Origin of the sequence: Alteromonas portus (assembly GCF_005117025.1) — a bacterium.
In the GTDB taxonomy this organism is placed as follows: domain Bacteria; phylum Pseudomonadota; class Gammaproteobacteria; order Enterobacterales; family Alteromonadaceae; genus Alteromonas; species Alteromonas portus.
This window is the reverse complement of sequence record NZ_SWCO01000003.1, coordinates 230686-275686: the sequence shown is the minus strand read 5'-3', so window position 1 is coordinate 275686 and position 45001 is coordinate 230686. Positions and strand designations below refer to the sequence as shown.

The following is a 45001-nucleotide window of genomic DNA, read 5'->3' as shown; positions in this document are numbered from 1 at the left end:
GCACTTCAGGAGAGTTGGCAGAGCCCGGTTTAATGCACCTGACTTGAAATCAGACGTGGGGTCAAACCCACCGGGGGTTCGAATCCCTCACTCTCCGCCATATTATGAAAACCCGCACATTGTTGCGGGTTTTTTTATGGGCTAAATTTACTCGCTTTAAAATTCGGGTATTTCCAAATATTTAATCCGCACATGATCACATCATTCAAAGCCAGATGAGCATAGTTGCTATTGGCTTCATGATCTGTCGCTGTGTATAGAGACCTAGTGAGAACTTCAATCGTTGTACAAACCTACGCTAAGTGTTTTTACGTTCATTTGTAAGAGTTTACGGCTAGAAGCGTTTTAAAATAATGAGAACCCAGAGCATTTGATATAAAGATGGTTATTATTCTTGCGAAAAGGTGAATATTTCACCAGTTGATTGATTTAATTGAAATTAGTGCTTTACAGCGTGACGTAAATCATTAAGATAAGCGTCACTTCAGGAGAGTTGGCAGAGCCCGGTTTAATGCACCTGACTTGAAATCAGACGTGGGGTCAAACCCACCGGGGGTTCGAATCCCTCACTCTCCGCCATATTACGAAAACCCGCACTTAGTTGCGGGTTTTTTTATGTTTGAAATATTTTCTGATCTCTTCCTGTCTGTATCTTGTAATTACAGAACATTTCATAAAAACCTATCTGTGTCGCGCTTTATTCACAAAAGCTTGATATAAATAAAAAGGTTAATAATCAACTGAAATTATTACGGCATTTAAAAGCGTCATTCGTGCTTGCACGTTTCGCTGGTCCTACGCAGTTGGTGGTTATAAAAAGAATTCGAGAGGACATTATGCAGGCAATGCCCACACTTAATTTACGGGATGGAACCGTTGATCAAAAAAGACAGGAAATAAAGGCTTATTTCCTCGATTCCTTCAATACATATGAATCACTTTTCTCTTGCCTTGCCAACGATGACGTCTTTTATCAGCGACCTGAAAAATTGCGCCATCCGTTAATTTTCTATTTTGGTCATACTGCTACTTTCTTTATTAATAAATTAGTACTTTCTAAAGCAATAAACGAACGCATTAACCCAAAATTTGAATCGCTATTTGCCATTGGTGTTGATGAGATGAGTTGGGATGATCTCAATGACGCAAATTACGACTGGCCGCAGGTGGAAGAGGTGCGTCAATATCGTAATCAAGTACGCACATTGGTATGCGATTTAATAGATACCATGTCTTTCAGCATGCCTATTGACTGGGAAAGCCCAATGTGGCCCGTTGTAATGGGAATAGAGCATGAACGTATTCATTTAGAAACCTCATCGGTTCTAATTAGACAGTTACCCATTGCATCGGTGCGCCCCAGCTCAGAATGGCCTGCATGTAACACTATGCAAACTAATGCTAAAGCGTTAGAGGCCAATGTTTTAGTGCCTGTTCCGGCGCAGAAAGTAATAAACGACAAAGCGTGGGACAGTGCTTATTACGGTTGGGACAATGAATATGGTGCTCAGCAAGAATCCGTTAGCGAGTTTAGTGCGTCTAAATTTCTTGTAAGTAATGGTGAGTATTTATCGTTTGTGCAAGACGGCGGCTATAACAACGCAAAATACTGGGAGGCTGAAGGCAGTAAGTGGCGTGAATATACACAGGCTCAGCAACCTGTCTTTTGGATAAAAAAGGGCGAAGACTATGCGTATCGCAGTATGCTTGAAGAGCATCCATTGCCTTTAGATTGGCCAGTTGATGTGAATTATCATGAAGCGAAAGCATTTTGTAATTACTTGAGTGAAAAAACGGGTGAGCTTATTCGTCTTCCTACTGAAAATGAATGGCAAGCGTTACGTCAGCAGGCTGGTATAACACAAACCGTATATGGCGAAGGATTCAACGTAGCGCTGCAAAAATTTGCGTCGAGTGAACCTGTTAATGTAAATAAGTCCGGCGAGTTTTATGATGTCGTTGGCAACGTATGGCAATGGACAGAAACACCTATCTATCCGTTTGAAGGTTTTAAGGTGCACCCTTTGTACGACGACTTTACTACGCCGACATATGATAATAAGCATAACCTCATTAAAGGAGGTAGCTGGGTTTCTACAGGCAACGAGGCAATGAAAGACAGTCGTTACGCATTTAGGCGTCATTTCTTTCAGCATGCCGGGTTTAGATATGTTCAAGGAAAGCGAGTTATAGCAGTGAACGATTTTGATTATGAGAGCGATACACAGGTGTCGCAATATAGTGAGTTTCACTACGGTGACGAGTACTACGGCGTGCCTAATTTTGCTAAAGCCAGTGCACAGTTTTGTATTGACGCTATGAAAGGGCGACAGCATGCTAAAGCGTTAGATTTAGGCTGCGCTGTGGGTCGTTCAACGTTTGAACTTGCCAAGCACTTCGACCACGTTGATGGCATTGATTTTTCTGCTCGCTTCATTAAAACAGCGTTTGATATGCAAGAACGGGGTGAAATTCGCTATAACCTGATTGAAGAAGGTGAATTAACGTCGTTTAAGGCGCGTAAACTGTCGTCGTTAGGGCTAGCGGAAAGCGCGGAAAAGGTTGCTTTTGCACAAGGCGATGCGTGTAACTTGAAGCCTCAGTTTACGGGATACGATCTTATTTTTATGGGTAACTTGATTGATAGAGTGTACAGCCCGAAAAAAGTACTTGTTGATATGACAAAACGCTTAAACAAGGGCGGCCTACTTATTGTTGCCAGCCCTTTCACTTGGTTAGAAGAATATACAGAGAAAAGCGAGTGGTTGGGTGGCTATAAAGACGAGAATGGTGAAACACTTAGTTCTACTCAAGCGTTAGAGAACGCGCTAGGCAATAATTTTAAACGGGTTGGAGAGCCGGTTGAGATCCCGTTTGTTATTCGCGAAACTAAGCGTAAATATCAACACACGCTTTCAGAATTTAACGTATTTGAAAAGGTACACGACGTTTAATTGAATAAGCTCATTCAACAGCAAACAGCATGGCTTGATACACCCGTTTTAAGGTTTAGGTGCATTATACGCTTATTGCTCGAATGAGTTTTTCTCAGGTACATACGAACAAATGAAAAAGTTAACTGAGAAGGTCGCGAAAAGGTGAACGAAGCGCCAAAACCTTTCCCTGTTTTCAATGCGCTTCAAAGCGAATTTATGCCGTATAAGGAAGTATGGCAGACACCGGCACACCTGAAGCTTGACCAAACACGTCTTAAGTACTCGGCAATATTTCGTCGCTTTCAGGGTGCGTCCTCCGTTCAAGCAACGATAATAGAACCTCAGCGGGAGCCTGTTCCTATGTGGATAGCGGATATGGATGTACCGCCTTGTAGTGACATTCTCAGTGCAGTTACTCAAAACCTCCGCTCTACATACGGATATCAATCACTTGATATCGGAGAAGCCGTAGCCAAACGTTATGAGCGCAGTGCGCCGAAACACAGCAGGTTTAGGGTAGAACCTGTTGATGTGGTTGATATAGCAAGTGTTATTGGCGCGGTAGATGTTGCGCTTCACACGTTCTGTAAGCCTGGACAAAAGGTTATGGTACTTACTCCTACCTATTCGCCTTTAACTGAGTCCATCAAAAATAACGCCTTAGAACCTGTTTATATTCCACTTCTACAGCAGCAAAGCTTTGTTGAGAGTAAAGTTTCTGAATTATCGGCCACAGGCCAAGGAAAAAATACGTTAAATTGTGATGCTGACGATATAGATACCAGTGTCGAACTTGGCACTTTAGACAAAACAGCTACAGCCTTTGTCATCTGTCACCCCAACAATCCCACTGGCACCATCTTAAGTGCAAAAGCACAGCGCGAAATTATTGATTTCTGTTTACATCACAATATCTTATTAATAACTGATGAAGTACACAGCGAATTTGCCTTTAACACTTCTAATGAGCCTGCCATTATTCCTATGTTTGGCGCTGGCGTGGATGAAAGTGCTAACCACGCGAAACGAAGCAAGGTAAAAATCAGCGGCGTGACGGACAACAGTGTGAAAAATAGTGCACAAGAAAGCAACACAGACCAATCAAACAATATTGGTGCTGCATTGCCACGTATCATTCACCTCAATAGCGTTTCTAAAGCATTTAATTTAGCAAGCATTCCCGGTGCGTCTTACGCCATTATTAAAGATGAAAAGACCAGAACAACGTTTGCGCAAGCTATTAACGCTCGACACCTTAGTGCAAGTAACCTCGGTAAAGTGGCACTTATTGCAGCTTACGAAAAAGGTAGTATTTGGTTAGACACCGTTAAAAGTGCACTCAGCTTCAATAGAAAGCTTGTTGTGCGTTTTTTCGAACATTATGGCATACAAGTAGATTACACAATGGGTAGGGCGGGCTTCTTTTTGTGGCTAAACCTTTCTTCATTTCCTACCCATTTAAAGAATACCTGCTTATTGCATGAGACTTCTTCGACCGAAACTGCTCGTGTGCTACTCAATTACTCGCCTGTAAAGAGCGTGGAAGAATGTATTGGGAGAGGGGTTATTGGTAACGACGGCACGCCTTTCGGCTCACCACATCATATTAGGCTTAATTTGGCTTGCCATCCCAGCGTTATAGAAACCGCGTTGCAACGGTTGTGCTTTACTTCGTAGCGGAATTTAACCCGCAACACCTGACCGATGGTTACATTAATTCTAAATATTAGAATAATAAGCTCAAATATATGACATTTTATTTCTATTAAAGAGGATTAAAATGACCTTATTAAATAATTAGCCCTTAACACATGTGCTATTGCCCAAAAATATTCAGGTCGGGCAGAAGAGTCAGTGGCGGCTTACGGTTATAAGGAATGCAAGATGATGTATTTGAGAAAAGCGAATGAAAGAGGAAAAGTAAACTTTGGCTGGCTGAAAAGCCAACACAGCTTTTCGTTTGGTCACTATTACGATGCAAAACATATGGGGTTTTCAGCGCTACGAGTTATCAACGATGATGTGGTTCAGGCTGGCAGAGGTTTCGAAACCCACGGACACAGAGATATGGAGATAATTTCATATGTCGTGAGCGGTGCTTTGAAACACAAAGACAGCACAGGCAATGAGTACGTGGTACCTGCGGGTGACGTACAAGTTATGAGTGCAGGTAAAGGCATAATGCATTCTGAGTTCAACCCTTCAAGTGAAGAGCCTGTTAACTTTCTGCAGATTTGGATCCTACCAAACGAGAAAGGAGGCACACCTGGATATTCACAAAAAACCTTTGGCACACAGGAAAGTGCAAATGACCATGATATAAAGCGTGAATTGTTGGTGAGTGATGACGGAAGAGAGGGGTCATTACGCATTAAACAAAACGCGGCGATAAGCCGCTTAACGTTGAAGGCTGGCGAAACATGGGAACAGGGCACCGAAGACCGCAAAGGTTACCTTCACATTATTAGCGGCAAAGCGCATGCTATGGTGAGTAGTGAAACTAATGCTGTTGAAATAGGTGCAGGCGATGCTTTGGGTGTTTTTGAGGAAGACACAATTCGTTTGAAAGCGTCTGACGAGCTGGTGGCACTGTGGTTTGATTTGCCTAAATAAATGACTAAAAGCAATTCAGATCAACAATTTAGTTTCAAATTGTGTATCTCTACTTCACGAATTCTCATCTCGTGGTATGATGACTTGGTTGAGGTTTAAGACCGTTAATAATTATCATTAATAATCATTGATGGTCTTAGTCCTAGTTATTTATAAAACTGAAGTCAGTGAGATACTAGAGTGATAAAAATAATCCTAGCAGATGACCATGATTTGGTCAGAACAGGGATACGCCGGATTCTGGAAGACGTCGACGATTTTACTATTCTTGCAGAAGCGAAGAATGGTGAGGACGCGGTACTGCTGTGCCGAAAAAATGCCCCAGATGTGGTACTCATGGACGTGAATATGCCCGGTATTGGTGGACTTGAAGCGACTAAGAAGATCGTTCGTATGTCTGAAAATACGCGGGTAATCTGTGTTTCAATGCACAAAGAAAGCCCAATACCGATGCAAGTCATGGAAGCTGGCGCGTATGGGTTTTTAACCAAAGACGCCGAATCAAAAGAAGTGGTCCTTGCTATTCGAAAAGTAGCGGCAGGGCAAAAGTATGTTGATCAAGAAGTCGCTAATAGCATCGCTATTGGTAAGTTATTACCAAGTTCAGATAATCCATTTGACGAATTGTCGAGTAGAGAACTTACTATAGCCATGAGATTAACTGAAGGTCATAAAGTGCCAGATATTGCCCAAGAGCTTAGTATTAACTCAAAAACGGTTAATACTTATCGTTATAGAATGTTCCAAAAATTAGGCGTGAAGTCTGACGTAGAGTTAACGCACTTAGCTTATCGTCACAAGCTCATCAATCCAAACACCTTTTAGCGTCACTAGACGCGTAACGTCAAAGCGATTATGCCTGCATTTGATTCAGCAGCATTTCTTAAGAATCTAACCTCTCAACCTGGCGTGTACCGCATGTACAATAGTCAGGAAGAGGTTATTTACGTAGGAAAAGCCAAAAACCTTAAAAAGCGTGTATCAAGTTACTTTCGTACTAACCTTGATAACGCTAAAACCCGTTCGCTAGTCAGTCAGATTGCGAATATGGACGTCACTGTCGTAAACAGCGAAACCGAAGCGTTCTTACTAGAGAACAACTTCATCAAGAAATACAAGCCACGCTACAACGTGGTAATGCGTGACGACAAATCATACCCCTTTATTTTTCTATCTGATCATGAACACCCGCGGCTTTCTTTCCACCGGGGGCCTCAAAAGAAAAAGGGCGAATACTTTGGCCCATATCCCAGTGCGTGGTCGGTAAGAGAAAGCTTGCGCTCTATGCAGCGTATTTTCCCTGTACGTCAGTGCGAAGATAGCTACTATCGAGCGCGTAGTAGGCCTTGTCTTCAATATCAGATGCAGCGCTGCAGCGCACCATGTGTGGAAGGGTACGTTAGCGATGAAGAATATAAAGAACAGGTCAACTTTGCGCGATTATTTCTAAAAGGTAAAAACCAGCAAGTCATTGGCGGGCTGGTGGAAAAAATGGAAAAAGCCAGCGAGGCATTAAACTTTGAAGCTGCTGCTCGTTACCGCGACCAAATTAATGCGTTACGTAAAGTACAAGAACGACAGTGGGTTGCCGGTACGCAAGACGAAATGGATGTATTTGGTTTTGCATTCAAAGGTAATATGGCGTGCATTCAAGTTATGTTTATTCGCGAAGGTCAACTGTTAGGCAGTAAAGCCTACTTTCCTAAAGTGCCTAATACTGCCGACGAGCAAGAAGTGTTCGAGTCTTTCTTTCTTCAGTTTTATTTAGCCGGTAATAAAGTTATTCCTAAACAGATAGTGCTAAGCAATACGTTAAGCGATGAAGACGCTATCTCAGCGGTGCTAGCTAGTGAAGCAGGGCATAAGGTACATTTCTTCAAAGGGGCGAGGGAAGAAAAGCGCAAATATTTACAGCTTGCACAGTCAAATGCGCAAACCGCGCTAGATGCCCAATACAGCCAGCAAAAATCTGTGTTTGCTCGTTATCTAGATCTAGAAGCTGCCCTTGAAGTAGACACGCCCATTCAGCGCATGGAGTGTTTTGATATTTCTCACACGTCTGGTCAGCAAACGGTGGCTTCTTGTGTGGTCTTTAATCGTGAAGGGCCACATAAAAGTGATTACCGTCGTTATAACATTGAAGGTATTACCCCAGGTGATGACTATGCGGCCATGGCACAAGCATTAAAGCGTCGCTACAAATCAGTAAAAGAAGTACAGAAGATTCCGGATCTTTTATTAATAGATGGTGGTAAAGGGCAACTTGCCCAAGCAGAAGCGTTTTTTGAAGACTGGCCACATGATAAAAAGCCAATGCTCTTAGGTGTGGCAAAAGGGACTACACGTAAGCCTGGTTTAGAAACACTAATTCTAGCCGGTAGTCATCAGGTACTGCCAATGGACAGTCATTCGCCGGGGCTTCACCTTATTCAGCATATTCGCGATGAGTCCCACCGATTTGCCATAACTGGGCATCGTAACCGTCGTCAGAAAGTTAAAACCACCTCTAGTTTGGAAAGCATACCTGGTATTGGTGCTAAGCGTAGACAAACCTTGCTAAAATTCATGGGGGGATTACAGGGTCTTAAAAAAGCCAGCAAAGATGAGATTGCAAGTGTACCTGGTATCAGCGCAGAGCTGGCTGATACTATTTACGACCACCTTCATCAATAAATGACTGAGTAACAAGCAATACATTGCAAATTAAGGTAATGTGTAGAAAAAATGAAAGAAGCTGAGCGTTAACGCTAGCGCGCTAAATCGCCCATAGAGGCATAACACCGAGACGTAATTTTTATGTGGACTGTTCCAAACTGTATTACTTTATTTCGAGTAATCCTTATTCCTGTTTTTGTCGTTGTATATTTTCTCGATTGGCGCTGGGCGCACGAAGCAGGAGCTTTTATATTTTGGCTAGCTGCAATAACAGATTGGTTTGATGGTTATTTAGCAAGAAAACTGCAGCAATCAACCCCATTCGGTGCGTTCTTAGACCCGGTTGCCGATAAGTTGATAGTAGGTGCAGCACTTCTTATGATCACACATAGTTATGCAAACCTTTGGATTACTCTGCCATCTATTGCGCTTTTAGTTAGAGAAATTTATGTATCGGCGCTTCGTGAATGGATGGGATCGAACGGAGTGAGGGACGCCGTCAAAGTGTCTTTTATAGGTAAAGCAAAAACCACTGCACAAATGTTAGCCTTAATTGGGCTATTGTCGGGGTTAGAAACTTTCATGGGTATAACTATTTATTGGGTTTCTTTAGGTTATATTCTTTTATATTTCTCAGCGGTGCTGTCTATTTGGTCAATGTTCGTTTATACAAAAGCGGCGTGGCCACACCTTCGAAGTGGCGCCACAAAGTAGAATTGATCGCGGTTTAATCAAAGTGAATAAAAAAATAGCAAACGATCATAAAAAACCGCATTTATCTCAATTTAAACGCTTTTTTGTGTTGACAGTTTTGAATGGGTAGGTAGAATGCACCCCACATTTCGAGAGGACATCAACCAAACGAAATGGTCGATTAAGACATGCGGGAATAGCTCAGTTGGTAGAGCACGACCTTGCCAAGGTCGGGGTCGCGAGTTCGAATCTCGTTTCCCGCTCCAATATCTTAGAGATAGGTTTTAATCACGCGCCAGACGCATCTGGCGGAATGGCAGAATGGCTATGCAGCGGATTGCAAATCCGTCTATCTCGGTTCGACTCCGGGTTCCGCCTCCAAACGCTGCAACGCAGCATCAGGTTCTACGCCTGACACCTTTGCTGAAAAGCAACCCGATGCCCGGGTGGTGAAATTGGTAGACACAAGGGATTTAAAATCCCTCGCTGGTAACAGCGTGCCGGTTCAAGTCCGGCCCCGGGCACCAATTAAATTTCCTTTATATACAACAGCTTACGAAGTACACCCACGCCAATCAAAACACACGAAAAACCCATTTCAGAATATTTCAGAATATAATTTCAGAATATCATCGCTCTTCAGTCACAAAAAAACCGCAATTAAGCGGCTTTTCAACTTATCGGAAATTCCGAATAGTTCACTTGTTCGGTAGTTCCGAACAACTAATTCTTTCACATTCGTAATCTTGGACAAACTCTTCACCGTGAATGGCGCCAAAGGGATGTTTCCAATTGTCCCATTTAACCCTATGACCTTCCCAGCAGTCATGACCTACCACTTCACCTTTCCCGTCTTTCGGGGCGTATAAATTGCCGGGGCTGAATTCGTCTGGCCCACTACTCAGTTCTTTTACAAACTTTATTCTTGTGCCGATCGGCAAAATCACATCTTTTAGTGGTTTAACTTTTGGCGGTAGGGATAAATAACTGTTCACTTCTTACTCTCCACTGTTGGTACCACTGCTACTTTTCTGTCATACACACGAACCTGGCTTTCTGTCTTGTGGCCACTGGCTTGTTGTTTCTCGCTTACTGTTCCTTCGAAATCACTAATGCCTTTTGCTTTAATGTCATGGAACGTGAAATCTAAAGGTAGCTGGGTTTCTTCGCGCGCCTTGATGATAGCTTTGCGCCAGCGCTGATCGAAACTCGCTACTGCGAAAGGGTGACCGTTCTTCTGGTGAAGCACAAACATGCTGAATACATCTGGGTTTATTTCATTTGCTGTGCTTACAGCTTTGCGTAGTCGTGGGCCCCATTCCTTAATTTGCTTCTTACCCGTTTTACCTTGCTGTATGAAAATACCGTCTTTAAGCAGCTGGCTTTGATGCAATTTAACCACGTCAGCTTTACGGGCCATGCACAAATAGCTAATTTCCATTGCTGCTTTAACTACTGGGCAAGCTCTCTGATAAACCGCGTCATACTCGTAGTCTTCAATGTAGCGGTCTCTCGCTTTCTCTTTGAACTGCTTAACGCCTTGGCATGGGTTGCGCTGCACTTTGCCGCGTTCGTATGCCCAGCGAAACACACGAGATAAAAACGCTTTGTGTCTATTTGCTTGCACTGGTGATTTTTGGCCAAGAATGTCCATGAACTTTCTTACATGGACAGGGGTAACCGTATTCGGGTCCATTTTGCCGAATGCGCTGAGTACTTTCTTGCTGTACTTCTGATAGTCTTTGCGCGTGTGTAACGATAAGTCGCGGAAATCAGCGCTATCAAAGAACGTTTCAACTAAGTGTTGAACAGTGTGCTTGTTGTTGGCTATGGCCATATACTTTTCGTAAGCAGCCCATACTTCCGATTGTTTAGCGTCGACATCACAAAGACGCACAGTTCCACCACCTACAGGTTTAAACTCGTAAGCGCTGCGCCCCTTGTACACTCGCTGAGGCATCCATTGATCTTCTACTTTACGTTTACGTGGCATAATCTATTTCAAAAAGTTAGGGTTAAAACCGTCATCATTTGCTGCAGCTGGCGCTTTGTCGCGGCCATTTAGCCAGTCGTCGGTTGTCCACACTTCCCCTTTAGCATTTACACGGTAGGTGATACCGTTCTCTTCAAACCAGCGTACTTGAGAGCTTCGCTTTTCGTACCCGGTCATTGTCGTTATATCTGAGCCTATTACAATTTGCATATCATAGTGCCTCAAACATTTTAGCCTGGTGTGGCTCTAGCGGTTCTGGCCTGTTCGTAACTTCGAACACCTCAATTAATGAGTCATGAACGAAGCAGCTGCAGATTTCAGTGCAGAATACTTTTTTACCATGCGCTTCACAGGTACCGAACTGGGTTCTGTCTTTGGCACGGCCTGTATACTTTTCAACGTAAGGGCAGTGTTTATCCTGCTTATACCCTTCAACTGAAAAGTGATTACAGGCTATGCATGCCTTAGGTAGCTTCATTTGCATCATAAGTTTTTACCCAACGCCAGTAGGCCAAACACGAAAACGGCTACTATAGATGCAATCCATACCCAGCACACAGAACGCATTAAATAGTTAAACACCCTTGGCTCTTTTCGGCAGTCTCCACCGTAGTATTTGAAACTAACAATCAAACCATAAACACAGAGAAGTGAAGAGCAAACCAAAAGCGCCCAGCTGATGTTAAAAAGATTATCGTAGTTCATTGCTCTTGCTCCTTGCGTAGTTGTTCGGCATAGATTTTATTCATGCGAAGCCAGATGTCTTTGCATAAACCCCACGGGACGGTAGCTGTTAAATCAGATAGGCCAGATTCGCCACTCTCACCATTGCACATATCGCAGTCGGCGCTTTGTTCTTCCCAGCACTGAGGGCAGCACACGCCATCTTCAATAATAAAATTAAACTCACCAATACAGCCAGCCTTAGCGTGTCGTGGTATTTGGGCTTTTTCAAACGCGTCAACGACCCGACCAATACAGAACCGTTCTTGTGCTTTTGCAGTTTCTATAGCTTCCTGTTGGTAACGCTCCACAACTTCTTTTTGTTTTTCTAATCTGAGCCTGTAACCTTCTTTTTCTTGTATCAGCTTTTCGAAGCGCTCATTAGCCTTTGCCAACTGATCTGATAGGTGAATAATTTCATCAGACGCAGCTTTTGCCAGCTCATTGATACTGACTTCACACGAACCCTCGCGGCCTTGGTCGTCTTCACCAAAAACCTCCATGCCACCGTCTTCAATCATTTCCTCTTCAGCAGCAGCGAACTCACCAAGGATAAATAGAAGAGCACCCCCAAATTTATTTGTGTTTACATCACTCATGCGCTGGCCACCTCTTTCCATTGATCACGTTCACGAGTGACCTGATTGATTTGTTCCTGCAGCTGCTCACACTGTTTTTGCAATAGGCCGCATTCGACGTTACCGTCATTAATGGTTTCTGCATGCTGCTGCAGTTCAGACATGGCCAAACGCTTTAAGCGCTCATTTTCTGCATTAACGCGCGCCAGCTCCTGAATAATTGCATCAGCTACACATTCACCTTCATCTACCACGTTGATACGAAGGCAATGTTCAAGCAGCATTTCAAGCTTTTGCTCATTGCGTGTGGCAGCTTCAACGATTGGGGCGAATGCCTCTCTAACCTCATTAGCTGAAATTAGGGCGCCATTAACAGGGCAGTGACCTAAGGCCTTAAAATCAAGTTTAATCATTACTGCATCCCCAAATCTTCAAGTGTTACGCCCAGTTCCTTCGCCATTTCCAGTGCTTCTATGCGACGACGAACGCGACAGGCTTCAAGTGACTCTTGCTTGGTGCGGCGCTTTTCAGTCGTTCCTTTGCCGCGAAAGCATGAATCTGTGAATTGTTGAAATACATCGTTATGCGGTCTCATTTGCGAATTCCTTTTCTAAATTTTCAATAGTTTTCACCTTCAATAGGCGAATCACTTTTGCTTTAAGCTCTTCAATTTTCGGCATGTCATAAAATTGATAGATATCAATAGTGCGGTTGTTATAGAGATTGCTGCTTTCACTATTGCCATGCCAGAAAATGGTAACTTCTGCGGTAATATCACCATCTTCAATGCGTGATTTGAGCGTGAAATCTACACTTTCAAATAACGGATTTTTGCAATTCGCAACGATCGTTTGCAAAGGTCTAACGACCTTCATGAACTTGCTTTTCTCGGTCATGTTTCTTTTAAATGGCATTCGCCTAATCCTTTTTGCTTGTTTCTTCTAACGCTTCAGCGCGTTCTAACTGAATGGCAAGGCTCTCTAACTGGCGAACCTCATCAACGCTAAACTGAACCGGCAGGTTCGAACCAATCACCTTGGCCAACGCACTTACTCCGGTACCGTTCAATTGAAATATGTGTTTCATAGTTACTGAGTGGGGCAGAGCCCCACGCCTTATTGATGGTTAAGCGCGAAAGCCGCCGATAAAGACTTCAACTGGCAACTCGTTTAGATTGTCTGAAATCTTCTCTTTAAACTCTTCAGAGATTTGTTCGTTATGCTCTTCTTCACCCACAATGCGCAGCGTGAAGGCAATGCGCGCGTCACCAGTAAGCATTGAAACGCGAATTTTGAACGTAACTTCTGATAGGCCTGCATAGGGTACGCAGGTAAAATTAATGTAGGCTGGCAGGTCTTTCTTGTTCTTGGCCGCTTCGCGTTCTGTCACGCTAGCGCTGTTCTCGAACTGGTCTATTGAGCTTTCAATTTCTCGTACACGCTCAACGGTTACCGTTCTAACTGCGTTAATTGCCACAGCCAGATTCATTTGTTCACCCGAAATACCGTCTACTGTGATGCGGTCTTTCCAGTCTTCAATGAAATCACTAAGGTCTTGCTGACCAGAACGTCCACCGCATGCAGAAATCAACGCCTTATAAGCGGCTGTTTTAGGGATGCTAAGTGTAGCCTTGTGATCACAGTGACCAGGTACAGTTAAATCACCAATGTTTAAAACGGCAGCAGCCTTCATGTCTCCACCGTCGATGAAAACTTGCGCGTTAGGGTAAAGCGGCGTTTCTTCGCCAACGTACTCACTCACGTATGCAACAAAGCTTTTGATATCTTCCGTAGTAAATGAGCCGCGAAAACGTGTTCTGTTCTGCAGTTGGTTTTCAAAGTTAAGCAAAGAAAAATTATCCGGTACCATCATGGCCGGCGCTTCTCTTTCCTGAATCAAGCAAGTAGTGTCAGCCAGCTGCGCATTTAATTGCTTGTTCAGCTCGCTTTTTTGAAGCTCTAAAAGTGTGTCTCGATCGAACATAATTATTCCTTAGTCATCTTAGTTACATTGGCTTGACCCGCGAACAGGTCGTCGTGGCTTTTAGCAAGCAAACTAATAGAACCATCCTTGTTCACCCACATTGGGGTTTCAGTGGTGGTCTCTTCGTTAATCTTGCCCGTTGGGGTAGGACGTGAATATTTGGCAGTAGAAACTACCTTCACCTTTATGCCTGCGCCGTTTTGGGCAGACGTTGCAGCCGGTTCAATTTTGAAGGAGACGTCTAACTTGCCACCCTTATTGAAACGAAAGATTGATTTGCTCACCTCTGTAAGAAAGGCAGTTAGCTGACGCTGAAACGCACCGCTATCTACTTCAGCGAGAAATTCATTTAATGGGCCTTGTTCGCTCATTGTTTTTCCTTAAGTTAAGCTGCTGGCAGCTATTCAATAAAATCGTCTAAACCGCGTTGCTGTGCTCTTCGCTTAAATTTCTCAAGCGCGGCTTTTTCTAGTTTGTCGATGTGGTAAACGTTACAACCACATACCTCTGCAATAGCATCACGAGTAATTATTTGCCCTGGCTCGATAAGCACACTTAGCACTGCCAAGCCAAGGTCAATGTTTAACTCGTCTTCGCGCTTCATTAAGCATTAGCAGCTAGCGCTGCAGCTTTAGCTTGCAAACTGAAGTAGCGGTCTAGGAATAGTTCTTTGGCGCCCATTGGTGGAAGCGGATGAATGATTTCTTCGCAAGGCACTTGATCACTAATGAATGCCCAGTGAGCAGGGTTAGGCGTCATTAGGTCGCGAACCTCGGTAGCCAGCATCTTTATATCTGCGTCTTTTACGCACGCGTGAACTGGCCACTGAACACCAACACTTCGGTAAAGGTTCTGTTCAATAGTGGTGTGAATGCTCTGGTAAACAGGCAGCAGCTGCTTTAGAGGCGAAACCATGTCACCACAGTATGCTTCTGCAGCATCATGAAGTAGGGCAGCTAGCGCATGTTCTTCTGGTACCAACTCACTAACAAGAACGGAATGTTGCGCAACTGAGTAAAATTTATTGGTGTGGCCATTGAAGCGACACATATTAGAAAGCGCGTGAGCAATGTCTTCAATATCAAAAAGCATGTGCTTAATGTTGGCGTAGTCGAACATGGTACCGGAGCGAAGCTGGACCTTGGGAGGTACTTGTGCGTTTGGTAGAGGTACCACGTTGTTTGTGTTAGGCGGGGTGCTAGTTACTGTAATGTCGAACTCTTTACAGATTTCACGAAGCTTACTTACTGTCTCTTGGATCTTCTCAAACAGATAGTTTTCACCAGGCCATGAGTTTGCATTGCTTAAATAACAATGGTTGAGACCATCTTTCCAAACATCGATAAAGAAATAACCTTTATCTAGGGCTATTTGGTGCTGAACACTAAAGCGAACATCATCAGCGATAGCATTTGTAAGAAGCAGCATTTCATCTTTACCAGCTGCGATTGATTCTTTAAGTATTGAATTTGATTGCATTTTGTCGCATCTCCAGTTCAAAGCTATTGCTTTTTTGAACGTCCGTTATATATTAAGGCGCGGTTATTTATTAAACCGACACCCCACAGGGAATATGCTTAAAGGTAAGAATCTTGCCTTTACTTACCAAAAAGATAATACTAATATTAGTAAAACGGTAAGGTTATGCAATACCAAAACGGTAAGAAATTAACTGGTAAGACCAGCTAGTTGGGGTTTGAAGTAAGGGATTTTCATTGAAGCAGTAAGATTTCTGTTAGAGTTGTGCTGTACATCCGTACAACAACATACACAGGAACTATCATGAAAAAGCTGCTTAAAAACACCTCTCTAATTTCAATCGCAATCTTCGCGTGCTACGCCTCTACCAATGCTAACGCTGATACCGTTAGCAAGCTTACTTGCGCCTTAAACCCTTCTTCATGCTCATCAACGCTTGGGGCTGGGGGGACAGGTCATGGTGGTACCGGTGGCAATAATGGCGGTAACACTGGTACGAAAACGGAAATTACAAACGGTGTAAATGATGAGAAAAATAACGAATAGAGGTATTACATGGCGCTCATATCAATAGCTTTTGAATGGGCGTTAGACCAGTGGGCGGTAGTAGTTGCCGCCCTGGCATTTGTCTACAATATGCTCTTCAACTCACAAAACAGTAGGCTTATAGCCTCTTCTCTTACTGTGGCCTTAATGTATGCATTCGGGCATTTCTTATTAGCTTGGATTAACGAGTTACCGTTCGATGAACAGGTGTACTTTCGTTATTCTTCGAGGTTTCTTCTTTATGCGCTCGCCGGGTTCTTTATGGCTGCGCTTATCTTTAGACTAGGGCCCAACTTCACCACGACAACAGTTTTTTCAGTCATGATTTTTTCAATGGTCATGCAGCTACTTCTTCACATTGATAGAAATGTGATAGGGCTAAACAAAATAAGTGAATCTATTGAGCTGGGGACCGCTGTTGTCAACACAGGGCTCCCATCTGGATATTGGTACTTGTGGGATTTTTACACGGTAAGTCTGAATGTTACCGGTTGTTTTTTATTTATATATTTTTTCGTTGGTGAGGATATAAAGGAGTATCTATGTTCACGTTTTTCTTAGTATTAGTGTTTGGGGTAGTCGTTTCAGCAATTGTCTTTGTGACATTTTCAAAACCAAATCATCAGGTAAAGCAAAAGCAATTGGCCATATATATTGCCAATGTAAGATACCTCAAAAAGTGTGCTGAAGAGTGTAGTGATGGATTACAGACGCTGGAGTATTCGAAGAGAAGAGAAGCTCTGATAGAAGAGCTCCTAAGTTACATTGAGAAACACAAACTAACTGATTGTGATGCAGTCAAATCGGCTGATATTATAAAGCTTGATGACTTTCGTTCCCGCCAGAGCGCTTAGCATCTTTGATATTAATTAGGTTTTTATACTCCGTAATAATTAAGCTCGTGACAGCTTCTGAGTCTATCGATTTTTTTGGCTCATAAATACCCGCAGCTATTAACTGGTTTATTACGTTTTTAACGGCCAGTGTAAGTAGGTCCTCATCATTCAAGTGACCAACATTATCATCTTTCGAAACCTGTAGTTTATCCATCCAGCCTACAGGCTTTTCGAAGGCCTTTTCTAGCTTCCTTGCGAACTTATCACCCATTTTCTTATTACTGTTGCCATTTTTCAGTTGGCTTATGTAGTTTGCATCAGTGTCTACAAGGTCCGACAACGCCTTTATTGAACCGATCACAGCTATAAGATATTCAAGGTTTAATCGCCTAACCTCTTTGACATCCATTATAAATTCCAGTCGCTTATTCATTTAGTCTCTCAATCAAACCATATCTTACCTAAATGGTAAATTAGCTTGACGGTAAGATTTGTCAATACTAGAATCTTACTTTAACGGTAAGGTTAAGGTGACTTATGACACTCAAAGAATGGTTTCAAAAGCACAAATCGCTAGATATGAGAATGAAGTTGGCTGAAAAAGCGGATAGCACAGTTGGTTATCTCAATCAGCTTGCATACACCCCAAAAAAGGCCAGCGTGTCTATGTGCGCCGCATTGTATTCGGCATCGGTGGAATTAACACCTGGTGAAGTAATCTTTCCAGAAGACGAAAGACCCGATATTGCGGAAGTATTTAGCACAAAGCAGCAGCACGAAGAAGAGAGCAAGGCAGCATGACTTTAGCTATGGCCTCTCATCAAGAAGCGCTTTATGAATGCTTAACTCGCACTTCAAACATTGCACGAATAACGCTAAATCGTCGTCACAGCCATTCATCGACAGTGGCCGCAACGCTTCAACAGCTTCTTTTAACAGAACAAAAGCCGCTTCTAGGTTTTTTTGTTGTTTCATCACAATACCTTTTAAACAGTGTTTCACTCGAAAGCATAACTGAAGCGCTGCAAACCTATAACTGTACTAAGGAGCAGAAATCATGAGCCAACCAATTCAACTGCCAGTATGGCAAGCGGCAAAGATTGAAAAAAACTTAAGCAAGGCCGCTAGCTGTGCACTCAGTGTCATTACTAGCGTGCAACAAACATGCTCCATGCATAGCGAAGAAAAAAACGCATCAATACAAAAAAAGAGAGACGCGTTTGAACAGACTGAGATTTATAAAAAGGCCGTGGAAATTGAAAAATTAGCTGAAGAGGCGCTAAGCCTCATTAAGCCAACCGAACTTTTGTAATAACTCGACTCGTTGTTCAGGAACGTTTTCTTCAATAGAGGAAACTGGAATTACGGTCACAGTGGTTGTTACGTGTCGGTGTCTATAGTCAAGCGAATGATAAACCTTAATCACTAAGAAATTTTTCATGCCACCGCAGTGGTTATCAGCTAACTCATCATCGATGAAGAACTGCTCACCTACACGGGGCAAAACACTAGAGTTTATTTCGATCGTATTCACATCGCTATTGGATTTCGATTTTATTTTAAGGTTGTACATAGTTTCATTCCTTTGGTTGCGGGTTGTTTTTTGTCCGATTTGCAGCTTAGCAGCCTTTGGAATGACTTTTAATAGGTAATGGTTATGTCTACAGAAAATAAAGCAGTTAAAGGTCACCACCACATGTGGCACCAGCCACCACTTTCTGTGCGCTTGGTTAGAGCAGTTTTGCTCACCATTTCGCTTTTTGTAGTCGCTATGCCGTTCGCTATTGCTGCTTACGCTTTGGTGACCTTATGAGCACGCAAGGTCGAATGATGAAGTACATGGGCTTACCACCAACCCGAAAGAAAATTTTCAAGGTTGGTGATGCAGTTCGACCCATGCCAGGCGCACGCACATTAACTGAACCCACCATTCTTGATGGTAAAAGCTACGGAAAAGTAGCCATTGTTTTTGAACGCATCATACACGTTGATGACGACTTGAACGGGCGCATTCATTTAGCGCCTGAAGACTTAATTCTGATCACTGCCGCAGAGGACCAGTAATGTTTACTGACACTGATTTACTGAATTGTTTTAAGCCTAACTGCACATATAGCCGCGACGCTCTCGCTGAAGCAATTGGTGCTGTTGAATTGCCACCACTTTCTGCGGCATTGGGCAGGCTAAGCGGGCAGGGCTTTATCATTAAAGATCTTGCTGAGAAGACATGGACGCTCACGGCCAAAGGTAAAGCAGCTACTTACTTCGAGCCGATTGGCGGTACTGTGGCTTCACTTAACGACAAAGTGAAAGATATCAGCGCAGCACGAACTGCTAAAGACCAAAAGCAGGAAGACCCGGTTCACACATCCATTAAAAGCTTGGAAGCATTGTTCATCGCAATTAGACGTAAACCGCAAGACCTTAGCATTAAGCGCGAAACACTAAATGCGTTAGCCAGATTCATGGACCCAACCATATCGAGCAAGCTAGTTGAAATAGCAGACGACCTGCTGCAGCTGGAAGCTATAACCAAACTAGGCGAGGGCATGCAGTGAATCAGGCCGAGTATGAAGCGCTAAGCGATAACTGCTTGCCTCCATTCGCAGTTACGCTATACATACGTTGCTTTCGAAAGAAAATGAGATATAGTGACGGGATAGTGCATGTTTCCTTACGCTCTATGAAAGAGGAAATGGAGCACACACCCCCTCGTGGCTCTAACACGGTTGAGCCCAAGCCTACCACTGAGAAAATACGAACAGCAGTTCGACAATTAGAGCGCGCAAACCTAATCGAACTGGTTAGAAAAGGCTCTATTAAAGAACAAAAAGCAGCCTGTTATCACTGCTCTTTAGCCTCAACAGACTTATCAGGTTCAAATGAGGAACAACACGAGAGCAACACGGGAACAACACGCAATAAAAAAACGCCGCAGCCCTCACCACATAAGCGATACAGCGGAAACGTCTTAAAATTTCAAAAGTCCGATGAACAACACATATCCGTTATATCCGATATAGAAGAAGAAGATAGCGCGTGCGCGCGCGAAAATCTGAACTTCTGTAACGACTGGGTAGGTTTGGCCAAGCAAGTTGGTCTTTCAGTCAGTACGGATGAACTACAAGCGATTTTCAACAAGTGGAAGTTTAGCGACACGGGTAACACCTATCGCCACATAGCCACACATCGAAAGTACTGGATGCGTTATTGCGCAACCATCAAGCACAACCAAGTCAAAGGGGGCAGTCATGCACTCAAGCAGCAATCTAGTCAACAAAGTGGGTATCGCAATGCAACCGCAACCGCATGGCGAGACTGTTATGAACGAGCGCAACGAGGCGAAGGAGTCGAAGCGTTCGACTTCTCTACCGAGCAGACTTGATACTGTCTACCAGTTTTGCCTAACGAACTTGAAACCAGTGTTGATGGAGTACTGGCCTGAATTCGTGAACAAGTACCCAGAACTGGATATGCAGCAATGGGCCATTCGTGAATACGCTAAGCAGATGGTTGACGAGGGTGTTTCCAGCAGTCGACAAATTCAATCGGGTATTGCAAAGGCGTGTAAGCAGCAATATCGCCCACGGCCTACAGAGTTTGCGAAGCTTTGTAAACCTACACCTGAGGAACTTGGAATACCCTCACTGCGTGAAGCGTACGATGAAGTGATCGCCAGACGCGGAAGATTCAAAGGTAAAGACTTTGAATTTAGCCATCGCGCGGTTGAGCTGGTAGACGAACGTGTTGGTCATCGTGTTTATCAAATGCGAGACGCAGACTTCATGGAACTGTTCAAAGGCGAATATGAGTACTGGGTGAGCAGGGCGATGACAGGTGATTTGCCTGCTGCGAAAAAAGCGCTTGAATACTCAACACCGAAAAAGCCGGTTATCGATAGTTACGTGGCTAAGCACGGCAAGCCTATGCTTGGGGATGACCTGGTTAGTCAGAAAATTAAAGAGCTTGGCATGTTAGTTTCTAGAAAACGCCAGGCGCACATAAGCACACCAGACGATAAGGTAGCGTAGTAGTGACAGACGTTCAGCACGATACAAGCGAAACCGAGACTTTGCTTAACGAGTGGGGCAAATGGAGCCGAATGGGATTAGGGCTTAATATCGGCAAAAGCGATAACAACAACGTGTATTTCATCAATGACGATATGGCGCTATTGGTAGACCGTCTTGTTGCAGAACTGAAGCGAGAGCGACCCTTATTAGCCAACATAGTCATCATGTACTATCGAAGCGATTACAATTATCCAATGATTTCTAATGCGTTAAATATTGGTGAGACAAAAGCAAGAAGTCTACATAAATCAGCTATTTGTTGGGTTGATGGGGCTTTGATTGGGTTCACCCTAGACGTTAAATTGGCATAATTTGAAAAAACTTGTTGATCTGCGCGCGCGGATCATCTAATTTACTTCACGTAAGCTAAGCGAAGCTGCACTCGACACAAAGGTCACTCATTGAGTGGCCTTTTTTTGTGCCTGCTTTTCTCTGCTTGTTGTGTCTTGTTTATCCCAACCTTGCCTCACCATTTGGTGGGGCTTTTTTATTTGGTGCCCTATGGAATACGAAAAGCTAATTACCCAGCTACGCGCTCACGAGGGAGATAAACACAAAGTTTATCGATGCTCTGAAGGGTATTTAACAATTGGTGTAGGGCGCAACTTGGAGACAAACGGCATATCGCAGGAAGAAAGCGATTTTCTTTTGGCTAACGACTTAAGCAGGGTTGAGAGTCAGGTTCGCAAGCACATTAAGCTTTACGGGTTGAACGATGCACGTGTTGCGGTTCTTATCAATATGGCGTTTAACCTAGGTATTAGCGGTTTACTCAATTTCAAAAAGACGCTGGCCTACATCGAGCAAGGCGACTTTGAAGCAGCATCAACTGAGATGTTAGATAGTAAATGGCGCAATCAAGTAGGCTTTCGCGCCATCCAATTAGCCGAACAATTAAGAACAGGTGAGTGGCAATGAATTGGTTAAAACCTCTAAGCAGCGCTATTGATGGTGTTGTTGGTATCTTCAAGAGTAAGCAAGAGCAAAAGGCAAACGCTGAACAGGCTAAGGCAAAGCTTAAGCAAACTAAATTACAAGGTGAGCATGAGGTTACACTTACTGACGCCGAGGGAGAGGCGCTATTAGCCCAAGGCCTAGAGAGCAGTTGGAAAGATGAGTACGTTACCGTTCTCGTTACCTCACCTTATGCTCTATTGGTATTAGGCGCATTATCGTTAGCCGTATTCAATGACTCTCGCATGTTGGATGCAGCAGTACTGGCCATCAGTAATCTTGAGAGTGCTGGTGTTGATATAGACTTTCTGTTCAAGGCTGTAGTGTTATCTGCTATTGGCCTTAAGGTATGGCGCGGTAAATAATATCCTTTCGTCTAATACACAATGGAACAACATTTGAATAATCATGTTATGGGCCCTACAGGAGTGCATAACATGTCAGCATATAGCGACAGATTTAAAATGAGTGATAAGACCACAGCTACTAACTACACAGCCAGTGGCCTTACGGCTTTATGGGGAATGGTAAACATCGACCATCTAGTAGCAGTGATAGGTATTATCATAGCCATAGCCACCTTCGGCGTTAACGTTTACTTCAAGCGCAAAGAAGATAGACGACAAGAAGAACTTCATGCCAAACTTATGGAAGCATCACCTAACAACGAATGCATTCCTAAATAACTTTCATAAGAATATTTTCGCGGGTCCTTTTGGAGGCACCCCCTCACACGGCGCATAGACCCGCGTTTTTTTAACAGCTATAAAATCCCATAGGGGGGTTATATTTTGTTTGATTTAGATGATAAAGCTAAACAAACAGAATTCGCTTCTTTGGTTGGTGCTTCACAACCGGCCATTCACAAACATCTCGATAACGGAACCTTAGTTCGCGGCGGTACCTACCGCCAGTGGTTACGTGCTTACTGCGAAAAACTACGCGACGAAGCCAGCGGAAGAACCGCAAGCGACCAGCGCTTGAAGTTAGACGAAGCGCGAACGCGCGAAGCTTCTGCCAACGCGAGAATGAAAGAGCTCATGCTATTCAAAGAGGAAAAGCTAATTCTCGACAAGGCACAAGTTCGTGAGGCTATCGACGGTTGGATTGCCCTGGCGAAATCTGAGTACACAAACTCGATAGAAAAAATCTTAGCCATGCTGGAAAGCCAGCATGGGATCACCATAGACAGAGAATCAATTGATGGAACCACAGCTGCTGCCATGCGAGTTATTGCAGACTTCCAGTTCCAATCTACAGACTCTGATTGATGAATGCCGCGCTGGGTGGTTACCACCTGAAAACATTCCAACGCGCGAATGGCTTGAAAAATACTTTCGACTACCCGCTGAAGATGCAGACTTTGCTGGTTTGTACAACGCGGATTACGTGCCGTACTTCTGGGGTGTAATGCATGCCCTAGATGACGACTTTGTTGAAATGGTCGGCTTGATGAAAGCTGCCCAAATCGGCTGGACACTGCTTGAAACTGGCTGGATAGCAAAGCGTATTTGCTGTGAACCCAGTCGTATTCTTGGCTTGTTTCCTAAAGATGACAAAGCGCGCGACTTCATTGAAGAGAAGTTTGAACCTGTTATCAGGGCCACGCCAGAACTTGCTAAAAAAGTTGATGTTAGCAGCAGTAGAAAGGCGGGTAACCGTAGTAACAAAAAGAATTTCCCCGGGGGCTCTCTTAAGGTTTTTGGCTCTAACTCAGTCAGTAACGTTAAGTCGACGCCATCGCCAGTGGTGCTGGTTGAAGAGCCCGACGACACAAACGGTAACGTTGGTGATCAGGGTGATGCGATACGCCTAGCGCGTGAACGCATTAAGCGCTTTCGAAAACGTAAGTTTGTTCTTGGTGGCACTCCTTCTGTTGAGGATTTAAGCGAAGTTGAGCATTACATCAACCTCGGTACCCAGCGAACTTTGCCAGTGGCCTGCCACGATTGTGGCGAAAAGCACGTTTTAGACTGGGAAAATGTCAGCTGGGTAGAGCAAGATGAAGGCCCTGTTCATCCAGTCTACGGTAGAAACTTACCTGAAACGGCGGTTTACGCATGCCCTCACTGCGGTAGTGCGTGGAATGACTGGCAGCGTCAGCAAAACATTTTCAATACCTGCAGAGTTGCAGAGGAAGAAGGTGATAAGTTCTGCGGTTGGGTACCAACGGTTAACACTGATGGCGTAATTGAAACCTTCAAAGGGCTGTCTGAACTTTACGTTTGTATTCCTGGCACCTCGCTTTCAAGTTTGGTTAAGGACTTTCTTGAAGCAGAGCATGAAGCAGCAGCTGGTGATGAAGCCGGTAGGATAATTTTTCAGAACTCTAAACTGGGTAAGCCTTACGCATACCGCAGTAAAGATAACCTGAATCACGAGCAGCTGCAGGCGCTTGCTGATGACTATCCAGAGTTGACGGTACCAAAAGGTGGCTTAATTGTTACCGCTGGAGTTGATGTTCAGCACGATAGATTAGCTATTATCATTCGGGCGTTCGGTAGAAACGAGGAAAGTTGGCTGGTTCTCTGGAAAGAGATAGCCGGTGACTGTGTTGATAAAGCTGATCCGGTATGGGATGAGTTAGACCAGCTACTTTTCAACGGTTTTGAGCACGAAACGCTAGGCCGAATTTATTTGTCAGCGGCCAGTATTGATAGTTCAGACGGTGGCACCAACCACGCGGTTTATCACTACGTTAGAACGAGAAGTAAGAAGCATAGACGCGTTCACCTCATGGCTATCAAAGGTGATAGTAACGACAACGGTAAGCGTGAAATATTCCGCTTACCTTCTGCAAAACTTGACCACAACAACGCCAAACGTTCAACAAAAGCAGATATACACGGCGTTCTTGTTTACCTCGTCGGTACTCACAAGGCTAAAGATCTTCTATCAAAGCGCCTTCAAGGTACCGGGGCTTTTATGCATAGCTACAAAGATGCGCGAGCTGACTACTGGGAACAAGTCACTGCTGAGGTCAAAGCGCCAAGTAAAAAGCTTCGCGGCCAAATGACTTGGCAGTGTCGAAGCGGTAGACGAAACGAAGGTACCGACTGCGAAGTTTATGCGCTTCACGCTGCAATGTCTCAAAAGGTTCACGCCAAAACTAGCGCCCAATGGGATGCATTAGAGAGCAGCTTAAGCCAGAAAGACATGTTCAGCGCTGAATTAGAAACCGAAGTTGAACAGAAAGCTACCAAGCGAAAACGCCAATCATCTGCCACTCGCCCACGGCGAAAGCGTGGCTTTAGCACTCAGGTTAGATAATGAACGAACCAAAACGTTTAGTAAAAGGTGACTACGCAAAGTGGTCACGTAAAGTGGTGAACGCATCACACACTTATCAGTACATTCTGGTTGGCCCCGAAAGCAAATTTACCATCGACACGACTGTGGTTGATGGGGCGCTTCATGTTGACCTGGCTTCTGAAGAAACAAAGACCTATCAGTCTGGCGAATACCGCTGGCATCTTTTTAGCGATGATGGCACAGGCCGCAGAACAGTAGCCCATGGTTACATCATTATCGACGCGAACCCGCATGATTTAGAGTATTGCGACACTACCAGCCATGCCGAACGCGTTTTGAAAGCGATAGAAAAGCGCATTGAAGGTCGCGTTCTCTCAGACCATGAAAACTATACCGTTGATGGCCGCAGCTTAACTCGCATACCCATTGAGCAGCTTGAAAAGTTGAAGCGCAAGTACAGCTGGCGCGTTCGCACAGTTAAGCAGAAGAAGGGCTTAACTAAACCACCCCGTCGAGCTTACTACAGGTAGTGTATGTTTAATCTCTTTAAAAAGTCGAAAGGCGAAACTGAGCGAGTTGAACCAGTTCTTGGGAAAGGCGCTGGTTCTAGCCGTGATCGTCAGCGTCATAAATTGCATGCGCAGGAACGCTTTGCTGCAGCAAAAAGCCCACGTATCAGCTCAAATAATTTCTTTGGTTCCGGTCTTAGCATTGATGAAACGTTAAGACGCGATTTATCAAGAATTAAGGCTGCTAGTCGCAAAGCTGGTGAAGACGTTGGCTATATGAAGCGCTTCTTTTCCATGGTGCAGACTCACGTTGTTGGTGATAAGGGACCGCGCTTACACGCTGAAGTTCGCGGAAACGATGGAAATTTAGACCGCGTAGCTAACCAATCTATTGAAAAAGCGTTCGCTAAGTGGTGCAAAATTGGCGTGTGTGAAATCAGTGGGCGCATGGACTTCATTGGGGCCATGCAGCTCATTGCAAAAACCGTGTGCCAAGACGGTGACATTATCATTCGTCACATTCACGGCGCGCCCAATAAGTTTGGGTATGCCATTCAGCTGATTGAAGCTGACCTGTTAGACGCGACGTTAAACAAAGATTTAGGAAACGGCGTTCGCATTAAAATGGGCGTTGAAATAGATAAGTGGGGCAGACATGTTGCTTACCACTTGTTGACTAACCACCCTGGTGAGCATACGTGGCGCCATGACAATACTGGCAAACGCTACGTTCGTATTCCTGCAGATGAAATCATTCTTCCTTTTCCAATGTTTCGCCCTGGTCAAACTCGCGGTGTTCCATGGGCTCACGCATCACTTTTAGATTTTCACGATATCGGTGGTTACCGCGAATCAGCGCTAGTGGGTAGCAGGGTTGCAGCTAGCAATATGGTTATTTACGAACGCGACCCAGAGCAAGAAGCACCTGAAGAAGAGGACGAAGGTGATTTCATTTTCGAACTTGAGCCCGGTGGTGCTGCAATTACCCCAGAGGGTTACCGCGCAAAAGAAACAAACTTTCAGCACCACGGTGATTCAGTTGAAGGATTTCAGAAGGCATCGCTTAAAGGTGCGTTTGCTGGCGTAGATGTGAACTACAACACGGGCGCGAACGACTATGAGGGCGTTTCATGGTCAAGTCTTCGCCAGGCGGTGCTTGAAGATAGGGAGCACTGGAAGCGACTTCAAGGTTGGTTAATAAGTCAGGTGGTTGGTGCGATATATCAACGCTGGCTTAAACATGCGCTTTTGAATGGCGCCATAGATAACTTGAGAGGTTATGACCTAGAGCGCAGCGTTGATGCATTTTCTTTCAAAGGCCGCAGATGGCAATGGGTTGACCCATTAAAAGATGAACAGGCCATTGGCGCTGCCATGGATAACTTCACCGTTAACCCGATGGATGTTCTGAATGAAAAAGGTGTTGATGTCGACGAAATGGCCGAAGGCTGGCAGCAATATCTTCAGATACTAGGTCCAGCGATGGAGTTGGCCAAAGGTTTTGGTATTGGCAAAGGGGCAAAAGTTGCAGCTGCAGCCAATAAGAACGCCCCTAAAAATGACGAAGAAGAGGGCGAACAGTGAACGTAAATAAAGTTACTGCAGCCATGTTGCGCAAAGGGCAATGTCCTGTCATGCAGCGCGACATGGAAGCGCAAATTGAAAAGGTAGACGAAGAAAGCCGTATCGTCACCCTTAGCTTTTCCAGTGAATATGAAGTTGAGCGCTGGGGATGGGTAGAAACCCTTGGTCACGAAGAAGGTGAATGTGACCTGGCACGCATCAACAATAAAGGTCCGTTCCTTAGTGATCACAATTGGAACGACCAACGCGGCGTTATTCAAAAAGCATGGATTGAGAAAGGCCGCGGCTACGCTGAAATAAAGATGAGCCGCAATCCGCTTGGCCAGCAGCTTCTTATCGATATGCAAGATGAGATTCGCGTGAATGTATCTGTTGGCTACCGTATCCACGCCGCCAAATTAACCCGCGAAGAAAATGATTTAGATTACTACCGCGTTACCCACTGGGAACCGCTGGAAATATCTTCTGTATCAGTACCGGCAGACCCTACCGTAGGTGTTGGTCGAAACGCTGAAACAAACGACAACCCCGTAAAAATAACCACCACTGAGGTACGTAAAATGGATGATATCGAAATCCAAGACAACAACGCCCCGGATGAATCAGCCGACCGTTCGGTATCACCGGAAACGACTAACCAAACTAAGCGCGAATTCGCAGAGCCACGTAAAGTGAAAACTGCACCTGAAGCAAGCGATGCGCAACGTATTGCTGAAACTGCACGTCAGTATGGAGCTACTGATCTAGGTAATAGCTTTATTGCCAAAGGTCGAAGCTACGAAGAATTTAACACTGCGCTTATTCGTGAGCTTCACGGCAAGCGAAAAGATCCTGAAGCCGAGTCAACAATGATTAATTTGGATATCGGTGAAAACGAGCTTCGCAAGTACAGCGTTATTAATGCGCTTCGCGCGGTTGCTACGGGCAACTTTAAGAAAGCTGGCCTTGAGCGTGAAGTGTCAGAGGCTATCGCTAAACGTGTTGGCCGTGATGCTGACGGTATTTACCTTAGCTATGAAGCTATGGGCTATGGTTTACGCCAAATGCAACTTGCGCGCATGCAATCAGCTGGCGGTGCGGGTAAAGGCGCTGAGCTCGTAGCTACCGAACTTCATGCTGAAATGTACATTGAAGCACTTCGCGCACAAGCAGTGGTGGGTCAATTAGGTGCACGCATGGTGTCTGGCCTTGTGGGTGATGTTGATATTCCTAAACAGAATGGTTCGGCAACCTTCTACTGGGTTGAAGAAGATGGTGCGGCTACAGATAGCGACCTGTCTTTCACTACTGTACAGCTACGACCTAAAACGCTAGCTACTGCAGTTCCTATCACTCGCCGTATCATGAACCAGTCTACGCCAGATATTGAAGCGCTAGTTATGGCTGACATCATGCGCGGTCAAAGCTTAGGTTTAGATCAGGGTGCGCTTTACGGTTCGGGCATTGGCAATGAACCTACAGGTATCGCTAACACCAGCGGTATCGGTGCAATTGCGTTCGCTACACCAAATAGTCCTACATGGGCTGAAACTGTTGCATTTGAAACTGACGTGGCAGAAGCCAACGCAGATGCTAACACCATGGCTTATCTAATGCGCCCGTCTTTACGTGGCAAGCTTAAAACAACCGAGAAAGCTTCAGGTACAGGTCAGTTCATTTGGCAGAATGGCCGCGTTAACGACTACAACGCTGCAGTAACAACACAAATGAACGCTGGCCAGATGTTATTTGGTGACTTCTCGCAGGCGCTAATCGGCTTGTGGGGCGCGCTTGATGTAGTTCCTGATCGTGCTACCAAAGTTGCAAGCGGTGGTCTTGTAATGCGTTTATTCCAAGACGCAGACGTTGCAGTTCGTCACCCTCAAGCATTCTGCTTGGGTGAGTAATCTACGTAATTTTTAACTAGCAAAGCACCTTCGGGTGCTTTTTTTTAAGGTAAAAGAAAATGGCTAGAGATAGTAAAAAAGTGAGCTTTGAGCTTACACGCGGTGTGCGCCTTATGGGTAAAAGCTACTTTCCTAAGGCAAAGGGTAAAACAATCATCTCGATTGATGCTTCGATGGCAAAGGAACTGCAGGCAGCGTCGAAAGGTAAGATTGTCGACGCAAAAGCTAACACTGAAATCGAAGTACCAAAAATCGATGACGGTTTAGACGCGGCGTTTGGTCCAGAAAACGATGGTGAAAGCGAATAGCTATGAGCTTTCAAGATGATCTTGCCGCAGATATGGAGTCAGTTTTTTTTGCTGACTTTAAACATGTGGCGGTTATCTCTGGTGTAGAGGTGAATGGATACCTGTACACCAGAGCGCATGAGTTCGGTGAACTGGACACTAATCAGGTTCAGTTCGACACGCCGAAAACATCGCTACCAGCCATAAAACGCAGGGAACCTATCACGGTAAATGGCGTTAAATACCTTTTCGTGACAAAGCAAGAGTCTGGCGAAGTTACAAGCTTGATCCTTGAGCGTGTTTAGTAATGTCAAAAATTGTATCGGTTAACTCAAAACAAGCCTTAGCTGAAATGAAGCGAATGAGTCGTGCGCTAGATACTCATAGAAAAGGTGAGGTTAACCGTGCAATGGCGGCAACCATCAACGATAGCCTTAAAAAGTCACGGACGAAAATAGTTCGCCGTGCTTCTAAGGCCATGCAAGTTAAGCAAGCACCTATAAGACAACGTGTGAAAATCACACGTGCTAAAGCGACTAGTCTGCATGGAAAAGTGTGGGCCGGTACCAATAGGCTGTCTGCGAGAACGGCAGGTGCTAAGCCGCGAGGTGATGGTCATGCGGTCGGTCCTTACGAGTGGCCAAACACATTTACCAATAAAGGCTTACGCAACATTTATGTTCGAAAAGGGAAGGGTAGAGGGAATATTGAAGTGGCTGGTTTTGGTGCAAAGTTCACAGAGCAAACGCTTAAGAACGCTGTAAACCAAGAGACAGAAGCTTCACTTGCTAAAGACTTTCCTTTAGAGCTATTTCGCCAATTGACCTGGCGATTAGATAAAGCGCTAGGAATTAAGTAATGTCCACACGTTCGCAGATACGAGAAGCAATCCGCGCGATAGCGGAGTCTGCTGGCTTCTCTACTACATTTAATTACTCTCCAGCGCAGATATTCGAAGATGAACTACCTGCGTTGAAGGTCTTCTTTAATTCGGGTGAGACTGAATATGACTTCGATGACACCGGAATTACAGAGGCGCAAGTCATCGTCGAAATTATGCTTCGTGATCCGGGCAATATTGATGACGCATTAGACCAAAAAGCCACTGCAGTGCAGCAGCTGCTGCGCGAAAACCCCCAGTTAGACGGCCTTATCGAAGGCATGAATAGAACCAACTTTGCATACGACCGTGACAGTGAAACGACTATCGGTGAATTGCAGCTTACTTACACAATACAATACCTAGACGAGGATTAATCATGAAGGGTAAATTAGTTTCATTGCACTTATCAACCGATGATGGCACTTCTTTCGGTAATTCAATAGCCGATATTATGACCATGGAGCCTGGTGAAATGACCAGTGAAGTGGTTGATGCAACGCAGTACGGTACCGAGCATGACTGGAAAGAGTCTGATTACGGTTTACGTGATGGCGGTGAATGGAATGTCACGGTTCGCTACCGTGAAACGCAGACTGATGTTGAAAGTATTATTGATGCGTTCCACAACGGCACGAAAAACCACGTACAGGTGCAATTTCCAGCGCCAATTTCTAAAGCATTGTCATTCCGTTGCCTAACTACGAAAGTCGGTTATGCAATTCCCAAAGAGGGTCAAATAGACAGAAGCTTAACGCTAAAAGTCGATGGTCCTATTCTTGAAGAAGATCTTACTTAATGTTTGGTTTCTTTAAGCGTTTTATCGCTGAGCGTAAGATGCCGAAGGATAAAACCTTCGTGCATCGCGCGCAAAGTGCAGCGGTTAAATTGGGGCGTTGGCTTATCGTTGAGCTTTCTGCAGCAGATGCTGTAGTGATCATGGACCAACTCAATCTTATTCAGCGTTCCCATGCCGACTTAGAAGAGAAGGGCCGCAATGTAATGGCACTGAGATACCAAGCTATTGCAATGTCGCTGCGCACAAAGACTGGTCGCATCCCTTTAAAGTGGGATAGTGAAACTGACTTGCTGTTTCTCGCATCGTTTCCTCAGTCGAAAATTTCATTAGTGCTTGCAGAAATTGCCAGTGTTTCTGATATGCCCTGGATAGACCCTCATTATCAACCACCAAGCAGTGAAGGTGACTCGCAATCAGAAGAGCCGGAGCCACTTAGTGATGAGGATTTAGCAAGAAACCCCTCATAGGCCAGCCGTATCGAACAGCCACACTTAGGCTGGCCTTAAAGCTAGGCTGCGAAGATGCAGACTCCCTCCTAGATAGACTCAGTGCGTCAAAGCTTCTCGAATGGTTACGATTTGGCGAAATCGAGCCATACGGAGGCAAAATTGACCAGTTCCAAGTAGCTGGTTTACGTGCTCAAGTGGCAAATTATTTACGCAAAAAGGGTGATAAACCCTTTGAATCTAGCGATTTCGTCGTTGGATATCGCCCCAAAATGCAAATCAAACCTATGTCTGTAGAAGAGCTTTATAAGCGCTTTACGAGAAGATAATGAACAAAAAGAACTACGAAGTTGAACTGCGAGGCAATACCCGGTCTTATCGCAGCGAGTTAGGGCGTGCAATAACAAGCAATGATCGCTTTAACAACTCAATGCGTGGGTTATCACAGGGCGCTCAAGCTATTCAGGGCCCAATGGGCGGCGTGGCCAGTAGGGTATCTGTCGTTAATTCATTGTTTTCTTCTGGTGCTGCCGTCACTAGCGGATTAGCTGCGGCTTTAGCTGGCCTAGTTGCGGTTGGCTATAAGTCGCTGCAGGTGTTCAATGAATACGAAAAAAGCCAATTAAGAACCGAAGCATTAGTTAGGGCGACTGGTAATGCAGCTGGTTTCACTGCTGAGCAACTACAACAACAAGCAAACCAGGTCGCGTTAAGCACGCTGGCCAGTGTGCAGGGAATAACCGAAGCACAGAACGTTCTTCAGACGTTTAAGTCTGTGAGCGGGGAAACCTTCACACAGGCAGTGGAACTTTCTCAGGATATGGCCGCTGTTTTTGGCGGTACCGCTAAAGATAAAGCCCTGCAATTGGGTAAAGCATTAGAAGATCCTGTAGCGGGTATTAATGCACTTAAGCGCAGTGGTGTTAGCTTCACTTCTGCGCAGAAAGACATGATTCGTTCAATGGTCGAAATGGGCGATACTGCAGGCGCTCAAAAGGTCATTCTTGAACAGCTTGCGGGGCAAGTAGGCGGGGCTGGTTCTGCCGAAGCTGGCGGGTTAGCAGGTTCAGTAGACACGCTTGGCCAGCGTTGGGATGAATTATTACTCAGTTTTTCTGAAAGCTCATCTTTAGGTGGTGGCGTTAAGAAGTGGCTAGATGGTATCTCGTATTCACTTGATAAGTTGCGCGGCAAAATTGCGCCAACTATTGAAGAGTTACAAATAGAGCTTCAGTACCTCGAAAACACCCAGCAGAAATCAGCGACTAAACGCGGTGCCAACGCGGCAAAAGCAGCTAATGCTATTCGTTCAGCGGAAGCCGATGAGCTCAGAGACCAAATTCTGCAGATGAAAGCAGAACAGGGCGACCTGCAGGCGTTAGATCAGCTGATAGAACAACGAACCAGTGAACTTGGCAATTTACGCCAGCGCCTACCAAATGCGAGTTCGGAAGGTACCGGCTGGTTCGGAAGTGGTGAGTCAGAAAAAGAAGAGTTGCAGAAGCAGCAAAGGAAAGCGGCTGCAGAACTTCAAGAGTTTAAGCGGCAGAAAAAGCAACTTGAAGCAGCTAACCAGGCACACGTAGAAACGCAGGCTGCTATTAAGGAAGAAGCTGATCAGACAGCACAAGTTAAGCGCGAAGAAGAAACTGAAAAAATGGCTTCTAGTCTTCGTGCGCAGTATCAACGCATTAATGATGAAGCATTGGCTGCAGACGGAAGAGAAGCCGAGTTAACGAACTTACGCTATGAGCGTAAAGTTGAAGAAATGAACGCAGAGCTTGAGCTTATGCGTCAAAAAGGCTTGCTCACACAGGAGCTTGAAAAGGAACATCAAGAGGCACTGAACAATCTTCTACTAACAAAAGAAGAGAAGGTTGCAGAACTGAACCAGCGTGAAATAGATGCGGCCACGGAGAAGTACGCGGCAATACGTGAGGCTGCGCTTGAAGCTGGCGGTAAAGATGAAGAGTTAGCCCAGTTCAGACACGACAAACGTGTTGAAGAAATTGAAGCTGAGCTCGACATGCTACGCGAAAAAGGCTTAGCAACACAGGAAATTGAAGCAGCGCATAAGCAGGCAATGGAAGACCTGGAGGCAACGCACCAAGGAAGGCTTGCTGAAATTCGCGATGAAGCAAGAGAAGAAGAGCTTAAAAAAGAAGAAGAGAAAAAAGCGCGTCAACAGGAAGGTTACAGTGCCATGTTTGATGTGGCGAATAGCTTCTTTGATGGCATGGAAGGGCGTGAAGCGGGTTACGCGCGCATGGCTTTATCTATCGGTGAAACTTTACTTAACGAAAAAAAGCGAAAAAGCCTGCAATCTATATGGACTAATACCATGGATGCGGCGATGGGGGCTTATAACGCCTTGGCCAGTATTCCCTATATTGGGCCAGTGTTAGGTGGTGCTGCTTATACAGGCGTGGTCGTAACTGGTGCAGCTGCAGCAGCAAAGTTGACGGGTATGGCGCACAGCGGTATGACAAACATCCCTTCAGAAGGTACCTACCTATTAGACGGCGGTGAACGGGTTGTTCAACCAGAACAAAACCGTGATCTCACACGCTTCTTAAGTTCATCAGAAACCAATAATTCTCAGAATATGAGCGTTAAAAACGAAACGCATATCCACGGTGATGCATCAAATCGCGATTGGCGAGAGATAGCATTGCGCGACAAGCGTTTCATTCGCTTGTTCAAAGCACGTCTTGAGAGGCCAGTATAAATGTCTGCTTTTCCTATTCAGTTTTTTAGACAAGTCGAAGTTACGTTAATCCTCGACATCATCAAACCGGAAGAACGACTGTACGAAAACAAGTCATTGGGGAGTGAAGATCCTTATTACCTCTTTGCGCTTACTTCGACGCCTGTTAGTCACGATGATGCTATGGAAATCAGTGGCATTCTTGACTGGTACAACGATTCGATTAGAAACTTTCTTCTGCCAAATCCACTAAAGTCGGTTAGAAAGCTAAACGGTCTTTATTTAACAACAAGTGGATTCGTTGGTAGCCAAGTTTTACATGTTGCAGGCTTGCCGCCATCACGCGAAAAGGCGGCGTGGGGTGGTGACTTTGTGCAGCCCGACATAAACACCAAAGGCTACCGGATTGCTTTTAGTGCCAATTCAGACGCCACTGGCCGTGCCACAATAACGCTTACTCAGCCACTTCTACACAATATTCCAGCTGGTACACAGATTCGCTACGGCGATGACGTCAACTTTCAGGTGTGCGTTAAGAACCGTAATGGTGGTGAGTTCGGCGTTAAAGATGCGGGAAAAACCATCTTCGATTTAGAGTTAATGGAGCAGCTGTGAAGAATTTGACAGCATCAGAAATTGAGCGCTTAAAAGGTTACAACCCCACTCGCTACCAAACCTACCTAATAAAAATGAACATCAACGGGAATATGCTTTATCTGACAGATAGGGATGCGCCTGTTTTCTACGGCGGTGTTTACTATCAGCCAGGTTATATAACGTCTGACAGTATCGATGACATTGAAGTGACTTCTGAGCCTGCAACGAATGAATTTAACACGACGCTGGATGCGCGTGATGGTGCGTTCATTCCTTACTTTCTAAATAAGGGATGGAATAACTCAGAAGTAACGGTTTATGAACAGCATGCTGATGAGTTAGGCGTGATCGTTACATTAAATGTATTTGAAGGTTTTATTGATTCTCGCGACATTTTCAAAGAAACGAGAAAGATTGACGCGGTTTTAGCGTCAGTCTGGGCTGACTTCGAAAAGCAAGCCGGTACCAAAACCAACTCTGGTTCACATCAAAAATATTACCCAGATGATACGGCCTTTGAGCATGTGGCCAGAGCAAAACGAAAAATTTATTGGGGTAAAAATGCGCCAGTTGCATCAAGTAGTGGCAGTTCCTCTGGTAGTGGTCGCTTTGATCTGCCAAGAATAACGCAGCAGGTTTAAAAAATGAGCTTTTTAGAAGATGTTGGTGGGTTCTTTTTTGGGTGGTTAGCACCTGAAGCGCCAGAGCCAATGCCGCCTGGTACTGAGTTAACATCGGCACAGACTGATGCACACGTTGGTGTGGTTATAGGCAAGGTTCACAAAACCACGGGCAATATCATATTCAAGGAAACCAATGATGGTGACTCTGATGATATTAAAAATGACTTGCTTCATATCATTGTCGTGTGGTCTGAAAAAGTCGTGTCAATTGATGAGGTTTATGTAGACGATATCCCCGTTTCTTCTGACAACCCTGCGTTCTTTCACGATGATGGCGGGCGCGTGGTGCACATGCGTAATTTCCCTGATGGCATGGACAACTATGAAGATCCATTACTTACTGCTGCAGGATGGCGATTATCAGACAAAGCTTCAGGGAAAGCATGCAGCTACATTCGTCTTGAATATCATGGTGGCGAGTTTGCTATCTCATCAGAGCCTAAAATTACCGCTGATTTAACAGGTACCAATCACTCAAACCCAGCACTAGCTTTACTCGACTACCTTAAAGATCCGCTGTATGGCAAAGGCCTTTCTACTGGACTGATTAACACAAATTCGTTTTACAGAGGAAGAGACCTTTGCGACTCTCTTGTCGATGAGGTTGTTGGCCAGCCCGAACAAAGACCGCTTTTTAGCTGTAACTGTAAGCTAGACACCAGTAAAGATATATTGGGAAACGTCAATGTACTGTTAAAGCCAATGCGGGGCTGGCTGCCTATTATCGATGGTCAGTTAACTTTAGTTATTGAGCAAGATGATGATCCAGTTAGCATACCAATCCTTGAGAAAGATATTATCGAGATGGATGGTGTTTCTGAAGGAAGTAAAAATAAGCGGTATAACCGTGTTGCGGTAACGTACTATGAGCCTGCTGCAGATGGTACTGCGCAGGAAGCCGTTTACCCACCGAAAGGCAGTGCTTTAGAGGCTCAATTATTAGAAGAAGATAACGGTTTCATTAATGAGGGCACGGTTGACCTCGTTACCTGTAACAACTATTACGAAGCCCTTGAGTTCGCCAAAACGTGGCTTGAAATTTCACGTGAGCAGACGAAAACCCGCATACATTTGCCCAAGTGGGCGCTTATTTATGATGTGGGTGACATTGTGCCTGTTTACGATTCGTTTTTAGGTTGGGAAGGAAAGCTATTTCGAATAGAACAAATTTCCTCTAATAAAAAACGGGTAACTTTAACGGTTCGTGAGCATCAGCCTTATATCTACGACTTCTTTGGAGAAGGCAATAAGCCTGAAATACCTGATACCACATATAGCTTTACTAACCCTGATGAACCTAGCGACTTAACGATTGAGCACGTATATTCTGCTTTCGTTCAAGTTAAAATCTCTTGGTATTCTGAAGCATCGCGTTTCCTTTATCAGGTATTAGATGAACAAGGCTTGCTAATAGAAACGGATTCGATAGCGCGTTATCACGTAAACCTTTCAGGCTATGCGCTTGGTACCTATCGTTTTAGAGTGATGGCGTTAGGCGGTCTTTCTGCACGAAGTGGATGGGCAGAAATACCGCTGATAATGCAAAAGCCTGGCGTACCAACAGATATTACAATAAACCCCACAGCTACAGAGTTGGAAGTTATCCCATACTTAGCAGGTTCTGATAGCTCAACCGCGTTTTTGTATTCCATTAGTCATGACTTAACGGATGAAGAGCCCCCTTTACCATATCGTGGGCCAGCTCATGCTTATACGTTCCCTGGCTTAGCACCAGAACGTGATTTTAAAATATGGGTTTGCTCATCCAATGCTCTGGGCGAGTCGCAATGGACGTTTGTAGTTGCACGAACGTCTGCAGTAGATGAGTTCTGGGGCAATATCGTTAGAACGGTAATGTTACCAGGCTTACCTGAAAACCTTGGTGATACTATAAACAGTGTCGTAAATGATGTGGCCAACTGGTCACAGCAAACGAACGAGCTAGGCGAAGAGTACTCGACGCTACTCTACAGCGTGACTGAAGTAGCACAAGAAAACCAAGTAATCAGCTTAGATGTACTTGGCGTTAAACAAAAGATAGGTGATAAGAGCGTTCAATCTCAAATTGCAGACTTCAAAAATGCTCAAATAGGCTATGAAGACGAAAACGGCGAATGGATAGAAGGGGCCGCGTTCGCGCAAGCTTTCCAAGAGATAAAAATAAACAACTTGGATGGTGATCAGGTTAGTGTTTTCTCGTACTTCGAAGCGCTTGAAAATGCTATTGGTGAAGTAAGGGGGCAGATTCAATTCGCTATCGATGTGAACGGCCGCTTAACTGGTATGTTCATTGAAGGCAGTGAAAGCGCTAGTTCAATTATTCTGGCTGCTGAAAACGTTAAGATCACCAGTCAGGATGGTGCCGTTTGGCAAGAATGGGACAGTGTATCAGGGACCATTAAGTCCTATGCCACTATATACGCGGAAAATATCGAAGGGGATATAACAGACGGTGCTGTACTAGATATGCGGCCTATTACGTTTGATGGTTCTGGCACACCAACCCAAGAGCATGTTCTTGTTAATTTTCTTATCCAGGCGCAACCATTTGAGCGTGTCGCTTACGTTCACCCCATTCCAATTCAGTGGGGTAGCCTCGATAGCTTACTTATCACTGCAGACGTGAATGGTAGTTCTGTGCATGTTATTTCAACGCCAGGCGATACATTTAAAGGTGATAGTGTCTCTGGTGTTGTTGTCAGAGTTCCGGCCAACACCGATGTCGTTGTTGATGTCAAAATTCAAGGTAACAGCAACAACGGAACATGCATCATCGACGGTGATGTTTTCGTTCAAGTATTCAAACAGGCATTTGGCATACAGCAGCTTCAGCAGGGCCAGCCTGTCCAATAAAAACGACTCTAAATAAAGTCGTTTCTTCTCAGATATCGGAAAAATAATGAGTACCTACGTTTTTAGTCTCAACGACATTAGTGTTGAAGACGGTAGCCCTGTTGTATCTGTAAATAACTCAGATTCATTCTTTGGGTTGATTGAGGGTAGCCAGTTATTCATCGCTGGCAAATTACCAGCGACAATTATTGATCATGACACTACCGCCAACACGCTAACGCTTAAATATAACTGGCAACAAGGTGATTTAAGCAACGTAGCCGCTCAAGTAGTGCCAATAGGGGCGGTGGGTGTACTTCTTCAAGCGTTAGAAAATAACAGAGCTGCTTATGCCGCATTTTTGGAAACTATGGCGGAATGGTCAGGGGATATTAATTGGGTTCAGCTAATAGACCCGCCAGTCACAGCAACGCAGTGGCCCGATTTCACTCAAGTCACAGGAACGTTAGGCGAGAACCAATTGCCTAGTGCAGCATCGACAAAGCGCGATGTCATGCGCGTCAGTCCAGCTTTTGACACCAGCAAAGGTAGACAAGCTTTTGAGCACAACCATTATGACCAACTTGCTAAAAACGTTTCTCCGTTACCGCCAGCAATAGGACCATTAAAACCCGTAGAGCTTCACTTTGATACCACACAAAAGAAAACGTGGGTTATGTGGGGGCATAATAAAGAAGATGCGCAGCCTATCGAGCAATATCTAGGGCGAAGGAATTTCTACCAAGCTGATAGTCCAGTATATATAGATTTAGATTCGCCCTTTACTGGTGATGTAACAATGCGTGTTTACGTTTTTCACGTAACGATTGATAGCGTTACACATCTAAGCGGCACACATGAAATTAAAGGGTTGCCGGGTTCGCCAACGTTAACGCTAGGTCAGTGGGTAACGTTTACCGCATCAGTAACCAACTTACCCGAAATAGGTAATGATGGTATGGGTAACTACTTCTTCGGGTTAGTCGATTACATCAGTTTTTCAGACGGTAAATTTGCTGATTTAAGCAAACCATACTTTCCTAGAATCCCGCAGCTAAACGCAACGATAACGAATACCAGCAACAACGCCAGCAACCCGTTTATTACTTGCAATCAGCGTTTAGATGGCACATGGGAAACTGCAGATATAACACCAAACACACCCATGACAATTTATTCAAGTTGGGTCCAAGACGGTAGAAAATTCACAGCAACTGCAGTAAGTGAAGCCAATGACCGAGTTGAATTTTTCTCATCTAGCTACTTGGATGGAAAAACAGTCGAATACGCAGTAGCTCTGCATTCTCTGGTTGGCTATGGCTCTTTAGCTACATTAAACGCAAATGCAAATGCCATAGAAATCGAAGGTGTTAAGATTTTTACAGCCACATCGGAAAGGTTAGCGCTTAAAAGGGGCTACGGTGAAATAAACGCAGTTGTTGAAGTGCTTTACATCAAGCAACTAATACCGGAGGTGTTCTAATGGGTATGGATTTTATTGATATATCCATTGATGAAGGTGAAGTCGATGCTAACGGAGATTGGTGGGATCAACCGCTAGGCTGGTCAGAACTGCTTACCGCAATAAATTCGCGAGGGGCTGGCGATTTCATTCATGTTGGTTGTGATGCTCAATTTTTGGTAGATAGATATACTTTTTCTAAAGAATTTGAAATTACAGCAACTGGTGATGAAACCGGCCCATTAATACTCAAGATGGGGAACATAGGCTCACGCATAGACTCATCCTTATCAGAGGAAACATGGTGGCCCATCGGTGACAGACCTGAATACTTTAGGCGTTCCACCTACAGAGGAGTTAATTTTTTCACTTTTCAAGGTGACCGCTACTTTTTAGAAGGTTTCCGTGCAAGAAATTACGACACAGCAGCAACATTTACTCAGCCGCAATCAGGCACAAAAATTTATCAGTCACAGCTAAGAAGTTGCCGTTTTGGGTTTGACTTTAAATCTACGGTTGATGATTGCGAAATTTCTGGCTTAGTTAGTAAAAATGTTACCACCTCTTTGGCAATATTTAGAGGGGCTGTAACAAACACTCGTATTAGCGATATTTCTGCGTTGAACGCGAATTGCGAGGATGGAGAAGCAATCGGTATACGCTTCTTATCCAGCGAAAACGACAACGTTACGCTTTCTGACATAAATATAGGTGGTCAACGTGATCACTATATTTCTTTGAACCCGAAAAATCCTTACCACGATGGTTCACAGTATTCAGCTTACACGCAAGGTGAAGCGCTCGCCATCGAGGGAGGTACAAACTTCACTATAGAGCGGTTTATAGTCTGGGATACCACAGATAGATTAATAGACTGTAAAGCTTCGGCAGTAATTAGGCATTCGGGCGGTTTTTTCTGCAAGCGTGGAATAACTGTGTGGGGTGCTAATTCTCGATTGGAATACTGCTTTGTAGGCGGAGTACAGCAATTCGGGAACACTTCAGGAACGGCGTTTTTGCTTTTGGGCGATAGTTGCACTCTCCACTATTGCTCTGTCAGATTCGATTCGCGGTCAACTAGTGAGTGTATATCAGTTAGAAAAGGCTCCACTCACACTATCGAAGGTGGCGAATACGTTCTTCCAGCAACAAAGCCTTTTTTACGTGCGGCTTCTACAGGAACTGGCATAGCTACAGTTGAGTTAAAAGATGTAGTGATTAACGGAAAAACATATAACGAAACAGTAACGCTTAACAGCAGTGGCGCTACGTGGATTGCGCAGTAATTTTAAAGAGAATTAAAAATGGCTATACAGTTTGATGGTTCAGGGGTTGTTGATTTAGGCACGAACTTTAATGCTGCAGGTGAATTTACGGTTAATGTTCCAGCGTTTGAATATACTAATTCAACTAAATGGGTCATAGGTCATACTAACGCAGGTCTTTGGGGGGTAATAACATTAGCTGGAGGAGTGATAAAGACTAGGCTAAATGGGTCTGATATAGACATTACCGTGCCAGGGCTTTCTAGCGGTAGTTTTGTTAGTGGTATGACAATAACGAGGGACGCTAGCAACGTTGTTACCGTTAGCCTCTTGGGTCAATCAGCGTCAAAAACAATTAGTGGCACAATATACTTATCCGTACTTGGTTATGGAGCAGGCTCAGAGTCAACAAAATACGATGGTGTAATGCACGGCGAGTTGTCTTGGGACTACGGTGCTTCGCAAGTAGTTCAGTATGATTTAAACGCCACTAGCGGAGCAGTTGTTAAAGACCTATTAGACAACACGAACGACAGTCCTTTGTCGGGGTTCACATCAGGTGGGTTCACAAATAACCCTGCATCCAACTCGCAACCAGAAGTTGTGATCAACGCTGTAAACAGCACAGGAATAAACAATACTGTAGAGCTTACAGCCATTGTGAATGACCCAGACTTTTCCGATACGCATGTTTTTACGTGGCGGGTAGTTAGTGGCACCGGCAGTTTAAATACTACTACGGGTGATGTTGTTGAATTAACCAGCGCTGAGTTAGGCTCGGTAACTGTTGGAGTTGTCGCTAATGATGGTGAACTAGATAGCTATGAAGCTACTCACACTGTTGAATTTTTAGATACCAGCAATACGTTTACTAGAAGAATATTCCTTGAATCGGGGCAGTTAAACGGCCCTAGTGATAATGTTGCTAGGGGTTTTATAATACCTAATGGATCGGTTTTTGGTGTATCAAATAACACTATCTACTCATTAGGTAACGTGCCTAATGATAGTTCCAACCGTTTAATCTATAAAGATTTTGGGTTATCTAACCTAGTTATCTCCGCAGATGTAACGTCTGATTTGATGCACAGAGTGTGTGGACTAGCATTGCGTGTTGCATCACCCAGCAACTTTTTATTTGTTCACGTATCTTCTACAGCGGTAAGGCTAGTCCACAGGTCAAATGGGGTGGATACTGAATTAGCTTCTACACCTTACGAAATAACGCTTCCTACCCAATTCAAGCAAGTTATCGGTTTAAATGGCACTCAGATAGCTGTTTATTTGGAAAATAACCCAGTAGCTACGTTCAGCACATCAGTAAACATAAACGAAACCCGACATGGTATCCATTCACAAGAAGATAGAGATTCCAGCCACGCTAACATTACGTATAGCAATAACATTACTTTAACTAACTTAGACATACCAGAAAATAACGAAAGACCGGTCATATCCATTCCAAAAGGTACAGTTACGGTACTAAAAGGCGAGCCCTACGTTGAAGAGGCAACGGCGCTTGATTCTCAAGATGGCGATATTACTCAGTTTATTGAGTATTACGATTTCGAGAACAACCCCGTAGATATTGATACGAATGTCAGTGCTGTTTTGGACTTAGTCCTGAAAGTTAATGACAACAACAATAACGTAACCTACGCAACCAAGCGAATTATCGTTGATGACGGTCTATCAGTTATAGAGGCAGAAAATAGAATGGCAAACCCCACCCAGAAAATCAATATCAACAAATCTTCAATGCAGCTTAGCATACCAAATGACACAGGTATTAAGACTTATAGAGTTCAAGCACATCACCAAGATGATGTCAGTAACGTCATAGCAGATTCTTTCGTTGAATTTAATAATGGTGAAGCTGTTGTTCAAACAAATAAGCCCATTGGATTTCCTTACACTGGAGGCATTTACGAAGGAAGTTACCCGCAAGACAACGCTGGGGCTATTGTTGGCGCAACAACGGGTGAAATTAAGTGCTATGCGAACGAAGCCATTGCTTCATACCATGTACTCCCCGAAGGAATTATAGCGATAGAAAACACGCTAACGAATGAAGATTTATCTTTGACGTTGCCGAGCGGTGCAGACATAAACTATCGATACGGTTTCTTTGTTTATGTTCCTAACGGTGCGTTTGACTACTTAGAGCCTGGTGAAACCGCCACAGAAACTATTAACTACCTGATGCCAGGCAATATTGAACAGAGTATAACAATAACCATACTCGCATCAATTATGGTTGAAGGTAACATTGCCCCGAGTGATACAGCTACCGCAATTCCTTACGCTTACGCAGAGGGTGACACCTATGAGGTGGCATTTGATGTCACAGGTAGAACAGCGGGTGAAATACAACCACAGGCAGTAGGTGACGAAACTACCATACCGCGATACACCTTTAATCGAAATGGGCGTGAAGTTTGGCATTTAAAAATACCTGCTAACTGCAACACTATTAATCTCGTTGAAAGTAATGGGTTTGATGGCTCAGTAAGTGGCTTGCATGTTAAGCGCGTAGTTAAGCCAGTCACAGTAGTTGCACCGCGTAAGCTTGATGTATTTCAAGTCAACCAGCGTCAACAGCCTTTAGACTGTCCAGTTGAAGGCACTTGTGTTGTCGAGCCTGTTTTAATTTCTTTGGTTGACCCATCTGAAGCGGTTGAGTTGGAGGATGACGTTCAAGGCGTTGAGTTGGGAAGTGTGGGCGGTAGACTTGGGTATAGGGCGAGTACGGGCGGCAATTACCGATTTACTGACTGCGAATCTTTTGAGAAAAAAGAAGCGATAACCATGTATGGAGGTGACGGTGATATTCTCTATGTGGATAATCTATTCTGCGAAGGAGGATACCCTGAATCGGAAGATGGCCCTTGGGAATATGAATTAGGTATTTCAAATGGTACAACAAACGTTTCGGGATGCGATAGTTCATACATATTAAACACATATATCGATATGAAAAAAGCGTCCATTAATGGACAGTATAGCGGGCCAGTGAACACCGATTGCTTGGTTGCTAACCGCGTAAGCACTAGCCCAGATAACCCCGAAGAAGATTACTACGCATTCAATATAGCTCTATACAACGGTGGTGACGGTAACGTTGATTTAAAACTTACTCATTGTTTCAACTATGCTGAAATGGGATATAGTTTCAGAAACTCACGCCATCACGCTAGAGCGTTAGGTATACACTGCAATATCAAGCATCTTGCTATACCTGAAGAAGCTGAATATACACATACTCACTACTGGCTAGGCTACTCTGATAGTAAAATACTCATGTTTAACGTGCAGGACGGTGATAACCGTATCGTTGATCACACAGACATAACTGAAGATTTTGCAAGAATAGAGTTGGGCCAAGACAATAAAGAGCATCAGATTTACATCTTGAAAACGCTCCCTGCTATTCCCGATAGTATTAATAGCGCGTTCGATGAAATTGAAGGTCAGTATAAGCTTTCTAGTGACAGCGCTTGGGTAGACTTACCTAAGTTTGAGGTTGGACATTGCGGAGACCTGCGTTGGAGGCCTGATTTACCAGCCGGAACTTATGATTTCAGAGTAAGAACACTTTTAGGTACTCAGCAAAGTGAATGGGTCGAAAACTTAGGAGTCGAAATAGCATGAGTTTACCGCTTGCCAATACTGTTCAAACAGGTATTAGGGGTGATTCTACCCCTCCTGTTATTAGTTCTAGTAGTGTTGATGGTTATGCTCCGTTAGACA

General features: G+C 44.4%; 55 protein-coding genes and 5 tRNA genes (1 of these 60 cut by a window edge). 44 read left to right on the top strand and 16 right to left on the bottom strand.

The annotated features are described in order from the left end of the window. Positions 1 to 8 precede the first annotated feature (8 nt). The 11 genes from E5672_RS07655 to E5672_RS07605 all read left to right on the top strand — a co-directional run bounded on the left by E5672_RS07655 (position 9) and on the right by E5672_RS07605 (position 9424). Positions 9 to 100, top strand: a tRNA-Ser gene (locus E5672_RS07655). Positions 101 to 487: 387 nt separating this feature from the next. Then, positions 488 to 579 (top strand) — tRNA-Ser (locus E5672_RS07650). Between the two features lie 257 nt (positions 580 to 836). Next, positions 837 to 2954, top strand: coding sequence for a 5-histidylcysteine sulfoxide synthase (gene ovoA, locus E5672_RS07645; RefSeq protein ID WP_136781661.1), 2118 nt, complete (start codon positions 837 to 839; stop codon positions 2952 to 2954). A 198-nt stretch (positions 2955 to 3152) separates the two neighbouring features. Then, on the top strand, positions 3153 to 4613 hold the full coding sequence (locus E5672_RS07640) for an aminotransferase class I/II-fold pyridoxal phosphate-dependent enzyme (protein WP_136781660.1): 1461 nt from the start codon (positions 3153 to 3155) through the stop codon (positions 4611 to 4613). 207 nt (positions 4614 to 4820) lie between these two features. Next, complete coding sequence (locus E5672_RS07635; protein WP_136781650.1) at positions 4821 to 5549, top strand: pirin family protein; 729 nt, start codon at positions 4821 to 4823, stop codon at positions 5547 to 5549. Between the two features lie 180 nt (positions 5550 to 5729). Continuing rightward, a complete protein-coding gene (uvrY, locus tag E5672_RS07630) occupies positions 5730 to 6374 on the top strand; it encodes a UvrY/SirA/GacA family response regulator transcription factor (RefSeq protein ID WP_136781649.1) in 645 nt (214 codons plus the stop codon). A 30-nt stretch (positions 6375 to 6404) separates the two neighbouring features. Beyond that, positions 6405 to 8222, top strand: coding sequence for an excinuclease ABC subunit UvrC (gene uvrC, locus E5672_RS07625; protein WP_136781648.1), 1818 nt, complete (start codon positions 6405 to 6407; stop codon positions 8220 to 8222). A 123-nt stretch (positions 8223 to 8345) separates the two neighbouring features. Beyond that, complete coding sequence (gene pgsA / locus E5672_RS07620; RefSeq protein ID WP_136781647.1) at positions 8346 to 8918, top strand: CDP-diacylglycerol--glycerol-3-phosphate 3-phosphatidyltransferase; 573 nt, start codon at positions 8346 to 8348, stop codon at positions 8916 to 8918. A gap of 169 nt (positions 8919 to 9087) precedes the next feature. Further along, positions 9088 to 9163: transfer RNA gene (locus tag E5672_RS07615), tRNA-Gly, on the top strand. A 41-nt stretch (positions 9164 to 9204) separates the two neighbouring features. Continuing rightward, a tRNA-Cys gene (locus tag E5672_RS07610) sits at positions 9205 to 9278 on the top strand. A 59-nt stretch (positions 9279 to 9337) separates the two neighbouring features. Continuing rightward, a tRNA-Leu gene (locus E5672_RS07605) sits at positions 9338 to 9424 on the top strand. 171 nt (positions 9425 to 9595) lie between these two features. Here E5672_RS07605 and E5672_RS07600 read toward each other — a convergent pair. From E5672_RS07600 to E5672_RS19925, 13 genes are all read right to left on the bottom strand, one after another. After that, the gene (locus E5672_RS07600) at positions 9596 to 9892 is read right to left on the bottom strand and encodes a hypothetical protein (RefSeq protein ID WP_136781646.1); all 297 of its coding nucleotides are present in this window, start codon (positions 9890 to 9892) and stop codon (positions 9596 to 9598) included. Continuing rightward, positions 9889 to 10890, bottom strand: a complete 1002-nt coding sequence (locus E5672_RS07595) for a phage integrase central domain-containing protein (RefSeq protein WP_136781645.1) — start codon at positions 10888 to 10890, stop codon at positions 9889 to 9891. The genes E5672_RS07600 and E5672_RS07595 overlap by 4 nt, the downstream gene beginning before the upstream one ends. Before the next feature lie 3 nt (positions 10891 to 10893). Beyond that, positions 10894 to 11100 carry a DUF4224 domain-containing protein gene (locus E5672_RS07590; RefSeq protein ID WP_118494580.1) on the bottom strand — a complete coding sequence of 69 codons (207 nt, stop codon included), beginning with the start codon at positions 11098 to 11100 and terminating at the stop codon, positions 10894 to 10896. Between the two features lies 1 nt (position 11101). Next, on the bottom strand, positions 11102 to 11377 hold the full coding sequence (locus E5672_RS07585; protein WP_240692180.1) for a hypothetical protein: 276 nt from the start codon (positions 11375 to 11377) through the stop codon (positions 11102 to 11104). Positions 11378 to 11591: 214 nt separating this feature from the next. After that, positions 11592 to 12212, bottom strand: coding sequence for a hypothetical protein (locus tag E5672_RS07580; RefSeq protein ID WP_136781644.1), 621 nt, complete (start codon positions 12210 to 12212; stop codon positions 11592 to 11594). After that, entirely contained in the window at positions 12209 to 12604 is a 396-nt protein-coding gene (locus E5672_RS07575) for a hypothetical protein (RefSeq protein ID WP_136781643.1), read from the bottom strand. Before E5672_RS07575 ends, E5672_RS07580 begins: the two co-directional genes overlap by 4 nt. Further along, entirely contained in the window at positions 12604 to 12786 is a 183-nt protein-coding gene (locus E5672_RS07570) for a hypothetical protein (protein ID WP_118494594.1), read from the bottom strand. Before E5672_RS07570 ends, E5672_RS07575 begins: the two co-directional genes overlap by 1 nt. Then, positions 12773 to 13105 carry a hypothetical protein gene (locus E5672_RS07565; RefSeq protein ID WP_136781642.1) on the bottom strand — a complete coding sequence of 111 codons (333 nt, stop codon included), beginning with the start codon at positions 13103 to 13105 and terminating at the stop codon, positions 12773 to 12775. Before E5672_RS07565 ends, E5672_RS07570 begins: the two co-directional genes overlap by 14 nt. Before the next feature lie 4 nt (positions 13106 to 13109). Beyond that, positions 13110 to 13277 carry a hypothetical protein gene (locus E5672_RS19795; protein ID WP_159613765.1) on the bottom strand — a complete coding sequence of 56 codons (168 nt, stop codon included), beginning with the start codon at positions 13275 to 13277 and terminating at the stop codon, positions 13110 to 13112. A 39-nt stretch (positions 13278 to 13316) separates the two neighbouring features. Beyond that, a complete protein-coding gene (locus tag E5672_RS07560; RefSeq protein WP_136781641.1) occupies positions 13317 to 14174 on the bottom strand; it encodes a DUF2303 family protein in 858 nt (285 codons plus the stop codon). A 2-nt stretch (positions 14175 to 14176) separates the two neighbouring features. Next, positions 14177 to 14545, bottom strand: a complete 369-nt coding sequence (locus E5672_RS07555; protein WP_136781640.1) for a hypothetical protein — start codon at positions 14543 to 14545, stop codon at positions 14177 to 14179. Between the two features lie 29 nt (positions 14546 to 14574). Then, on the bottom strand, positions 14575 to 14778 hold the full coding sequence (locus E5672_RS07550) for a hypothetical protein (RefSeq protein WP_136781639.1): 204 nt from the start codon (positions 14776 to 14778) through the stop codon (positions 14575 to 14577). Continuing rightward, on the bottom strand, positions 14778 to 15653 hold the full coding sequence (locus E5672_RS19925) for a hypothetical protein (RefSeq protein WP_205676480.1): 876 nt from the start codon (positions 15651 to 15653) through the stop codon (positions 14778 to 14780). Before E5672_RS19925 ends, E5672_RS07550 begins: the two co-directional genes overlap by 1 nt. A gap of 303 nt (positions 15654 to 15956) precedes the next feature. Here E5672_RS19925 and E5672_RS07540 point away from each other — a divergent pair, with 303 nt between their 5' ends. Together E5672_RS07540 and E5672_RS07535 are read left to right on the top strand one after the other, a co-directional pair. Then, complete coding sequence (locus E5672_RS07540; RefSeq protein WP_118494601.1) at positions 15957 to 16199, top strand: hypothetical protein; 243 nt, start codon at positions 15957 to 15959, stop codon at positions 16197 to 16199. 9 nt (positions 16200 to 16208) lie between these two features. After that, a complete protein-coding gene (locus E5672_RS07535; RefSeq protein WP_136781638.1) occupies positions 16209 to 16760 on the top strand; it encodes a hypothetical protein in 552 nt (183 codons plus the stop codon). 252 nt (positions 16761 to 17012) lie between these two features. Here E5672_RS07535 and E5672_RS07530 read toward each other — a convergent pair whose 3' ends face one another. Then, on the bottom strand, positions 17013 to 17468 hold the full coding sequence (locus E5672_RS07530; RefSeq protein WP_136781637.1) for a hypothetical protein: 456 nt from the start codon (positions 17466 to 17468) through the stop codon (positions 17013 to 17015). Positions 17469 to 17572: 104 nt separating this feature from the next. On the opposite strand from E5672_RS07530, the gene E5672_RS07525 reads away from it, so the two are divergent. Further along, positions 17573 to 17836 carry a hypothetical protein gene (locus E5672_RS07525; protein WP_118494609.1) on the top strand — a complete coding sequence of 88 codons (264 nt, stop codon included), beginning with the start codon at positions 17573 to 17575 and terminating at the stop codon, positions 17834 to 17836. A gap of 6 nt (positions 17837 to 17842) precedes the next feature. Here E5672_RS07525 and E5672_RS19790 read toward each other — a convergent pair whose 3' ends face one another. Then, complete coding sequence (locus E5672_RS19790; RefSeq protein ID WP_161569381.1) at positions 17843 to 18010, bottom strand: hypothetical protein; 168 nt, start codon at positions 18008 to 18010, stop codon at positions 17843 to 17845. An 82-nt stretch (positions 18011 to 18092) separates the two neighbouring features. On the opposite strand from E5672_RS19790, the gene E5672_RS07520 reads away from it, so the two are divergent. Next, on the top strand, positions 18093 to 18347 hold the full coding sequence (locus tag E5672_RS07520; protein WP_136781636.1) for a hypothetical protein: 255 nt from the start codon (positions 18093 to 18095) through the stop codon (positions 18345 to 18347). Here the strand turns inward: E5672_RS07520 and E5672_RS07515 are convergent. Further along, positions 18315 to 18608 carry a hypothetical protein gene (locus E5672_RS07515; RefSeq protein WP_136781635.1) on the bottom strand — a complete coding sequence of 98 codons (294 nt, stop codon included), beginning with the start codon at positions 18606 to 18608 and terminating at the stop codon, positions 18315 to 18317. The two genes, E5672_RS07520 and E5672_RS07515, sit on opposite strands and share 33 nt — an antisense overlap. A gap of 84 nt (positions 18609 to 18692) precedes the next feature. Between E5672_RS07515 and E5672_RS19785 the strand changes: the two genes are divergently transcribed. From E5672_RS19785 to E5672_RS07380, 29 genes are all read left to right on the top strand, one after another. Next, entirely contained in the window at positions 18693 to 18848 is a 156-nt protein-coding gene (locus tag E5672_RS19785; protein ID WP_161569380.1) for a hypothetical protein, read from the top strand. Next, positions 18845 to 19099, top strand: a complete 255-nt coding sequence (locus E5672_RS07510; protein WP_136781634.1) for a hypothetical protein — start codon at positions 18845 to 18847, stop codon at positions 19097 to 19099. The genes E5672_RS19785 and E5672_RS07510 overlap by 4 nt, the downstream gene beginning before the upstream one ends. After that, a complete protein-coding gene (locus tag E5672_RS07505; RefSeq protein WP_136781633.1) occupies positions 19099 to 19593 on the top strand; it encodes a hypothetical protein in 495 nt (164 codons plus the stop codon). Before E5672_RS07510 ends, E5672_RS07505 begins: the two co-directional genes overlap by 1 nt. A gap of 137 nt (positions 19594 to 19730) precedes the next feature. Continuing rightward, positions 19731 to 20420, top strand: a complete 690-nt coding sequence (locus tag E5672_RS07500) for a hypothetical protein (protein ID WP_161569379.1) — start codon at positions 19731 to 19733, stop codon at positions 20418 to 20420. After that, complete coding sequence (locus tag E5672_RS07495) at positions 20359 to 21066, top strand: replication protein P (protein WP_161569378.1); 708 nt, start codon at positions 20359 to 20361, stop codon at positions 21064 to 21066. The genes E5672_RS07500 and E5672_RS07495 overlap by 62 nt, the downstream gene beginning before the upstream one ends. A 2-nt stretch (positions 21067 to 21068) precedes the next feature. Then, positions 21069 to 21419, top strand: a complete 351-nt coding sequence (locus tag E5672_RS07490) for an antitermination protein Q (protein WP_118494623.1) — start codon at positions 21069 to 21071, stop codon at positions 21417 to 21419. A gap of 190 nt (positions 21420 to 21609) precedes the next feature. Next, positions 21610 to 22026 (top strand): glycoside hydrolase family protein, encoded by a 417-nt coding sequence (locus E5672_RS07485; protein ID WP_136781630.1) that lies wholly within the window; start codon positions 21610 to 21612, stop codon positions 22024 to 22026. Then, positions 22023 to 22427, top strand: coding sequence for a hypothetical protein (locus E5672_RS07480; protein ID WP_136781629.1), 405 nt, complete (start codon positions 22023 to 22025; stop codon positions 22425 to 22427). The genes E5672_RS07485 and E5672_RS07480 overlap by 4 nt, the downstream gene beginning before the upstream one ends. A gap of 72 nt (positions 22428 to 22499) precedes the next feature. Next, positions 22500 to 22748 (top strand): phage holin, encoded by a 249-nt coding sequence (locus E5672_RS07475; protein ID WP_159613732.1) that lies wholly within the window; start codon positions 22500 to 22502, stop codon positions 22746 to 22748. A 105-nt stretch (positions 22749 to 22853) separates the two neighbouring features. Further along, on the top strand, positions 22854 to 23333 hold the full coding sequence (locus tag E5672_RS07470; RefSeq protein WP_118494631.1) for a hypothetical protein: 480 nt from the start codon (positions 22854 to 22856) through the stop codon (positions 23331 to 23333). After that, complete coding sequence (locus E5672_RS07465; RefSeq protein ID WP_136781627.1) at positions 23266 to 25332, top strand: phage terminase large subunit family protein; 2067 nt, start codon at positions 23266 to 23268, stop codon at positions 25330 to 25332. Before E5672_RS07470 ends, E5672_RS07465 begins: the two co-directional genes overlap by 68 nt. Next, positions 25332 to 25844, top strand: coding sequence for a hypothetical protein (locus E5672_RS07460; RefSeq protein WP_136781626.1), 513 nt, complete (start codon positions 25332 to 25334; stop codon positions 25842 to 25844). Before E5672_RS07465 ends, E5672_RS07460 begins: the two co-directional genes overlap by 1 nt. A 3-nt stretch (positions 25845 to 25847) precedes the next feature. Beyond that, on the top strand, positions 25848 to 27407 hold the full coding sequence (locus E5672_RS07455) for a phage portal protein (protein ID WP_136781625.1): 1560 nt from the start codon (positions 25848 to 25850) through the stop codon (positions 27405 to 27407). Beyond that, positions 27404 to 29293 carry a phage major capsid protein gene (locus tag E5672_RS07450; RefSeq protein ID WP_136781624.1) on the top strand — a complete coding sequence of 630 codons (1890 nt, stop codon included), beginning with the start codon at positions 27404 to 27406 and terminating at the stop codon, positions 29291 to 29293. Before E5672_RS07455 ends, E5672_RS07450 begins: the two co-directional genes overlap by 4 nt. A 59-nt stretch (positions 29294 to 29352) precedes the next feature. After that, the gene (locus E5672_RS07445) at positions 29353 to 29601 is read left to right on the top strand and encodes a hypothetical protein (protein WP_136781623.1); all 249 of its coding nucleotides are present in this window, start codon (positions 29353 to 29355) and stop codon (positions 29599 to 29601) included. 2 nt (positions 29602 to 29603) lie between these two features. Then, on the top strand, positions 29604 to 29885 hold the full coding sequence (locus tag E5672_RS07440; protein WP_136781622.1) for a hypothetical protein: 282 nt from the start codon (positions 29604 to 29606) through the stop codon (positions 29883 to 29885). A gap of 2 nt (positions 29886 to 29887) precedes the next feature. Then, positions 29888 to 30439, top strand: a complete 552-nt coding sequence (locus tag E5672_RS07435; protein WP_136781621.1) for a phage tail protein — start codon at positions 29888 to 29890, stop codon at positions 30437 to 30439. Then, positions 30439 to 30837 (top strand): phage tail terminator protein, encoded by a 399-nt coding sequence (gene gpU / locus E5672_RS07430; RefSeq protein WP_136781620.1) that lies wholly within the window; start codon positions 30439 to 30441, stop codon positions 30835 to 30837. Before E5672_RS07435 ends, gpU begins: the two co-directional genes overlap by 1 nt. 2 nt (positions 30838 to 30839) lie before the next feature. Beyond that, positions 30840 to 31259 carry a phage tail tube protein gene (locus E5672_RS07425; protein ID WP_136781619.1) on the top strand — a complete coding sequence of 140 codons (420 nt, stop codon included), beginning with the start codon at positions 30840 to 30842 and terminating at the stop codon, positions 31257 to 31259. After that, on the top strand, positions 31259 to 31726 hold the full coding sequence (locus E5672_RS07420) for a hypothetical protein (RefSeq protein WP_136781618.1): 468 nt from the start codon (positions 31259 to 31261) through the stop codon (positions 31724 to 31726). The genes E5672_RS07425 and E5672_RS07420 overlap by 1 nt, the downstream gene beginning before the upstream one ends. Then, positions 31723 to 32034 (top strand): phage tail assembly protein T, encoded by a 312-nt coding sequence (locus tag E5672_RS20125; RefSeq protein WP_420809570.1) that lies wholly within the window; start codon positions 31723 to 31725, stop codon positions 32032 to 32034. Before E5672_RS07420 ends, E5672_RS20125 begins: the two co-directional genes overlap by 4 nt. Further along, a complete protein-coding gene (locus E5672_RS07415) occupies positions 32034 to 34433 on the top strand; it encodes a phage tail length tape measure family protein (RefSeq protein ID WP_136781617.1) in 2400 nt (799 codons plus the stop codon). Before E5672_RS20125 ends, E5672_RS07415 begins: the two co-directional genes overlap by 1 nt. Then, the gene (locus tag E5672_RS07410; protein ID WP_136781616.1) at positions 34434 to 35027 is read left to right on the top strand and encodes a hypothetical protein; all 594 of its coding nucleotides are present in this window, start codon (positions 34434 to 34436) and stop codon (positions 35025 to 35027) included. It abuts the gene before it with no gap. Then, on the top strand, positions 35024 to 35650 hold the full coding sequence (locus E5672_RS07405) for a DUF2163 domain-containing protein (RefSeq protein ID WP_118494656.1): 627 nt from the start codon (positions 35024 to 35026) through the stop codon (positions 35648 to 35650). The genes E5672_RS07410 and E5672_RS07405 overlap by 4 nt, the downstream gene beginning before the upstream one ends. 3 nt (positions 35651 to 35653) lie before the next feature. Next, positions 35654 to 38545, top strand: coding sequence for a phage tail protein (locus E5672_RS07400; protein WP_136781615.1), 2892 nt, complete (start codon positions 35654 to 35656; stop codon positions 38543 to 38545). Between the two features lie 46 nt (positions 38546 to 38591). Further along, entirely contained in the window at positions 38592 to 40007 is a 1416-nt protein-coding gene (locus tag E5672_RS07395) for a hypothetical protein (RefSeq protein WP_136781614.1), read from the top strand. Next, positions 40007 to 41272: a hypothetical protein gene (locus E5672_RS07390; protein WP_136781613.1), complete on the top strand. Its 1266-nt coding sequence runs from the start codon at positions 40007 to 40009 to the stop codon at positions 41270 to 41272. The genes E5672_RS07395 and E5672_RS07390 overlap by 1 nt, the downstream gene beginning before the upstream one ends. Before the next feature lie 18 nt (positions 41273 to 41290). Continuing rightward, positions 41291 to 44902 carry a hypothetical protein gene (locus E5672_RS07385; protein ID WP_136781612.1) on the top strand — a complete coding sequence of 1204 codons (3612 nt, stop codon included), beginning with the start codon at positions 41291 to 41293 and terminating at the stop codon, positions 44900 to 44902. Further along, positions 44899 to 45001, top strand: the start of a protein-coding gene (locus E5672_RS07380) for a PKD domain-containing protein (protein ID WP_136781611.1). Its footprint extends 1439 nt past the window's final position; 103 of the gene's 1542 nt are visible here — the first part of the coding sequence; it begins with the start codon at positions 44899 to 44901; its stop codon lies off the right edge, out of view. The genes E5672_RS07385 and E5672_RS07380 overlap by 4 nt, the downstream gene beginning before the upstream one ends.

What these genes read in the sequence shown, in the direction of transcription:
- E5672_RS07455 (WP_136781625.1), top strand. Translation starts at nt 25,848, where the DNA reads ATGTTTAATCTCTTTAAAAAGTCGAAAGGCGAAACTGAGCGAGTTGAA.
- ovoA (WP_136781661.1), top strand. Translation starts at nt 837, where the DNA reads ATGCAGGCAATGCCCACACTTAATTTACGGGATGGAACCGTTGATCAA.
- E5672_RS07535 (WP_136781638.1), top strand. Translation starts at nt 16,209, where the DNA reads ATGGCGCTCATATCAATAGCTTTTGAATGGGCGTTAGACCAGTGGGCG.
- E5672_RS07565 (WP_136781642.1), bottom strand. Translation starts at nt 13,105, where the DNA reads ATGCCATTTAAAAGAAACATGACCGAGAAAAGCAAGTTCATGAAGGTC.
- E5672_RS07520 (WP_136781636.1), top strand. Translation starts at nt 18,093, where the DNA reads ATGAGCCAACCAATTCAACTGCCAGTATGGCAAGCGGCAAAGATTGAA.
- gpU (WP_136781620.1), top strand. Translation starts at nt 30,439, where the DNA reads ATGTCCACACGTTCGCAGATACGAGAAGCAATCCGCGCGATAGCGGAG.
- E5672_RS07425 (WP_136781619.1), top strand. Translation starts at nt 30,840, where the DNA reads ATGAAGGGTAAATTAGTTTCATTGCACTTATCAACCGATGATGGCACT.
- E5672_RS07480 (WP_136781629.1), top strand. Translation starts at nt 22,023, where the DNA reads ATGAATTGGTTAAAACCTCTAAGCAGCGCTATTGATGGTGTTGTTGGT.
- E5672_RS07550 (WP_136781639.1), bottom strand. Translation starts at nt 14,778, where the DNA reads ATGAAGCGCGAAGACGAGTTAAACATTGACCTTGGCTTGGCAGTGCTA.
- E5672_RS07595 (WP_136781645.1), bottom strand. Translation starts at nt 10,890, where the DNA reads ATGCCACGTAAACGTAAAGTAGAAGATCAATGGATGCCTCAGCGAGTG.
- E5672_RS19790 (WP_161569381.1), bottom strand. Translation starts at nt 18,010, where the DNA reads ATGAAACAACAAAAAAACCTAGAAGCGGCTTTTGTTCTGTTAAAAGAA.
- E5672_RS19785 (WP_161569380.1), top strand. Translation starts at nt 18,693, where the DNA reads ATGTCTACAGAAAATAAAGCAGTTAAAGGTCACCACCACATGTGGCAC.
- E5672_RS07540 (WP_118494601.1), top strand. Translation starts at nt 15,957, where the DNA reads ATGAAAAAGCTGCTTAAAAACACCTCTCTAATTTCAATCGCAATCTTC.
- E5672_RS07580 (WP_136781644.1), bottom strand. Translation starts at nt 12,212, where the DNA reads ATGAGTGATGTAAACACAAATAAATTTGGGGGTGCTCTTCTATTTATC.
- E5672_RS07440 (WP_136781622.1), top strand. Translation starts at nt 29,604, where the DNA reads ATGAGCTTTCAAGATGATCTTGCCGCAGATATGGAGTCAGTTTTTTTT.
- E5672_RS07585 (WP_240692180.1), bottom strand. Translation starts at nt 11,377, where the DNA reads ATGATGCAAATGAAGCTACCTAAGGCATGCATAGCCTGTAATCACTTT.
- E5672_RS07530 (WP_136781637.1), bottom strand. Translation starts at nt 17,468, where the DNA reads ATGAATAAGCGACTGGAATTTATAATGGATGTCAAAGAGGTTAGGCGA.
- E5672_RS07505 (WP_136781633.1), top strand. Translation starts at nt 19,099, where the DNA reads ATGTTTACTGACACTGATTTACTGAATTGTTTTAAGCCTAACTGCACA.
- E5672_RS07410 (WP_136781616.1), top strand. Translation starts at nt 34,434, where the DNA reads ATGTCTGCTTTTCCTATTCAGTTTTTTAGACAAGTCGAAGTTACGTTA.
- E5672_RS19925 (WP_205676480.1), bottom strand. Translation starts at nt 15,653, where the DNA reads ATGCAATCAAATTCAATACTTAAAGAATCAATCGCAGCTGGTAAAGAT.
- E5672_RS07515 (WP_136781635.1), bottom strand. Translation starts at nt 18,608, where the DNA reads ATGTACAACCTTAAAATAAAATCGAAATCCAATAGCGATGTGAATACG.
- E5672_RS07415 (WP_136781617.1), top strand. Translation starts at nt 32,034, where the DNA reads ATGAACAAAAAGAACTACGAAGTTGAACTGCGAGGCAATACCCGGTCT.
- E5672_RS07420 (WP_136781618.1), top strand. Translation starts at nt 31,259, where the DNA reads ATGTTTGGTTTCTTTAAGCGTTTTATCGCTGAGCGTAAGATGCCGAAG.
- E5672_RS07495 (WP_161569378.1), top strand. Translation starts at nt 20,359, where the DNA reads ATGAACGAGCGCAACGAGGCGAAGGAGTCGAAGCGTTCGACTTCTCTA.
- E5672_RS07385 (WP_136781612.1), top strand. Translation starts at nt 41,291, where the DNA reads ATGGCTATACAGTTTGATGGTTCAGGGGTTGTTGATTTAGGCACGAAC.
- E5672_RS07460 (WP_136781626.1), top strand. Translation starts at nt 25,332, where the DNA reads ATGAACGAACCAAAACGTTTAGTAAAAGGTGACTACGCAAAGTGGTCA.
- uvrC (WP_136781648.1), top strand. Translation starts at nt 6,405, where the DNA reads ATGCCTGCATTTGATTCAGCAGCATTTCTTAAGAATCTAACCTCTCAA.
- E5672_RS19795 (WP_159613765.1), bottom strand. Translation starts at nt 13,277, where the DNA reads ATGAAACACATATTTCAATTGAACGGTACCGGAGTAAGTGCGTTGGCC.
- E5672_RS07485 (WP_136781630.1), top strand. Translation starts at nt 21,610, where the DNA reads ATGGAATACGAAAAGCTAATTACCCAGCTACGCGCTCACGAGGGAGAT.
- E5672_RS07560 (WP_136781641.1), bottom strand. Translation starts at nt 14,174, where the DNA reads ATGTTCGATCGAGACACACTTTTAGAGCTTCAAAAAAGCGAGCTGAAC.
- E5672_RS07475 (WP_159613732.1), top strand. Translation starts at nt 22,500, where the DNA reads ATGTCAGCATATAGCGACAGATTTAAAATGAGTGATAAGACCACAGCT.
- E5672_RS07635 (WP_136781650.1), top strand. Translation starts at nt 4,821, where the DNA reads ATGATGTATTTGAGAAAAGCGAATGAAAGAGGAAAAGTAAACTTTGGC.
- E5672_RS07445 (WP_136781623.1), top strand. Translation starts at nt 29,353, where the DNA reads ATGGCTAGAGATAGTAAAAAAGTGAGCTTTGAGCTTACACGCGGTGTG.
- E5672_RS07500 (WP_161569379.1), top strand. Translation starts at nt 19,731, where the DNA reads ATGGAGCACACACCCCCTCGTGGCTCTAACACGGTTGAGCCCAAGCCT.
- E5672_RS07390 (WP_136781613.1), top strand. Translation starts at nt 40,007, where the DNA reads ATGGGTATGGATTTTATTGATATATCCATTGATGAAGGTGAAGTCGAT.
- E5672_RS07510 (WP_136781634.1), top strand. Translation starts at nt 18,845, where the DNA reads ATGAGCACGCAAGGTCGAATGATGAAGTACATGGGCTTACCACCAACC.
- E5672_RS07465 (WP_136781627.1), top strand. Translation starts at nt 23,266, where the DNA reads ATGGAACCACAGCTGCTGCCATGCGAGTTATTGCAGACTTCCAGTTCC.
- E5672_RS07590 (WP_118494580.1), bottom strand. Translation starts at nt 11,100, where the DNA reads ATGCAAATTGTAATAGGCTCAGATATAACGACAATGACCGGGTACGAA.
- E5672_RS07525 (WP_118494609.1), top strand. Translation starts at nt 17,573, where the DNA reads ATGACACTCAAAGAATGGTTTCAAAAGCACAAATCGCTAGATATGAGA.
- E5672_RS07435 (WP_136781621.1), top strand. Translation starts at nt 29,888, where the DNA reads ATGTCAAAAATTGTATCGGTTAACTCAAAACAAGCCTTAGCTGAAATG.
- E5672_RS07640 (WP_136781660.1), top strand. Translation starts at nt 3,153, where the DNA reads ATGCCGTATAAGGAAGTATGGCAGACACCGGCACACCTGAAGCTTGAC.
- E5672_RS07395 (WP_136781614.1), top strand. Translation starts at nt 38,592, where the DNA reads ATGAGTACCTACGTTTTTAGTCTCAACGACATTAGTGTTGAAGACGGT.
- E5672_RS07400 (WP_136781615.1), top strand. Translation starts at nt 35,654, where the DNA reads ATGAGCTTTTTAGAAGATGTTGGTGGGTTCTTTTTTGGGTGGTTAGCA.
- E5672_RS07575 (WP_136781643.1), bottom strand. Translation starts at nt 12,604, where the DNA reads ATGATTAAACTTGATTTTAAGGCCTTAGGTCACTGCCCTGTTAATGGC.
- E5672_RS07570 (WP_118494594.1), bottom strand. Translation starts at nt 12,786, where the DNA reads ATGAGACCGCATAACGATGTATTTCAACAATTCACAGATTCATGCTTT.
- pgsA (WP_136781647.1), top strand. Translation starts at nt 8,346, where the DNA reads ATGTGGACTGTTCCAAACTGTATTACTTTATTTCGAGTAATCCTTATT.
- E5672_RS07555 (WP_136781640.1), bottom strand. Translation starts at nt 14,545, where the DNA reads ATGAGCGAACAAGGCCCATTAAATGAATTTCTCGCTGAAGTAGATAGC.